This window comes from Pseudomonas sp. MF08817 (assembly GCF_059862705.1).
Genome location: NZ_JCBCUY010000010.1, coordinates 1 through 57,671, shown reverse-complemented (window position 1 = coordinate 57,671; position 57,671 = coordinate 1). Strand labels below are relative to the sequence as shown.

Sequence of the window (57,671 nt, the reverse complement as noted above, 5' to 3'; positions counted from 1 at the left end):
GCTACAGGGGGCGTTTGCCCAGCAGCGGGTTCTTGCGCACTTCGCTCAGGTACATCCAGGCCAGCGACACCCAGACCACGCCGTACATCAACATGAAGCAGGACGAGCGCACGCCGGTCAGGTCCACCAGGGCGCCAAACAAAATCGGCAGCACAAACCCGCCCAGGCCACCGGCCAGGCCGACGATGCCGGACACCGCGCCCATGTTTTTCGGGTAGTCATCGCTGATGTATTTGAAGACCGAGGCCTTGCCGAACGCGAAGGCGATGCCCATCACGAACAGCAGCACGGTGAACAGGGTGGCGTTAAGGCCGATATGGAAATCCAGGGGGCCGTTGACGGTCTGCACCTGTAATTGGGTGGGCGGGTACGACAGCAAAAACAGGCAGACCCAGCTCACCCACAGCACCCACCAGGTCACGCTGTGGGCGCCCCAGCGGTCCGACATCCAACCGCCCACCGCGCGCAGCACACCGCCGGGCAGGGAGAAACAGGCCGCCAGCAACGCCGCGCTTTGCAGGCTGAAGCCGTATTCCTGCACGTAGTACTTGGTCATCCACAACGCCAGGGCCACGTAGCCGCCGAAGACGATCGAGTAGTACTGGCAGTAGCGCCACACGGCCGGGTCTTTCAGGCAAGCCAGTTGCTCGCGCAGGGTGGCGCCGCTGGCGCTGCGGTGGCTTTTGTTCTCGGCGGTGAGGAACCAGAACAGCAATGCGGTGATAAACAGGATCGCGCTGAACACCTTGGGCACCAGGTGCCAGGTGCCGAACGCAATCAACGCCGGGGCCAGGAACTTGGTGACCGCCGCCCCCGCATTGCCGGCGCCGAACACGCCCATGGCAAAACCCTGGTTGTCCTTGTCGAACCACTTGGCGACGTAGGCGATGCCCACCGAAAACGAACCGCCGGCCAAACCGACGAACAGGCCCAGCACCAGGAACTGCCAATAGGCAGTGGCGTAGGTAATCAGGTACAGCGGCAACACGCAGGTGAGCATCAGCAGAAAGAACACGATGCGCCCGCCGAAGCGGTCAGTGAGCAGCCCCAGGGGCAGGCGCACCAGCGAGCCGGTGAGCACAGGCGTGGCTGCCAGCAGGCCGAACTGGGTCTCGTTGAGTTGCAGCAACTCTTTGATGGGCACGCCCAACACGGCGAACATCATCCACACCATAAAACACACGGTGAAGGCCAGTGTGCTCATGCCCAGCACCAAGCCTTGTTGCATACGCGCTTGAGTCACGATGCTCTCCAGTCAGTTGAACAATGACTGCAGACTAGGGACACAGCCCCGGCAAAACTTGACTCAGGTCAACGTGGGCCTTGGGGGTATTGGCCTATGCTTGTGCCCTCTACCTCTTAGGTGGTAGTTCGAAAAACAAGAGAAATGCTTTGTTTATCAATGGATTGACCTCTTGTGCCGGCGTTTTCGCAGCGCTGCGACGGCCGGCAACTCTTTAGAGGTAGAACGCCAGGATCGGCAGCCCTTCCCTTCGCCACCTGGTTTTTCGGAGCCTTCCATGCCTGCTTTGCCCCCCCTGCCCGCGAGTCGCAGCCGATGCTGACCTGGCTGCGCCGTTCCCTGCCCGCCCGCGCCGGGTTGGCGGTGATCCTGATCGCCATCCTGGCCCTGGCCAGTTCCCTGAGCGCCGGGCTGATCGCCTGGTTCAGCCAGGGCGACGGCGCCGCGATCAACACCGCAGGTTCGGTGCGCATGGAAACCTACCACCTGAGCTGGAAACTCGCCGCCGGCGCCGACGCGCAAGAGATCCGCCGCATCAGCGACAGCCTGCAACAACGCCTGGAGAGCCAGTCCCTTAAAGCCGTGCTCGAAGACGGCCCCGCCAGCGCCCTGCAAACCAACTACCGGCAACTGCAACAGCGCTGGAACGAGGTGCTGCGCCCGGCCCTGGAACGCGGCGACGGGGTGTTCTTCCAGGCCAACGCCCTGCCCTTCGTCGAACACCTGAACCAATTCGTCACCCTGTTGCAGCGCCAGAGCGAACACAAACAGGGCTGGCAGCAGGCGATCCAGGGCATGGCGTTGTTCGCCACCCTGTTCATCCTGCTCATTGGCCTCTATCAATTGCAGTACGGCGTCATCATGCCGCTGCAAGAGTTGGTGGAAGCCACGCGGCGCTTTCGCCAGGGTGATTTCAAGGTGCGGGTCAACCATCAGTCCGCCGATGAGCTGGGGCAACTGGCCCTGAGTTTCAACGCCATGGCCGAGACCATCGAAGAGTCCCACCGCACCCTGGAAAGCCAGGTGCGCAACAAAACCCAACACCTGCAACAGGCCAACGCCGCCCTCGAACTGCTCTACCAAAGCAGCAGCAGCCTGGCCACGCGCCTGGCCAACGCCGAGGGCCTGGACCAGTTGATCCAACGCTTCCAGCAACGCCTGCCGGGCTTGCGCCTGTCGCTGTGCCTGCAAGGCCATTACCTGGCGCCGGCCAAGCAGATGCTCGCCCTGCATGGCGAGAACAGCCGCAACGTCTGCGCCGTGGGTGACTGCGCCACCTGCCAAAAGCAAAAGGCCGGCCCGCCGCAGACCTTCAGCATCAGCAACCAGGGCAGCGAACTGGGCGAACTCAAGGCGCACTTCCTCGACGGCCACACCCCGCAACCCTGGGAAACCGAATTGATCCAGGCCTTGGCGCACCTGATCGGCACCTCGCTGTCCCTCAAGCGCCAGCGCGAGCAGGACCATCGCCTGCTGTTGCTGGAAGAACGCACCATCATCGCCCGCGAGCTGCACGACTCCCTGGCCCAGGCGCTGTCGTACATGAAGCTGCAAGTGAGCCGCATGCAAACCCTGATGCGCCGTGGCGAACCGGTGGAAACCCTGGAGAACGTCACCGCCGAACTGCGCGAGGGCCTGAACACCGCCTACCGCCAGTTGCGCGAGTTGCTCACCACCTTCCGCTTGCACATCCACGACGCCGGGCTGAGCCAGGAACTCAAGGACACCGCCCAGGAGTTTTCCCGCCGCGGCGACTTCCAGGTGCACTTGCACATCGACACCCTGGCCTTCGCGCTGTCGGCCAGCGAACAGATCCACCTGCTGCAAATTACCCGCGAAGCCCTGTCCAACTGCCTGCGCCACGCCCATGCGCAAAACGCCTGGCTGGCCTTGCGCCAGGAAGGCGAAACGGTGCGCCTGGTGATCGAGGACGACGGCCGTGGCTTTTGCGGCGCGGTGGACCAGCGCGAACACCACGGCCTGACCATCATGGACGAGCGCGCCCGCAGCCTGAACGGCCGCTTGCAGATCTTTTCCCGCTCCCCCCAGGGCACCCTGGTGCAACTGGAATTCCACCCCGAATTCCTCGGCCAGCCCACTGAAGGTACCGCCTCATGATCCCCTCCGCGCCCCACCGCCTCTTGCTGGTGGACGACCACCCGATGATGCGTCGTGGCATCCGCCAGATGCTCGAACTCGAAGACGACTTGCACGTGGTCGGCGAAGCCGGCAACGGCGAAGAAGCCCTGGCGTTGATCCACAGCCTCAAGCCCGACCTGGTGCTGCTGGACAACAACATGCCGCAGATGAATGGCCTGGAAACTCTGCGCCGCCTGCGCAGCCTGGACTGCACGGCCAAGGTGTTGCTGTTCACCGTGTCTGACGCCGAGGACGACATCCGCGACGCCCTGCGCCTGGACGCCGACGGCTACCAGCTCAAAGACATGGAACCCGAGTTGCTGGTGCAGTACATCCGCGATGCCTTGGCTGGCGAGCTGGTCATCAGCCCCGGGCTGACCCAGGCCATGGCCCAGGCCCTGCGCTCGGCTCCGCGCCAGGCCACGGTGGAACTGACCGAGCGCGAGCGCCAGGTACTCAAGAGCATCGCCAGCGGCTACAGCAACAAGGTGATCGGCCACAAACTGGGTATCACCGAAGGCACGGTCAAGGTCCACGTCAAGAACCTGCTGCACAAACTCGGCCTGCGCTCACGGGTGGAGGCGGCGGTGTGGGCCATGGAGCACCTGCGCCAGAGCGCCTGAGCCGACTGCCTCTTCGGAGGTAGGCCGGCAGAGGCATAGGCCGCCCGCGACGCGGGCGCTACCCTGTTCGTCAGCGGAGGTACGCCATGCTGACCCATCCATCCATTGTTCTGATCCTGCGTCGCCATCACTTATTCAGCCAGTTACCGGAAAAGGTCTTCCAGGACGTGTGCCAACTGGCCAACCTAAAACGCCTGGACGCCCAGGCCAGCCTGATGCACCAGGGCGACCCGGCGAAACGGTTTTTTCTGTTGGTCAGCGGCCAGATCAAGTTGCACCGGGTCACCGGCGAAGGCCAGGAAAACCTGGTGGAGATCATCCACGCCGGGCAGACCTTCGCCGAGGCCCTGCTGTTCAGCGAGGCCCGCTGCTACCCGGTCACCGCCACCGCCCTCAAAGACAGCGTGCTGGTCAGCATCGAAGGTACGCACTACCGCAAGGCCCTGGAGGAACAACCGAAAATCTGCCTGGCGATCCTGGGCAGCATGAGCATCCACCTGCACCAGCGCCTCAAGGACATCGACACCCTGACCCTGAGCAACGCCAGCCGCCGGGTCATCAACTTTCTGTTCCAGGAACGCGACCCGGTCAGCGGCGACGTGGTGCTGCAAGTGTCCAAACGCCTGGTGGCGTCGAAACTGGGCATCCAGCCAGAGACCTTCTCGCGCATCCTCCATCGCCTGGTCGAAGGCGGCCTGATCGAAATGCACCGGCGCAACATCCGCATCCTCGCCGAGGAAGAACTGGCGGTGTACCAACAATAAAGCCAGCCATAAGCCCCCTGTGGGAACAGGCTTTTGGTGACCCGAACAAGCCCCCCACCGGCGGGAGCGGGCTCGCCCCGCGATGGCGGCCAAGCATCCAAGATCGCCGGTGGCTTGTCACCGCCACTGCGTGCCGCCATCGCGAGCAGGCTCGCTCCCACAGAGAAAAATGAAAATCCCACCCACACCGCAGTTCAACTGTGGGAGCGAGCCCTGCTCGCGATGGCAATTTCAAGGCCGCCATCGCTGGCCAGCCAGCTCCCACAGGGCTTGGTCCGGGCGGCGATCCGACGATGGCGTTGTCGGTCTTGACGATGGTCAAGGCGCTGGGCAGGGGGCGCGGCACACTGACGCGGTTCATCCGTGGAGGTCTGTCATGTCCCGTGCCCACTTGCCGCTGGTCTATTCCTGTTCCGGCTGTTCCAACGTCGCTCAACTGGCCAATACCCTGGCCTTGCGCCTGGATCGTGCCGGGTTGGCGGAGATGTCGTGTATTGCCGGATTGGGCGGGCACGTGGCCTCGTTGGTGAACAAGGCCCGTTCGGGGCGGCCGATCGTCGCCCTGGACGGCTGCCCGCTGCAATGCGTGGAAGGCTGCCTGAACCAGCACGGGTTGGAGGCCGACGTACACGTCGTCCTTAGCCAGTACGGCCTGCGCAAACGCTACGGCCAGGATTGCAGCCAGGCTCAGAGCGACGATCTGTTCGAAGAAATCAAGCAATTGATGCAGCCGCAAGCGGCCAGCTTCAAGCCGCAGGCCTGAACCTCACCACTTGCCGCTTGCAGCTTACAAATCCGTACTTCCGACTATGGTTTCGATTTGCGCCCGCGTCAGGTCCACCAACAGTTGCGCCTGTTCCACCCGCAGTTGCAGCTCGAGGTCCTGGGACTGGCGTTGGTAGTCATCCTCCGACAGGGTGGTGCCTGCGTATTGTTCATCCAGGGTGGTTTGGCGCTTCAGGAAGGACTCGTTCAAGGCGTCGAATGCCGGGCGGTGACTGGTTTGGATGAACTCCACCCAAAAATCCCGACCGACAATGGACTGCAATTGCACCTCGGAGCCCTCCAGGGCACTGACCTGTGCCTGCGCGGCGTCGAGCATGGCGTTAGTGACGTTGGCCAAGGCGTGAAAGCGAAAGCTCTTGGGCTGCCCTGGCAATTGCAGGCGCTCACGCAGGCCCACCCGGTAGGCCAGGCGCACCTCCACTTCTTCGATCCGCGCCAGTTGGTGAAGCTGCTGCTCCTGGCTGAGGTCGGCCGTGGTAATGGCATCCCTGCGCTGCTGAATATCGCGCAAGGCGATGCTTTCCACTTCGTCCAGGCGGAACAAGCCCTTGGCCAAGTTGTAGAGCTGCTCGCCCTCTTCGCCCACCGCGCTGAGCAGGGTCGCGTTGTGCACCATCAAGGTGATTTCCAGGCTGCTGAAAGACAGCGCCGCGCGGTCTTCGCAGGCAGGCTCGCCGGCCTGTTCGAACAGCCGTGTGCGCAATTGGGTCGACTGCTCGGCCGCCTCCAGCATTTGCCAGATGCGCGCTTGCAGGTCGGGATAGCTTTCAGCGTCCACATAACTGTTACCCAAACGCTGCAGCAGTTCGAAAAACTCGTCAGCGCCCGGCTCGCGTCGCAGCGCATCCCACAGAGCAGTCTTGCTCCGGGCGTCTTCACCACTCAGGTTGTTCAGCCAACGCGCCACTGTGCCCCTCTGCCCGGTCGGCTCCACCTCGCCCAAGGTGAAGGTCGCGGGGAGGCGCCCTTGCACCCATTGTGGGTACTGCTGCTCAACGCGCGGCCAGTAGCCAAGCAGCTGTTGGCGGCTGGCTTCGTTGATGGGGTTGCGCTGCAAAAAGGTCACACGGTTGATTCTGATGATCGCCTCGGCTTCCTCGGCCGGGGGGGTGAACAGGTAGTCGGGGATTTCGGCGATTTGGTTGTCGCGCAGGTCCAGGGCCTCCAGCGCCTGGCCGCGCAGGCCCACAGGCCAAACGTCGATACCGGTTTGGTGCAGGTCCAGGCCCAGCAGGTCGCTCAATGGGGAAAAATCCGGCAGCACGCCCAAGGGGTTGCGTGCCAGGTTGAGGATTTTCAACTGTGTAAGGCCTGCCAGGGTTTGGGCGCTTGACGCCGTCAGCACCATCCGGTTGCCGGTCAGGTAAAGCCGGGTCATTTGGCGCATCGAGGCCAGGGGTGCAGGCAGTACGCGCAGGCCATTGTTCATCATGTCCAGCCAGCGCAGCTGGGGGAAGCCACTGAGAAACGCCTCGCAACTGAAGTGGGTCAGGCCCATGTTGCGCATTCTCAGGGAGGCGACATGGCTGAAGTTGGCCGACAGGTCCGGCAACTGGCCCACACGCAGGTCGTTGAGGTCCAGTTCAAAACCACCCAGTTGGCCATCGCCCAGGCGGATGCGCCGCCCCTGCTGGCGCCAGCACGCCTTGATCCGGCGCACCACTTCCTGCTTGGTCCCATCGGGCACAATCTGGATGTGATGCTCACCCGCCTCCACCATCAGGCGTTGTGCAGCCCATTGGTCCAGGGCCTTGGTCAACTGCTGAAACTCCACCGCGAGCCTTTGCAGCGCGACCTGGGCATTGCGCCCCAGGGATTGCAGCAGGGCATCGACTTGCGCCGGCGAGAAATCCGGATACAACTCCAGCACTTTGCCACGCAACACGGACGAGCCTGCGCGCCACCATTTCCAGCCGCCACTCAGAGGGTAGCCCACCCGGCCGGCGTCCAGGCGCAAGGGTGGCTTGAAGAACGCTTTGAGCGGCTGCATGCCCAGCACCTGGGCCGCTTGCCCCCGGGGAATGATTCTGGCCAAGACCCGTTGCCCGAGTTCAGCCCCCTGATGCACCGAGGGCACACCCAAGGCCAGGCGCTCGCTGTCGGGCAAGGCGTGTTGTACCGCCTGGTAGAAATCCGTCCAGGCGCAGAGTTCGTTTTCCTGGGCGTCATAGGCTTTATAGCGCCCGCCCTGCTCCACCAGCACCTTGGTGAACCGCGCCTCGCCGGGCCCGGCGCTGGCACGCAACGGGCCACTGAATTCGTCGGCGCGCAACTCGATGCGCACACTGGCGCTCCACCCGGGCAGGGTCTGCAGGGTAGCCAACTGCAACCTGCGGGTGTCCGCACTCGCCAGATAATCCAGGTACAGACCCTCATAGGCGCGGTTCAGGCGCACCTCGCGCTGGTACAGGCGCAGCGCTTCGGCCAAGCGCAACGGCACCGGTTTGGTTTGCTGCGGCTGGGTAAAGTCCCAGGCTGCCATTTGCAGCTCTTCTGCAGGGCTTACCAGGCTCAGCAACTGCTTGACCACCGCCGCGGGCACAAGGGGAAAACGCGCCATCAATAAGTCCACCCGCGGGCCGTCCTTGGCCTGGAGGCTGGCGTAATGGTCGTTGAATAAGCGCACCTTTTGCTGCCTGGCCAAGGTGGCGATTTTTTCGCGCAGATGCGCCACGCGCGCTTCCATCGGGGCACCGGCCACATCGCCCTCGAACCCCGGGCGCACGCCTGCCCGATCCATGGCGTCAAGCAAATGCCTGAGCAGGTCCGGGCTACGCACCTGGGCTTCCCAAAGCCGCACCTCACGGGTCGTATCGGGCAACGCCTGCGGCTCGGCATAACGCCACACCGGCTCACCGCTGGCATCGAGCAGTTGCAGGCGGGCCTGCCGTGGCCATTGCCCGTATTGGGTGAGGATGTGCAACTGAGTCATGGGGTCGGCGCTGGCATTGAGCGACGGCACATCGCTACCAATGGCGTCGATAAAGGCGTCGATCTGGCGGGCCGACTCAAACCGCGCGATCTGGTCAGCGAGCAAGGGCGGCAACGGCTCGCCTTCGGCATGCAAACGCCGCAACAGGCCTTCGTCGAAGCCTCCGATGCGCCGCAGTTGCTCCAGTTGCGCGTCACTGAACGCCGCCACCCGGTGCCCCAGGCGGCGCATCAGCAACGACCCCTGCCACGTGCGCGGTTGTTCCAGTTCATGGCTCCAGGCCCCGGTGCCGTTGTGCCGCAACAAAGGCTGATAGGCGTCGGGGCGGGTGGGGTGTTGGATGCGGTAGCGGCCCGTCAGTGGTTCCTGCGTGACGCCATATAACCTGCCTTCAAGCGCCAGGTAAGCCTGGCCGTTGACCCGGTGCAAGCCTTGTTCATCGGGCTGCGCGCCGTTGACCAGGGGTACCTCGCGCGCATAGGGCGCCAGGTCCGGGTGCCACAGCCGCGCTTGGCCGTTGGGCCGTTCCACGGGGCGCAGGTTATCGACCTTAGGCGAGGAATGGATCGCGGGCAGCACAGCGGACCCAGCCGCGATAAAGGCAACGTTCAAAGCGACGCTGGAGAGATGGGCCCACATTTCCCTCAGGTCACCGTCTTCAAAGGCTTCGATGCCCTCGAATGCTTCATCGAGCATCTGCGCGGCGCCGACCGCCAGCAACAGCGGCCCCAACACGGGAACGACAAAGGCCGCCAGCATGAAAGCGTTCTGCGCCGCGTTGAGAAACCCGGCAAGCCGTTCCAGGCGTGCCTGACGGTCTTCGTCGCCGGTAGGCACCGCCAGCACCCGGGCATCGGCAAACACCTTGTTGACCTGGCGCTGGGCCAGCAACTGCCAGAGGTCGCCGACCAAGGGCACTTCAGTCATGGGCAGCGCCGCAGGACGAGGGCCAAGCGGGTAATCCTGGGTCGCATCCGACTGCTCGGCAGGTTGGTACAAGCGGTTGAAACGCTCGAAGAAACGCCCCTGCTCACGCACTGGAATGAAACGGCTGAAAAAGCGTCGGTAGGCGCCGCTGTGCAGGCGCGTGCGCAAATCGGCCATGAACTCGGCGCTGGAGGCGTATTCCTTGAAGGGTTGCTGCGGGTCGCCGGGCAGATAGGCCAGCACCCGCTCGACCCGCTCGCTGCCTTCGCGGGCCGGCCCCAGCAGCAAGGGCCCGATCAGCTCCACATCCAGAACCTTGAAGGCGGTGGCCACCACCGCGCGACCGTCGAGCCGCGCCTCACCCGGCGCCCTCAACCACTGCTGAAGCATCTGGTAGGCCTGGCTGCCGATCCCCACGCCGGCACCTTGCAGGCCCCCGATCTCGGTACTCAGGGTCAGCAGCTGTCGATGGTGCTCGCGCAGTTGTTCGTTGAGTTCGGTGCGGGCCTGGGCGTCGGGCGGCAGCACAATACTTTGCAAATGTTCCTGATAGCGTCGGCCCAGGTCCAGGCGTCGGCACAGCCCTGCGAAAGCCTCGGGCGCCAGCGCCACGGCCTGGCTGGAGACAGCGGCGTAATCGGCCAGGATCGCGCCGTCATAGCTGCTCCAGCGGGTAATCACTCGGCAGTCATGGCAAGCACTGGCCTGCTCGTCTTCGGGGGCGAAGTTGGCCAGTGCCGCTTCCAGCAGGGAGATGCCTCGGTAGAGGTAGTGGCTGGCGGGGTCGTCCTGACGCTCGAAGACCAATGCGCCGAACAGGTCGTCGCGCCCCTTGAAGCCATACTTGCGAGCGAAAAACACCTGGCGCACATCCAGGGCCAGGCCGAATTCGTTCTGGATCGCTTGGGTTAACAGGGGCTCGGCGAAGGCCATGATGTCTTGCACCGCACCCAGTTGGCGGTCGATACGGTTCAACGTGGCGTGGTATTGACCATGCCGGGCCAGCAACGCAGTGCGCGCGCCGTGGCTGGCGCGCCGATACCACGTGGGCAGCGTAAGGCTGTGCTCGGCCAAAGCTTGCTGACGGTGGGTGGCGGCGGCGCTGTACCAGGCCGGCAAGCGGCTTTTGAGCAGGTCGTAATGCAGGCTGGCGGGCGCGGAGTCGGTGTTCCGGCTAATCGGTTGGGGCATTGAGCTCATCCTTGATGGAGGGTAAAGCCGCCAGCCTACTCACTGTCCCGCCCGCAAAAACCTAAGTATCCACCGCCCGCATCCGCCGCCACGCTGTTAGCCGGCGCTGGCCAGGCCCTTGCCCGCACGCTCCAGGTTGCGCCACAGCCAGGGCGGCAATACGTCCGGGTCGAGGCTGTCGATAAGGTTTTTCAGGGCCAGGCCCAGTTCGGTATCGCCCTCGATCACCAGGCGCCTGCGAAAGAACAGGGTGTCCGGGTCCTCCTGTCGGCTGGCCAGCAACAGGAACTCGCGCCAGTTGCCGCGGATGGTCACCTGGGCCTCGGCCTGGCGGGCGATGCGCAGGCCATCGCGGGCCAGGGTCATGTACCAGCGCAAGCCCAGGTCGGCCACGTGCAGGCACATCCAGCGCCCGCGCAGCAGCTCGAACTCGCCGTCACGCAACGGCTCGGCGAAGCAACGGTTGAGGGCCTGCTGCAACACCAGCCGCTGCACCCCGAACGGCACACGGCGCGCCAGTGGCAGCACGCGGTCGGCGCCCTTGAGCAGCCAGGCTTTGCGGATCAACACAGGCCCACCTCCTCAACCCGCAGCATGCCGGCCTGGCCGTGCCAGTAGCCGTTGCAGCCGTCGACGAACAGCGGCGGCGGCGCGCCTTCGCGCACCCGTTGATAGGCCGCAACCACCTCGGCCATGCCTTGGGCCCGCGGGCTCAAGCGCAGCAAGTCAGCGCCGCAGGCCACCAGCGCCGGGTAGTCGGCCAACAGGTTGGTGATCTGGGCAGACATGGTCTGGATCCCGTTGATCGTGAACAGGGCCTGGCCTTCCTGGCTGGTCAGAGCCAGGCCGTCGGGGTAGTTGATGCAACAGAAATCGCAGTCGTCCTTGGGCTTGTTTTCCGCCCGCGCCGTGAAGCAGCGCGCCGAATAGGCCAGGGGCAGGTGGCCGTAGGCGAAGATTTCCACTTCGGGCAGCGTGCGGCCCATTTCACCGAGCTGGTCCAACACATCGCGGATCAATCCTTGGGAGCATTCCACCGGCGGCACCCAGCGGATCATGCCGGCGTCCTGCAATTGCCCCAGGGCATGGCCGTTGTACATGTTCAGCGCCGGGCCGGCGACGAAGGGCAGCTTGCGTTCGGCAAGGAACTGCACCGCGCCCATATCGTTGGCCTCCACCAGGAGCTGGCCGTTGTCGCACAGGCGGCGCAGGCTCGACAGCTCGGAGGCGGCCTCGATCAGGGTCAGGCTCGACAGCACGATCTGCGCCGGGCTGCATTGCTGCAACTCACGCCCCAGGCCCAGCCATTGATCCAGGGAAAACGCGCGGCGCTTGGAGCACACGGTTTCCCCCAGGTAAATCACGTCCAGGGGCAAGGCCGACATCTCGGCGTAAAACTGCCCCAGTTGTACTTTGTCCCAGTAATACAGGACCGGTCCCAGGCTGAGCTTCATGTGCCCTCCCCTTATTGCCATGAGCGATGGTAAGCGCCGAGGGTGGTCTGGTTGCCCTCGGACAACCCGGCCAGCACCTGGCGCCATTGATCCTTGACCGCAAAGGTCGCGGGCGAAGCGCGATGGGCGTCCAGCGCGGTACGCCAGACCCGCGTGACCTGCTCGACATAGGCCGGGCTGCGTTGGCGGCCTTCGATCTTCACCGCCACCACGCCCATGGCCTTGAGTTGCGGCAGCAGGTCCAGGGTGTCGAGGCTGGTGGGTTCTTCCAGGGCATGGAAGCGCTTGCCGTTGACCAGGAAACGGCCCTTGCACAGGGTCGGGTAACCGGCGGGCTCATCGGCGCTGTAGCGGTCGATCAGCACCTCGCTCAGGCGCGCGCTCAAGCCCTCGGCATCCTCGCTCCAGCGCACGGCCTTGGCCGGCGAGCAGACGCCGCACAGGTTCGGTGATTCGCCGGTGATGTAGGAGGACAGGTGGCAGCGCCCCTCGGCCATGATGCACAGGCTACCGAAGGCGAACACTTCGATGGGCACCGTGGTGCTGGCCGCCACTTGCTTGACCTGGGCCAGGGACAGCACCCGGGGCAGCACGGCGCGGCGGATGCCATAGCGCTCGGCATAGAACTTGAGGGCCGAGGCGTTGGTGGCCGAGCCTTGCACCGACAGGTGCAGCCCCAGGTTGGGGTGGCGCTGGCTGGCGTAGTGCAGCACGCCGGGGTCAGCGGTAATCATGGCGTCCACGCCAAAGTCGGCGGCGCGGTCCACCGCCCGTTGCCAGCGCTCCCAGCCGCGCGGTTGCGGGTAGGTGTTGACCGCCACCAGCAGCTTGCGTTTGTGCTCGCGGATATGGGCGACGGCGGCGTCGAACTGCTTGTCGTCCATGTTCAGCCCGGCGAAATGCCGGGCATTGGTGTCATCTCGAAAACCCACATAAACGGCATCGGCGCCTTGGCGCACGGCCGCCTTGAGCGAAGGCAGGTTGCCTGCCGGGCAGACCAGTTGCATGGTTGATCCTCATCAGAACCCAGGTCGGCACCGGCCCGCCCCCGAAGGTGCCCGCGCCGGCGAAAAATCCGTGGCCAGCATAACCAGCGCCCACGCGCCGACCTTGACCACAATCAAGTGCGCCTACTGCAACAGCTCGGCAAACGCCAGGAACGGCACCGGTTCACCCAGGCTCAATACCTGGCCGCGCTCCACCAGCGCCAGGCCGTCGGCCCAGCACGCGGCGCTGAGCATGGCCGAGCTTTGCTGGGGATGCAGGGCCACGCTCAGTTGCCCCGAAGCATTGGCGGCGAGCCGGGCGCGCAGGTATTGACGGCGTTTGTTGGCGTTCAACCAGGAAAAATCCGCCGCCACCCACACGGCCTGCGGCATCAGGTCACACAGGCCTTGAGCCTTGCGCACGAACGGGCGCAGCACCACCAGCGCGGTAATCAGCGCCGCCGACGGATTGCCCGGCAGGCCGACCCACGGCGTGCCTGCCACCTCGCCAAAGGCCAGCGGCTTGCCCGGTTGGATCGCCAAACGCCACAGGTCGAGGCTGCCCACCTCGGCGATGGCGTGCTTGAGATGGTCCTCCTCGCCCACCGAAACGCCACCGGAGGTCAGCAGCAGGTCGCACTCCGCCGCGGCCCGGCGCAAGGCTTCGCAACTGGCGGCCAGGGCATCGGGCATCACCCCGTAATCCACCACCTCCACGCCCCAACCGCGCAGGATGGCGCCCAGGCAATGGCGGTTGCTGTTGTAGATCTGCCCCGGGGCCAGCGGCTCGCCGGGTTCGCGCAACTCATCGCCGCTGCTCAACAGGCCCACCCGCAACGGCTGGTAGACCTCCAGGCGAGTCACCCCGGCGCCAGCCAGCAGGCCGATTTCCTGGGCGCGCAAGCGCTTGCCCGCCGCCAACAGGCGTTCGCCCCGGTGCACCTCTTCGCCCTCCTTGCGCACGTGCTCGCCCAGGGTGACCGCCGGCAACCAGACGCGCTGGCCATCGACCTGGCAGCGCTCCTGCGGCACCACGGTATCGGCCCCCGGCGGCAACGGCGCGCCGGTAAAAATCCGCACCACCTGCCCCGCCGGCAGCGGCGCGGCGGCATCATCCCCGGCGGCGATGCGCCCGGCCACGGGCAAGTAACCGCCCCCGGCAGGCAGGTCGGCGGCGCGCAGGGCGTAGCCGTCCATGGCGCTGTTGTCCCAGGCCGGCAGGTTCATCGGGCTGCGTACCTCCGCCGCCAACACCCGGCCCAGGGCGTGGCTGAGGGCGACGTAGTGCACCGCTGGCGCGGCCGGCGCCTGGCTGAGCAAATGGGCGATGGCTTCGTCCACCGGCAGTAGATGGCCGCTGTCGCACACCGACAGGCTCACGGCCGTGACTCGCAAGCGCCGACCAGAGCCTCGCCCTGGGGCTTGAGGTGTGGGGCGAAATTGCACGGGCCGGTGCGGCTGTCCAATTGCTCGCCGAGGATCTTCGTCCACGCCGTGCGGCACGCCCCGGGCGAACCGGGCATGCAGCACACCAGCACGCCATTGCTGAGCCCGGCCAGGGCCCGCGATTGCAGGCTGGACATGCCGATTTCTGCCAGCGAGACCTGGCGGAATAACTCGCCGAAACCGTCCACCTGCTTATCCAACAACGGCTGCACCGCTTGGGGGGTGTTGTCCCGGGCGGTGAAGCCAGTGCCGCCGGTCATCAACACCACTTGCACCGCCGGGTCGGCAATCCATTGGGAAACCCGTGCGCGGATCTGGTAGATATCATCGATCACCAACCCTCGGTCCACCAGGCGATGCCCGGCCGCTTGCAGCAAATCCACCAGGGTTTGCCCGGAGGTATCGGTGGCCAGGGTGCGGGTGTCGCTGATGGTCAGCACGGCGATGTTCAGGGGTTGGAAGGTGCGTTGCGCCAGATGGGCCATGTGAGAGTCTTCCCATTGCAAAGAATATTGGCCAAAGCCTGCACCCGTGGGCCGGGCGCGGCTATTCCTCCAAGGAGGTATGCCCGCAGGCTGTGGTTGTAGCAAGCGGGCTTACGGCGCCAAGCGGTTACGTACCCATACGCCGTCGTGCAAGCGATAGTCGAGGCGGTCGTGTAAACGGTCGGGGCGGCCTTGCCAGAATTCCAGGCGCTGCGGGTGCAGGCAGTAGCCACCCCAATGCGGCGGCCGTGGCGGCTCTTGGCTGGCGAAGCGCTCGCGGGTATCGACCATGCGCAACTCCAGTTCTTCGCGGTTGGCCAGGGCCTGGCTCTGGGGCGAGGCCCAGGCACCGAGGCGGCTGGCCAAGGGGCGCGAAGCGAAGTAGTCGTCGCTGTCCTGGGGGTCGAGTTGGGTCACGCGACCCTCGATCCGTACCTGGCGCTCCAGCCCCGGCCAGAAGAAGGTCATGGCGGCATAGGGGTTGCCCGCCAGTTCCTCGCCCTTGTCGCTCAGATAGTGGGTGTAAAAAATGAAGCCCTCTTCGCTCAAGCCCTTGAGCAGCAGGATCCGGCAATGGGGCCGGCCCTGGCTGTCGACGGTGGCCAGGGCCATGCTGTTGGCCTCGAACGGCGCGTTCTCGGTTTCGCTGGCCTGGGCGATCCATTCGTGGAACAGGGCCTGGGGGTCATCACAGGTGAGGTCGTCAGGCAGGCCGGCGCGGGTGTAGTTGCGGCGCATTTGCGCCAGGGACAGGGTCATGGCGGAGCTCTCCAAAAAGTTCTGCGCAGTGTGCGAGGCCGCGCCACGCAGAACCTTGACCACCATCAACACTGTGCCGCGCGCGCCTTACTTGAGGCGCAGGCGCCGGGCCAGTTTGTGCAGGTTGCTGGGGTCGATGTGCAGCAGGCGCGCCGCGCTGGCCCAGTTGTCGCGGCACAGGCTCAGGGCCTGGAGGATTTTCTCGCGCTGGCAGGCGTCCACTGCCTCGGCCATGGGCTGGAACGGCTGCTGCGGGGTCACAGCCATCAGCGGCGCGGGGGCCGGCTCGCCACGGCCGTTATCCAGGTCGAGGGCGCCGGCCTCCAGGGTAATGATCTGGCTGCGGCTGTTGCCCCGGCTCAGTTGCTTGAGCGCCGCGCGGCTGATGACGTGCTCCAGTTCGCGCACGTTGCCCGGCCAGGCGTAATCCAACAATGCCCGCTCCGCCGCGGGCGCCAGGCGCAAACCGCGCAGCCCCAGGCGCGTGCGGTTGAGTTCAAGAAAATGCCCGGCCAGCAGCAGCACATCGTTGCCCCGTTCGCGCAGCGGCGGGATCGGCACCGGGTACACCGAGAGGCGGTGGTACAGGTCGGCGCGAAACAGGCCATCGCGGATGCTGTCAGGCAGGTGGCGGTTGGTGGCGGCGATGATGCGCACGTCCACATGCAGCGGTTTGTCCGCCCCCAGGCGCTGGATCTCGCCGTTTTGCAGGGTACGCAGTAGCTTGGCCTGCACGCTCAGGGGCAGCTCGCCGACTTCATCGAGAAACAGCGTGCCGCCATTGGCCGCGTCGAAACGCCCGGCGCGGTCGCTGCTGGCCCCGGAGAACGCGCCTTTGACGTGGCCGAACAACTCGCTCTCGGCCAGGGACTCGGGCAGCGCCGCGCAATTGACCTGCACCAACGGCTTGTGGCTGCGCCGCGACAGGCGATGCAGGCGCCGCGCAAACAGCTCCTTGCCCACGCCGGTTTCCCCCAGCAACAGCACCGGCAATTCGGAGTCGGCGAGCACGTCCAGTTCATTGAGCAATTGGTGCAGCACTTCACTCTGGCCGAGGATCTCGCCCTCCTCCCGCGGCGCACGCACGTCCACCAGGTCACTGCGCGACAGGCGTAGGCTGCGGTTTTCCTGCTCCAGGCGCGTGACCCGCACGGCGGCTTCGATCAGCAGGGTGCAGCGCTTGAGCTCGTCCCGCGCGCGGGCATCGAAGGTGCCGGCGTGCAACGCGTCCAGGGTGATGGCGCCCCACGCGCGGCCCTCCACGTACAGGCTCACGCCCATGCAGTCGTGTACCGGCAGGGATTCGCCGACATGGTTGTCCAGCAGGCCGTCGTAAGGGTCCGGCAAGCGGCTGTCGGGCTCGAACCAGGTGGGCGCGCGCGAGGCCATGATCGCGGCCAGGCGCGGGTGCTGGGCGATCACAAAACGCCGGCCGAGGGCTTCGTGCACCAGGCCCACGGTGGCCACCGGGCGCAGGCTGTCGTCGTCCAGGCGCAACAGGCCGACGGCGCCGCTGTGGAAGTATTCGCGCAGGGTCTGCACCAGACGCTGCAACCGCACGGCATTGGGCAGCTCGACGATCAGGTCGGCCACCAGGCTTTCACGCAGCATGGTCATCATTACCTTCAAAGGGTGGCAACTACCCTGTCACTCCAGGGTAGAAATCACCACTACAAAAAATTAATTGTTCGTTTTCAATCATTTAGATCTGGCACAACGCCTGCAACGGCCTTCAGGAATCCGTGAACCGCATAAGGAATCCCGATGAGCCTTTCCCTGCTGGACCAAAGCCTGGGCCAATTGGCCTGCGACATTCCCGGCGCCACACGCGCCTTCCATACCTTCCACTTGGACTTCTGCTGCGGTGGCCGCACAAGCCTGCGCGAAGCGGCCCTGGGCAAAGGCCTGGACCCACTACAAGTAGCCGAAACGCTGCTGGCCCTCAAGGCCCGCGGCGACGCTGGGCACGACTGGCGCAATGAACCGCAGACGCGGTTGATCGAGCACCTGCTCAGCCGCTACCACGCCCGCCACCGCGAACAACTACCGGAGCTGATCCGCCTGGCCAGCCGCGTCGAGCAGGTCCACGGCGCGCGCGACAACTGCCCCAACGGCCTGGCTGACCTGCTGCGCGATATCCAACAAGAGCTGGAAAGCCACATGCGCAAGGAAGAGCAGATCCTGTTCCCCCTGTTGCAACAGGGCCTGGGCCCGCAAGCGGCGCCACCGATCCAGGTGATGCGTTGGGAGCACGACCAGCATGGCGAGGCCCTGGAGCGGATGCTGGCCCTGACCGACCAGATCACCCCACCCGCCAACGCCTGCAACACCTGGCGCGCACTGTACCGTGGCTTGGAAGAGTTTCGTGATGACCTGATGCAACACATCCACTTGGAGAACAATGTGTTGTTTGTGCAGGCGCTCGATCCGCAAGCTTGAGGGCTGCGCTAACCCTTGTGGGGCTTGGCCCCGCAGGGGATCTCCCGCCCTGCCCACTCACCAATAAAACATGCCCTTGGCCAACACCACGATCAACAGCATGTGCCCCAGGATGCTGTGGCGCACGCCGTCGGCGCGGGCCTGGGTGATGCGCCCGCGCTTGAGCCAGTAGGCCAGCAGCAGGTAGTGGCCGATGATGCTTAGCGCCAGGAAGATCTTGACCGTCAGCAGCAGGCCAAAATGGCTGGACAGGGGTTGGCTCAGCGCGCCCCAGTGATGCCACGCCAGGCCCGCCCCGGCGCCGTACAGCACCAGCACCACGCCATGCAGCACCTTGCGCGAACGCTGGGCGATGGCTTGGTCGGCGCTCAAGCGGGCCGACCAGGGCAGCGGGCGACGGGCGCTGAACCAGATCGCCACCTCAAAGAACAGGGTGCCAATAAAGGCAATGGCCGCCAGCAAATGGGCAATCAACAGCAAGGGGTAGATCACAGCGTTTCTCCGTCAAGGGGGCCCATCAACCCGGGTGCCCGTCCACCCGTGCGCGCACCAGCATCGGCCCGTAGCGCCAGGCGTACAGGGCAAAGCCCAGGGTCCAGCACAGCGCCGCCAACCACAGGGCGCCCAAAGGCAACACCAACACCAGCAACACCCGGCACAGGCACGCCAGGTTGAGCAAGATGAACGCCAGGCTCATCCCCGCCGGCGGCTCCAGGGCGCGGCCGGTGTGGCCCAGGCTGACGCGGGCGAGCATCGCCAGAATCAACCCGCCCATGGCCCCGATGGTCAGCGCATGCACCGCCAGGCTGGGGTTGAGGGGCACACCCAAATGCCACAGCGCCATGCCCAGGCAGGCCAGCGCCAGCCAGCCGTAGGCCAGGTGCAGCGACCACAGCAGCGGTACGCGCCACAGGCCGCGATCATGCCAACGCCCCAAACGAATGCTGTGGCCCACCGCCAATGCGCCGAACAGCAGGCCGATTGCCGGGTTGGCCGTCAACGCCGGGCCGCTGGCGTACAACAGCGCCACCAGGGCCGAACCGCCCAACAGCAGCCAGTCGAGCCACGGCCAGGGCGCCACGGCCGTGGCTCGGCCCAGGCCGCGCTGGGTGAAAAAGGGAATCACCCGCCCGCCGATCAGGCCCATCATCGCCGCCACCAGCCAAATCCCGGTGAGCACCGACTGGCGCTGCCAACCTTCATGGCCCTGGATCAAGCCCAGCAACGACAAGCCATCGGCGCCGGCCAGCAGGGCCAGCACCAGCACAATCGGGTAGTTGCGCGTCTGCCGCACCTTCCACAGGGTCACGCCCATCGCCCCGGCCACGGCCAGGGGGAAGGCCAGCTCCAACACGGCGAGCAGCGGCCAGGGGGCATTGGCCAGCCAGGCCAGGCGCGCCGCCAACCACAGCAGCGCCAGGGCCGCCAGGGGCTTGCCACTGAGGCCCGGGCGGCCGGTCCAGGTCTGCACCGCCGTGAGCAGGAACCCAGCAATGATCGCCAGGCCAAACCCGAACAACAATTCATGGCGATGCCACGCCAGCCAGCCGCCGGCCGGTTGCCATTGCCCGAGCTGGCCGGTGAACGCCAGCAGCCACAGGGGAATCGCCAGCAGCGCCAACAGGCTACCGGCCAGGAAAAACGGCCGGAAAGCCAGCCGCAACAACGGCACGATGGCCATGGCGGTACGACGGTCAAGCACTTGCATCGTTGCACTCCTTAAACAGCCCGGGCCTCGCCGGGCAATACCCCGGCATCATCATCGGGTATTGCCCACGGCCCGCCCTTGTCATAGATCAAGGCGGGTCATGGCGGTTGCGCTAGATTGCGCGCCCGGTCGGGGCTTGGGTTGCAACGAACATGCCGCCGGCAGTTTTTGTAGCGTGCGGGCTCGCCCGCACGGGGTGGCGCAGCCGCCCTAAAGTGGCGCTCACCCCACCGTACTGGCGGCTGCGCACCCGAGCGCGGGCAAGCCCGCCTGCCACAGAAATGGTCATTAAAACCATTTAAGGGTCAATAAAACCCTAGTGCGCCAGGGTATTTATGACCACATCTTGGCCTGAGCCCGCACAGATCAAGGCCTGCGCCCCTGGCCCGGCTCTTGCTCTGCACAGGTCACCTATTCATTGATGGAGCGCGCCATGCAAAAAATCATTCCCCCGCTGACCTGGTTTGTGGTGCTCAGTTCAGTACTGGCCCTGGCCAGCAGCCTGTCCCTCGGGCTGCTCTGACCCGCCCTTCACTTTCAGGATCAATCCCCATGGTGCTACATCGTGTCCATCATCAGATTTTGCGCAGCCATCACCTGTTCGAGCCGTTGAACGAGGAGCAGCTCGACGAGTTGATGAGCACCAGCCAGTTGCTCAGTGTCGACAAGGGTGAACCGCTGTTCCGCCAGGGCGAGCCGGCCGAGGCGTTTTACTTTGTGATCGCCGGTGCGGTGAAGATCTACCGCCTCACCCCCGACGGCCAGGAAAAGGTCTTCGAGGTGGTGGGCGACCGCCAGACCTTCGCCGAGGCCATGATGCTGATGGACACACCCAACTACGTGGCCTCGGCCGAAGCCGTGTGCCCGACCCAGTTGTACCGGGTATCCAACGCCACCTACATGCGTCTGCTGCAAAGCAACAGCCGCCTGACGTTCGCCCTGCTGGGCAAGTTGTGTGTGCGCCTGCACCAGCGGGTCAACGAGATCGAAACCCTGTCGCTGAAAAACGCCACCCACCGCGTGGTGCGCTACCTGCTGACCCAACTGATGCGCCTGCCCACCCCGGGCAACCGCTTCGAGCTACCGATGGCCAAACAGTTGATCGCCGGGCACCTGTCGATCCAGCCCGAAACCTTCTCGCGGATCATCCGCCGGCTGATCGACGAAAACATCATCACCCAGGAAGGCCGGCAGATCAGCGTTCTCGATCGCCTGCGCCTGGAACAGTTCGAGTAACCCCCATGCGCCGTTGCCTGTATTGCCAACACACCAACCCCGCCGCCGCCAGCGATTGCGACGAATGCGGCATGCCCCTGCCCGCCCGCGCCGAACAGGCCAGCGAAGACCGCCAGCGGCGCTTCATGTGGTTCTGCCTGGGCCTGACCCTGTTCTGCGTGAGCATGTTCTTCTGGTTGCCGCGCAGCATTTATTGAGCCTGCGGCTGCGCCAACAGCCAGTGAACCCAGTGTGGAGTTTTGGCTTACCCGGATCTCGTAAACCCGGAAATATCCCGGTGGGAGCGGTGTGCTCCCAGCTGCACACCGTCATCCCTCACGGTTGGGTCAGTTGCCGGTACAGCTGCACCAACCGCAGGGGCAGTTGTTCGGGTTGGTGGATCAGGGTGTAGCCATTGGCACCGAACATGTACGGCAGGTAGTCGCCGGCCTTTTGGTCGATGGTGATGCAAAACGGCGTCAGGCCCAGGCGCCGCGCTTCAAGCACAGCCTGGCGGGTGTCTTCGACACCGTAGCGGCCTTCGTACAGATCCAGGTCGTTGGGCTTGCCATCAGTGAGCAACAACAGCAGTTTGCGCCGGCGCTTACGGCCCTTGAGCAGTTCGCTGGCCTGGCGAATCGCCGCGCCCATGCGTGTGTAGTAACCAGGCTTGAGGCCTTGGATACGGCCCCGGGTGTGGTCGTCGTAACGCTGGGTGAATGACTTGAGTTGCTGCATGCGCACTTGCTGGCGACGCAGGGACGAGAAGCCGTACAGAGCGAAATCATCCCCCAGCACCGCCAGGGTTTCGCCGAACAGCAACAGGCTGTCGCGCACCACATCGATGACCCGGTGCTGGTCATTGAGGTGGGCGTCGGTAGACATCGACAGGTCCGCCAACAGCAGGCAGGCCAGGTCGCGTTGGGTGTGGCGCTGCTCCAGGAACAAACCGCGCTCGGCGCACTGGCCGTGCTGGCGCTCCACGTGAAAATCCAGCCACGCCGGCAGGTCCAGCTCTGAACCCTGGGGTTGTTGGCGCAGCCATTGGCGGTCGTTGCGCAGGTGCTCGAATTGGCGCCGCAAACGCTGCGCCGGGGCGTGCAGGCGGGGCGGCAAGGGCCGCGCTTCGTCGTCGCGGGGCAGGAGCATTTGCAGGTTGACGAAGTCCGGTTGCAGGCATTGGCGGCGGTAGTCCCACTCCGGCAACTTAATGCCCTCGCCCAGGGGAATGTCGTCCACATCGGCCGGTGGCAGATCCAGGTGCAGCTTCAAGCCGCCGCCCTTGCGCACGCGCTGGCGGGACAGGGTCAGCTCATCGAGGTCATCGGCGACTTTGCTGGCATCCGGGTCGTCGCTGTCGTCGGACCAGCGATCGAGGTCGACGTGCTCGGTCCAACTGAACAGGTTCTCCAGGCGCACCACCAAAAAGCCGCCGTCACGACGGTTTTCGTCCACCCGGGTGGCGCGCTTGCGCCCGCTTTTCTGCTCGCCGGGGCGGGTGGCCAGGGTTTCTTCGGATTCATCGTCCAGGTCCGCCGCCTGAGGGCTGCCCAGTTGCTGCGGCGGGTACAGCCACAGCGGCAGCGGCCAAGCCGCCCGTTCGCTACGCGGGAACTGCTCGACACTGCCGGGCTCGCGCAGGGCCTGGCACAGGGCCCGTTCCAGGGCCGCTTCGCCGGGGCCCAGGGTGGCCGGGTCGGGGCGCAGCGCCAGATGGGCGTCCACCAGGCGCCGGTAGCGTGGCGCCATGGCCGGGTAGCGCTGCAACAGGTGACAGGTCCAGCGCTGGTTGTCGCGGCCCCAATGGCGCATCGGCCCGGCCTCGGCGGCCAACAGTGCGAGCCAACGGTACAGGTCCTGGTTGAGGGTGGCGTCGGGGAACACCGCCAGGCTCGCCGGCAGGCGCAGGCTGTTGTCGTCGCGCCAGGCCAGGGGCACGCTCTTGCAGGTGCCGGCGACCTGTTGCAGCAAGCTGCGGCGCAGCAGCAGGTCGCGCTCGCTGGCGGCCTCCACGCTCATGCCACTGGCCCCGCCCGTGGCCCGGAACAGCAACGCCAGCGCACGCTGGCGCTCAAGCAATTCGACCCGCGCCTCGGGGAAGTCCGGGCTGGCACGGCGGGTGATAAAGCGGTGCCAAACGCTACCGACCCACTCTTCCAGTTCAACGGTAAATGCCATGGCACTGTCCTCGGCCGGGGTGGAAAGTAAAACGGCCCGCAGTACCTGCCGGGCCGCCCTCCTTGGGGATTGGATGGATCACTGTCGGTGAACGGGCTTTTGTGAAAGCACAGGCGTAGGGGAGCAGGCTTGTGTGGGAGCGGGCTTGCCCGCTCCCACAGCCACATCCACACACAGCCCCTCACTTTCTCCTTATGCCCGGCTCACCGCCGCATGGGGCTGCCTCACTTCCGCGCCGCGGCGCTTGAAGCTGTACAGGTAGCACAGCAGGCCGAGCAGGAAGCCGATGCCGCTGACCAGCCGCGCCCAGAACAGCAGCGCCAGGTGATCCATGGTGGCCATGAATGGCAGGGCCACACCATCGGCCTGCCAGCGTTGCAGCCACACTTGCACTACACCAGCAGCGGTGAGGAACAAGGTAATCATCACCATCGACAGGGTCATCAGCCAGAAACCACGGATTTCCCAGGTCTGCGAGCGGGCATCCGGTGCTTCACCGAGGCCGCGCAAGCGAGGCATGGCGTAGCTGATAAGCGTCATCACAATCATCGCGTAGGCACCGTAGAACGCCAGGTGGCCGTGGGCCGCCGTCAGTTGGGTGCCGTGGGTGTAGTAGTTGACCGGTGCGAGGGTGTGCAGGAAACCCCATACGCCAGCGCCGAAGAACGCCGTGACCGTGGTGCCCTTGGCCCACAACGTGGCGGCGCGGTTGGGGTGCTCGCGGCGCCGGTTGCGAACCATGCTGAAGGCGAAAATCACCATGGCCAGGAACGGCAGTGGCTCCATCGCCGAGAAGATCGAACCGACCCACAGCCAGACCTCGGGCGCGCCAATCCAGAAGAAGTGGTGACCGGTGCCAATGATCCCGGTAATCAGGGCCATGGCGATAATCACGTACAGCCACTTCTCCACCACTTCGCGGTCTACGCCAGTGATCTTGATAAGCACGAAGGCCAGCATCGCGCCCATGATGAGTTCCCACACGCCTTCCACCCAAAGGTGCACCACCCACCACCAGTAGAACTTGTCGCGGGCCAGGTTTTCCGGGTTGTAGAAGGAGAACAGGAAGAACACCGCCAGGCCGATCAGGCCGGTGAGCATGACCATGCTCACGGTGGTCTTGCGGCCCTTGAGCAGGGTCATGCCGATGTTGTAGAGAAAGCCCAGGGCGACGACCACGATGCCCATCTTGGTGATGGTTGGCTGCTCTAGGAACTCACGCCCCATGGTCGGCAGCAGGTCGTTACCGGTGATCCGCGCCAACGTGGCATAGGGCACCGACAGGTAACCCAGGATCGTCAACACCCCCGCCACGGCGAACACCCAAAACAGCACGAGCGCCAGTTTCGGGCTGTGCAGTTCACGGTCAGCCTCCTCCGGTATCAGGTAGTAAGCCGCGCCCATGAAGCCGAACAGCAGCCAGACGATCAGCAGGTTGGTGTGCACCATCCGCGCCACGTTGAAGGGGATCAACGGGAACAGAAAGTCACCCACCACGTATTGCAGGCCCATGATTAAACCGAACAGCACCTGGCCCAGGAACAGGATCAGAGCAAACACGAAGTAAGGTTTGGCCACGGCTTGCGAGGCGAATTTCAGATGTGGATTGGCAATGCTCATCTCTCAGCCCTCCTTATTGGGCGGCCAGCCGTTGGTATTGATGTTCGAGCTCCACTTGAGGAACTCGGCAATGTCATCCACCTCCTGATCGCTGAGATTGAATTGCGGCATCGCCCGCCGCCCGGGTACGCCCAGCGGCTGCATTTTCATCCAGGCGTGCAGGAACGGCTTGAACGCCTCATCGCCGCCACGGCGGGTGAACACATTGCCCAGCTCCGGCGCAAAGTAGGCGCCCTCGCCCAGCAGCGTGTGACAACCGACGCAGTTATTGCGCTCCCAAACGCCCTTGCCCCGTATGACCGACTCGCTCAACTGCGCCTGGTTGCTGCGCACCGGGAAGGTCTGTTCCGTGTGATAGGTCAAGGCCAGAAAAATGAGGAAAAAGAACACGCTTCCCCCAAAGTAGATATTCCTGGCCATGCCTTTGGTGAAGGTCTCTGACATGGTCGCTTCCTCTATTGCTTGGCGTGACCATTCTAGAAACCGCAGGGTGGGAAACAGCTTGATGGCGATCAAGAAATGCCGATGGTTTTGCTCGGGTATTGGCCGGCAGGCGAGTCTTGGTCGGGTGGATATTTTTTACGTTGCAATGCGCGCGGGCCCATTAACGTGCACGTTTGCGTAGGGCGTTTCTCTAATTTATGTAGGCCTCATATTTAAACGCTCCACCCCCCCTCAATCCTCCCCCGCAACTAGGCACAATGCCGCCGCGCCCCGCTGCCTGGCGCGCTTCACATCCCAACGCTGTTAGCCTCTTTGGCGGGTTATGGCCGACTGGCTGAACTGCGAATTTCGCAACCTTATGCCTGGTTTGGATTTCACACCCATGAACCCCACTGCCCCGCTCATCAGCGATCAAACACGCCTGTATTCCCTGCAAACGCCCACGTCCATGGCCCCCCTGCACGTTGAGCGCTGGGCCGGCCGCGAGGCGCTTTCCGAGCTGTACCGCTGGGACGTGCTGGCCCTGAGCGCCGAGCATCGCCTGCCCCTCGAGGCGATGCTCGGTGCGCCCATTACCTTGCTCACGGCCCTGGCCGATGGCAGCCACAGCCGACGCAGCGGTTTGCTCAGCCGTGTCGCCCGCCTGGGCAGCGACGGTTCCCTGACCCGCTACCACCTGACCCTGGTGCCCTGGCTCTGGGTGTTGAGCCAGAGCTTTCGCTCCCGGGTGTTCCAAGACAGCACCGTGCAGCAGATCGTCAGCCAGGTCTTCGCCGGTTATGAGGCCTACGCCCGTTGGCGTTTCACCCGCGACGCCGACCAGTTACTGAGCCACGTGCGCCCGCGCAGTTACTGCGCGCAGTACCGCGAAACCGATTTCGACTTTGTGCAGCGGCTACTGGCCGAAGAGGGCCTGGGCTATTGCTTTGTCGAGGACCCACAAGCACCGGCCGGCCACTGCCTGGTCATCTTTGGCCAGAGCCCTGGGCTGCCTGAAGACCTCACCTCGGCCAGCGCCACCGGCCTGCGCTACCAGCGCACCGACGCGGTGGAGGAGCAAGACACCGTGCAGTTCATGGGCCAGCTCCATCGCCTGAGCCACCGGCGCATCACCCTGCTAAGCAGCGACTACAAAACCCGCCAGGCCATCAGCGCCTCGCGCCCCGTCGGCCCCGAGCGCGAGGGCCTGGAAAGCTACGACCCGGTGGGCGATTACGCCTTTGCCACCCTGAGCGAGGCCGAGCATTACGTGCGTTTGCACAGCGAGGCCCTGCAGGTCGATAAGTCCTTCTGGCACGGCCGCGCCAACGTGCGCAGTGCCCGCGCCGGAACACGCTTTGAGCTGTTGCACGCGCCTTGGGTCCACACGGCGCACCTGCGCGGGCAGGAGCACTTCCTCTTCACCCAGGTGCACAGTTACGGCATCAACAACCTGGAAAGCGGCGCAGCGCTGTTGGATGCCGACCTAGCAACCCGCCTGCAACTCGACCACCTCGACCCCCAGGTGCTGGCCGAAGCCCAGCGCAGCGGCTTTGCCCAGCAGTTCAACGCCGTGGGGCACAACCAACCGTGGCGCCCGACCCTGGCCGATGGCACCGGCCAGCGCCTCAACCCGGTGGCCACCGCCCACGGCCCACAAACGGCCATCGTCGTCGGCGCCGACGGGCAAACCACGGCGGGCAGCGGCAGCCCCTTGCACTGCGATGCCATGGGTCGGGTGCGGGTGCGCTTCCATTGGCAAGCCGAAGACGACCGTGGCGCCTGCTGGGTGCGGGTCGGCCAAGCCTTGGCGGGCCAGGGGTTCGGCGCGCAGTTCTTGCCCCGTATCGGCCAGGAAGTGCTGGTGCATTTCATCAACGGCGACATCGACCGGCCGATCATTTTCAAGGCCCTGTACAACGGCCGCGGCGAAGGCGGCGTGGCCCCCACACCGGGCGGCGCCCCCGGGCAAAGCAACCTGGCGGTGTATGCCAAAGCCAACGACCAACGCCCCAGCGCCGAAGCCAACCTCGCCGGGGGCAACAGCCCGGCGTGGCACGGCGGTGGCGGCGGTGAAACACAGCACCGCAACGCGGCGGCGCTGTCGGGCTTCAAGACCCAAGGCTTCGATGGCCAAGGCCATAACCAACTGGTCTTCGACGACAGCGACCAACAAGGCCGCATCCAGATGGCCACCACCCAAGCCCACAGCCAACTCAACCTCGGCCACCTGATCCACCAGGCCGGCAACTACCGGGGCAGTTTTCGCGGGCAGGGGTTTGAACTGCGCACCGACGCCTACGGGGCGGTGCGCGCCGCCAAAGGCTTGCTGCTCAGCACCTACGCCATCGAGCCGCACACCCCGGCAGGCGATGCCAGCGCCGCGCAAGCGCTGCTGCAACAACAACGCGACCTCGCCGCACGCTTCGACCTGGCCGCGCAGATCCACCACACCGTGCCCCTGGCCAGCCACCGCGGCGTACACCAGGCCCAACTCAGCGCGCTGATCGCCGACCAAGCACCGCTCCAGGCCCTGCACACCAGCCTCAGCGCCACCGTCACCGGCGAGCAACTCGCCCAGGCCAGCGCCGACGCCTTAAAGCGCGACAGCCACCACCCCATCCCCCACAGCGCCGACCCCTTGCTCACCCTCAGCGCCCGCGACAGCATCGCCAAAATCGCCGGCCAATCACTGCAATGGACCGCCGCGCAAACCCTCACCCTGGGCAGCGGCGCCGACACCCACCTGGCCACCGGCCAAACCCTGCGCCTGCACAGCGGCCAAGCCATCGGCGCCCTGGCCGGCGCGCAACAGGCCGACGGCATCGGCCTGGCCCTGATCGCCAGCGCCGGGGCGGTGGACATCCAGGCGCAACAGAGCGACATCCACCTCAGCGCCCAAAACGACCTGAAGATCATCTCGATCGAGGCAGCGGCACAAATGGCCGCCGGCACCACCCTGCACCTGGCCGTGGAGGGCGGCGCCAGCCTGACCCTGGAAGGCGGCAACATCACCTTCGCCTGCCCGGGCAGCATCAAGGTGTATGCCGGCAAACGCCGATTCAACGGCCCGATACAGCAGTACTTCCCCCTGCCCCCATTCCCGCGCAACCCACTGCCCGAGGTCGCGGCCACATTTGATTTGCGGCTGATGGATGTGCCGGGGCCTGATGCCACGGCCCTTGGCGCATTTGCGTGGCGGATTGTCAGGGCAAGCAGTCAATCGACTGCGCTTTTGAGTCAAGAGTCACTGCTAGAAGGCAATAGCGACGCCGACGGAAAGCTCAACCTATCTGCCGAACAGGAGCAGGCGCTAAAACTGGCTTACGACCAGGCCCCCAATGACTACTGGCTGGTCTTTGGCGATCAGGCGCGAGAAGTGGTCATGGAGGCAGACAAGGGCAAATGGTCCGAGCATCAAAAGCTGCTTAAAGGCCTGGATGCCAATGGCTATATGAGCGACAGCGTCCGTACCGGGGGGAATGGAACGGACGTTGACCACATCCAGGCCGCCCGCCGAGAAATGCAGGTCAACAGCGGCGAAGCCCTACTGAACAAACTCAAGGAGCAATGAAATGACCATCCCCGACAGTGGATTAGTCCCTCGCACCGTTTGCCAAATAGTCGACAGTGAAGGCAATGCCCTTAAAGCTTTCGCCACAGATGAGGTCTGGGTGCGATCAGCGTTTTCAGAGGCCACCAGAGGCAATGCCGTCAAACCCTACTTCACCGGTAAAGACTACTTTGCCGAGCTGATCGACGAATTTGCCAATGCCAAGCAAAGCATCTGTATTGCTGGGTGGCAGGTGAACTGGGACGCCCAGTTGGCCCCCGATGTACGCCTGTATGACTGCCTTCTGGCCGCAGCTCAGCGCGGCGTGATGATTTATGTCATGCCCTGGGACGACAGCGCACCGGTACAAACCTACGACGAGCAAACCCGCAACGTGTTGCAGCACATCAACCGCGAAGTCAAAGCGATGCGGGTGTTTGTCACCCTGGCAAAATCAATGGCAGACAAGGCTCGCGCGTTCTACAGCCACCATCAGAAACAGGTGGTGATCGACCAGCGCGTGGCCTTCGTTGGCGGCCTGGATCTGGCCTATGGCCGTTACGACGATGACTGTTTTGACCTGCGCGCCGACAGCGATGGCCGCCAGGGTATGAACCGCTACAACGGCTGCGTTCCGCAATTGGGTGAATTGGCGGCCGACATCTTGGTCAATCCGGATGAGTTACCTGACTACTGGAAGCCGATCACAAACTCCAGCCCCGGCGATGGGGTGCAGGCGAAGATCAAGGCAGGGGCTTACCAAACGCCCTACGCAGAAGACACGCCCGTCGCGGAAAAGCTTGGAAGCAAATTGACCGCAAGCGTGGCCTCCCTGGACCCCAAGTGCCAGCCGCGTATGCCTTGGCAGGATATTCATCTGCGCATCGAAGGCCCGGCGGTGTCCGACTTGGCGCGAAACTTCGTCTTGCGCTGGAACAGCAAACGCACGGAAGAAAACCAAACCAGGCATCGCCGAACCCAGGGGCCCGAAGCGGCAACTCTCACGCGGGGGCCGCTGCCCGTTTTGCCTGTACCGCCTGCTCCTGCGCATTTCCCACACGTTGGAACCTGCTGCGTACAAGTGTTACGCAGTGCGCCAAAAGCGATGTTGAAAAACGAAACCAATGAACAGGTATTGAAACCGCAGGACGACATTCTTCGCGCCATGGAGTTGCTGATCGAAAAGGCCAAGCATTACATCTATATCGAGCAGCAGTTTTTTGTCAGTGCCTTTGGTGAGGAAGGGGAAACTACCCGAACCGAGCCTGCGATCAGCATCGCCAACGCCGCCGGTAATGGGCCGGCGGCAACCCGGTGGATGCCGGGCGATGCGGCGGCCTTACCACAGAACAAGATATGCACGCGCCTGATCCAACGCATTGGCTGTGCAGTATTCACGGGTAATCCGTTCCACGTGTACATCGTGCTCCCCGTGCACCCTGAGGGCGGAGGGCTGGATAACCCGGCCATCGTCACTCAGGTGCATTGGACCCAGCAAAGCATCGCGTTCGGCACGCAAAGCCTGCTCAACGGGATTCGTTGGTACATCAAAGTGCGGGATTTGCGCGCCAGTGGGCAAATCACCCTGGAGCAGCAAGCGGCCGCGTGGGATAGGGGGCTAGTAGGGGTGGTGGAATTGGCACAGTCATTTCGTAATGTCACCAATCCCAGCGACGAGGCGTGCTTCGAGTTTGTAACCCTGCTTAACCTGCGCAATTGGGCACAGTTAGGTGATCGCTATGTCACCGAACAGATTTATGTGCACAGCAAAATGATGATCGTCGATGACCGTTATGCGTTGGTCGGCAGTGCCAATATCAACGACCGCAGCCTAGTGGGCGAGCGTGATTCGGAACTGGCCGTGTTAGTCATGGACACGGACGTGGAGCATAAAGACTTTTTAGGTAATGGGCGCCCGCAACCGACCCGCAAGTTGGCCCATGAACTGCGCAAAGGTGTATGGAGCAAGCTATTTGGGTTAAGCAGTGGTGTACGCCCGGCTGAAGCGTTGCGGGGCATGATCGATAGACCAGGGCATCCGGACTGTTGGAAGGCGATTCAGGATATAGCCAAGCGCAATGCTGAGCACTATGAAGCCGTATTTAAATATATTCCTCGAAATCATCAGCCTAATGAGCCGAAGGAGAACCCAGGCGAAACAGAGGACGCGCCTATTGCCCGTCCAGCCTCTATCTGGCCGGTGATTGATACCACATCAAAATATAACTCTCCAGGAACGACTGCTCTAGAGCATATAAAAAAACATCAGATGCCATTTGAGGCTTCGTTCTGGAAATCACCACAACATAACATCGCCTCTGTCTCTCGCCTCAGTGAGATACGCGCATTTATTGCAACTTACCCTGTGACCTGGACAAAGGGCGAAGATAATAATATGCGTTTCCATAATGCATTGATGACCCATGCTGAAAAAGTCGAGCCCCCGTTAGAGGGGTCTATTGACCATTCTACGCAAGAAAAGAAATTGGCTTCGGCATCTATCAAAAAACAGGAATATCGTGGATGAATTTTATTACTCGGTCATCATTATTCATTCTGCTGAACGTATGCACCTCACTCGCTTACGCACAGAAAATCAATGTGCCAGAGCAATGGAAGACCGAATGCATCGGAAACTTTCAGATTAGCGTTCCTGGCGATGTAGAACTTGCGCTGCTGCATTATCATGATAGGGATAAAAAATATAACTTCCGTACAAAAATGCTCCAGCGTGTTTTTTACGCAACAACAACTTACGGGGGGGGTATTGGCGTCTATTATGAAGATGAAAAAGAATTTTATTTAAAAACCCGACAAGCCGAAGTTGACAGGCTGGAGAAGTATCGATCAGACAATAAAGGCAACCCCAAAGCTGGAAAGTTTTCATATAGCTTTCCTGATGAAACCTCATTTTTAGCCAAGCACGGAAACTCGGACAGAATGAAAATTGAGGCTTCAAGTTATTATTCTGGCCGCCGCTACACCTATGAAACCCTTGATAGGCGAGATGAGGTTTCGGTAACTAAAGACTATGACAATTTTGCTAAAAACTTTCGCCCCCGCGCCCTTTACGAAATCCCCAATGAAAAAGGCGTGTGCATACCCTATGGCTTTATTAAAAGCGACACCCCTCAAGATCGAGTGATTTCCAGCGCCATGCGCTTGAAAGATCATCCTGACGTGACCGTGCTATTAATGGATAAAAGTGCTTCTCGGGGAGGTTTTGTCCGAAAGGAGAACCCCACCGCCATCGAGGAAATTCGTTACATCTGGGAGTGGGGTTTTAATTGGCGTACAGAAAAGCTACAAGCCACAGGCTTTCCTCGTTTTCCTTTAGTCCGTATTGCCGGCTATAAAGGTCGATCAAGTTTCGTCGAAATAACACGACCCAATCCCGCTACATACGATCCAGATGATGTCTGCACTAAGAATAGTTATTACGCCGAAGAACAGATTCTAGCTAAATGCCCGCCGCTCCCAGTGGACTACGGCTACGTCGCCTATGTTCAAGGCGACCCCAATGCCAAGGAAGACACACCTAGCCTGCTGCTCTACGTGCTGCAAGAGTCCAAATATGGTCCCGATGGCAAACCGTCTATTGGCAGGGACGAACTCCACACAATGGCCGACACCATCGCCGCGTCAATCAAGCGCCGTTAAGTGAGAATCGACGGCGTGCGGCTTGATATCAGGGGTATCCAACAAATGGCCTTGGTCGGCGGATTGGATTGGGCCTATGGCCGTAAGGAGTTGCTGACCTTAAGCAAAAATTTGCCAGCCTATCAACGCAAGAAAAGAAATGGACTTCAGTACCTATCAAAAAACAGGAGTACCGCGGATGAATCTGTTTATTAGATTTTCATTATTCTCCCTACTGGCTGCATGCACCTCGGTAGTCCATGCACAAAAAATTATCGTGCCAGAGCAATGGAAAACTGAATGTGTAGGCAATTTTGAAATCCGCCTGCCAGGGAATGTCGAAATTGCTGTACTTCGAAAAGTACTTTATGACTATCAAGATAGGTACAGGTTTTTTCCAAACCCTGGCCAAAAAGTATTTTTTGCACAAACAAGTTATGGAGGAGAAATAGGCGTCCACCCCCTTGGTGATAAAGAACTTTATTTTACGGCTCGTCAGGCTGAAGTTGATAGACTGGAAAAATACCGGGCAGACAATAAGGATAACCCCAAAGCCGGAACGTTTTCATATAGCTTTCCAGATGAAACCTCATTTTTAGCCAAGCACGGAAACTCGGACAGAATGAAAATTAAGGCTTCAAGTTATTATTCTGGCCGCCGCTACACCTATGAAACCCTTGATAGGCGAGATGAGGTTTCGGTAACGAAGGACTATGACAATTTTGCTAAAAACTTTCGCCCCCGCGCCCTTTACGAAATCCCCAATGAAAAAGGCGTGTGCATACCCTATGGCTTTATTAAAAGCGACACCCCTCAAGATCGAGTGATTTCCAGCGCCATGCGCTTGAAAGATCATCCTGACGTGACCGTGCTATTAATGGATAAAAGTGCTTCTCGGGGAGGTTTTGTCCGAAAGGAGAACCCCACCGCAATCGAGGAAATTCGTTACATCTGGGAGTGGGGTTTTAATTGGCGTACAGAAAAACTACAAGCCACAGGCTTTCCTCGTTTTCCTTTAGTCCGTATTGCCGGCTATAAAGGTCGATCAAGCTTCGTCGAAATAACACGACCTAATCCCGCTATATACGATCCCGCTGCATACGATCCAGATGATGTCTGCACTAAGAATAGTTATTACGCCGAAGAACAGATTCTAGCTAAATGCCCGCCGCTCCCAGTGGACTACGGCTACGTCGCCTATGTTCAAGGCGACCCCAATGCCAAGGAAGACACACCTAGCCTGCTGCTCTACGTACTGCAAGAGTCCGAGTATGGCCCCAATGGCAAACCGTCTATTGGCAGGGACGAACTCCACACAATGGCCGACACCATCGCCGCGTCAATCAAGCGCCGTTAAGTGAGAACCGGCGACGTGTGGCTTGATATCAGCCGTATTCAGCAAATGGCTTTAGTCGGTGGTGTGGGCTTGGCCTATGGCCTTTACCGCAGACACTGGACTACGGCTATATCGCCTACGTCAAAGGCGACCCTGACGCCAAGGAAGACACACCCAACTTGCTGCTCTACGTAATGCAAAACTCCGAGGATGCACCCGACGGCAAACCGACTATTGGCAAAGATGAACTAAAGAAAATGGCCGACACCATCGCCGCGTCAATCAAGCGCCGTTAGGGATTGGGGGGTTCGATTCGGCGGGCTTACAACATCAACCCCACCACCCCCACCAACACCACCGGCCACCCCAGTAATAGCCCCCGCCATAACCGTGGCCCGTGGCGCAGTTCCATGAAGCCGTCGGTAATCATCCAGGCCTTGGCCACGGCCAGCAGCAGGATCAGCGCCGGCCATCCGGCCTGTTGGCCCAGTGCCACGGTGGTGATGCTGAGCAGTACCAGCCCTAGCCAGCAGCCCATTAATACGGCCATGGAGCCTCCTTCAACCAATGACGTAGACCAGCGGAAACAGCACGACCCACACCAGGTCGACCATGTGCCAATACAGCACGCCCGACTCCATGCCGCCGTAGGCGTGGCGCCAGCAGCGCCGGGACAGCCAGGCAAGGATGGCCATGCCCAGTAGCACGTGGAGGAAGTGGAACCCGGTGAGGATCCAGTACAGGGTGAAGAACCTGTTGTGCTCCAGCCCCAGGCCGGCCGCCGCCAAGTGCTGGTATTCGCCCAGTTTCAAGCCGACGTAGACGCTGGCCAGCAACAGCGCCAGCAGCAACGCCGCGCTCGCCCGACGTGCCCTGCCCTGGCGCACCCAGTGCTGGGCCATGGCCGCCAGCAGCCCGGCGGTGAGCAGGCTCAAGGTCAGGGCCAGGCCGGTGGAGCGGTCGAGCAAGGCGCGGCTGGCGCTGAACAAGGGCCGGTCCAGGGCCTGGGCGCCGGCGAAGGTGAGGATCAGCAAGGCGAACACCGACAGTTCGGCGAGGATGAAAAACCACATCGCCAGGTCCCCCGGCAGGGTACCGGGGGTGCGGGCGTCAGCCGAAGTGGACATCGACCACGTCCATCAGCGCCGCGACGGTTTGTACGTCGTCGCTCAGGGGTTCGGCCAGGCACGCCAGGCACGCCTCCCGGGGTGGCATGCCGGCGCCGATCATGCGCGCGGTAAAAATCAGCAGCCGCGTGGAGGCCACTTCATCCAAGTCATGCTGGTCGAGGCGGCGCAGGGCGTGGCCGAGGGTCACCACCTCGGTGGCCAGGGCCAGGTCCACCGCCGCTTCGCGGGCGACGATGCGTGCCTCGTCGGCGGCGGCCGGGTAGTCGAAGCGCAGCGCGGCGAAGCGCTGGCGGGTGCTGGGTTTCATACCCTTGAGCAGGTTCTGGTAACCGGGGTTATAGGACACCACCAGCATGAACCCGGGCGGTGCCTGCAAGACCTCGCCGGTACGTTCCAGGTACAGCTCGCGGCGGTCGTCTGCCAAGGGGTGCAGCACCACGGCGGTGTCCTGGCGGGCCTCTACCACTTCGTCGAGGTAGCAGATGCCGCCCTCGCGCACGGCTCGGGTCAGCGGGCCGTCCTGCCACCAGGTGCCTTGGGCGCCGATCAGGTGGCGGCCGATCAGGTCGGCGGCGCTGAGGTCGTCATGGCAAGCCACGGTGTACAGCGGCAGGTTGAGGCGGTGGGCCATGTGCTGCACGAAGCGGGTTTTGCCACACCCGGTGGGGCCTTTTATCAGCACCGGCATGCGGTGGTGCCAGGCTTGCTCGAACAGCGTCTGCTCGTTGCCTTGCACCTGGTAGAAGGGTTCGGCGCTGGGGTGGCCGGGGGTTGAGAGGTCCATGTAAGTACCTGTTGGCGCAGCGGATTTGCACGCCAAGCTACGGCGCCCTGCGACAACCTGGCAAGCCGCGTGCGCCGCAAACTTGATCGCCGTCAAGCGAGCATCGGGGCTGCGCGACATAGCCTTGCAGTGCACTAAGAACCTGCGCTCTGCACTGCCTTTTCAGCGCATCGCAAAGGTCTGCCCTGAGGAGTAAAAACCAATGCTGATCCGCAACCGTAAAACCTTCGCTTTGACCTTCGCCACGCTTTGCTCGGCGCTGGCCCTGGCGGTGACCCACGCCGCCCGCGCCGAGGAACCTGCCAGTAAACCCGCCGCGCCTATGGTGAAAACCGCCGGCGCCCCCGACATGACCCAAGCCGACTTCGACGCCGCCAAGGAGATCTACTTCCAGCGCTGCGCCGGTTGCCACGGCGTACTGCGCAAAGGCGCCACCGGCAAGCCGTTGACCCCGGACATCACCCAGGGCCGCGGCCAGGCCTACCTCGAAGCGCTGATTACCTACGGCTCGCCGGGCGGGATGCCGAACTGGGGCACCTCCAATGCCCTGACCAAAGACCAGATCACGGTCATGGCCAACTTCATCCAGCACACCGCCCCGACGCCGCCCGAGTGGGGCATGGCCGAAACCCTGAAGACCTGGAAGGTGCTGGTTAAACCCGAAGACCGGCCGAAGAAGCAGATCAGCAAACTCAACCTGGAAAACCTGTTCTCGGTCACCCTGCGCGACGACGGCAAGATTGCCCTGATCGATGGTGACAGCAAGAAAATCGTCAAGCTCATCGAGACCGGTTACGCGGTGCACATTTCGCGCATTTCCGCGTCCGGGCGCTACCTGTTGGTGATCGGCCGCGACGCCAAGATCGACATGATCGACCTGTGGCCCGCCGAGCCGACCAAGGTCGCGGAGATCAAGGTGGGCATCGAGGCGCGCTCGGTGGAAACCTCCAAGTTCAAGGGCTTTGAAGACAAGTACGCGATTGCCGGCTCCTACTGGCCGCCGCAGTTCACCATCATGGACGGCGAAACCCTGGAGCCCAAGCAGATCGTCTCCACCCGCGGCATGACCGTGGACAAGCAGGAATACCACCCTGAGCCACGGGTGGCGGCGATCATCGCCTCCCACGAATGGCCGGAGTTCATCGTCAACGTCAAGGAAACCGGCAAGGTGCTGCTGGTCAACTACCAGGACATCAAGAACCTCACCATCACCAGCATCGACGCCTCGCCGTTCCTCCATGACGGCGGCTGGGACAGCACCCACCGCTACTTCATGACGGCGGCGAACAACTCCAACAAGGTCGCGGTGATCGATTCCAAGGAGCGCAAGCTCACCGCCCTGGTGGACGTGGGCAAGATCCCCCACCCCGGCCGTGGCGCCAACTTCAACCACCCCAAATACGGGCCGGTGTGGGCCACCAGCCACCTGGGCGACGGCGGGATTTCGGTGATCGGCACCGACCCGATCAAGCACCCGCAATACGCCTGGAAGCAGGTCGAGTCCCTCAAGGGCCAGGGCGGCGGTTCGCTGTTCATCAAGACCCACCCCAACTCACGCCACCTGTACGTGGACACCACCCTCAACCCGGACGCCAAGCTGAGCCAATCGGTGGCGGTGTTCAACCTCGACAAGCTCGACGCCGGCTACACCGCGTTACCCATCGCCGAGTACTCCGGCATCAAGGACGGCGCCCTGCGCGTTGTGCAACCGGAATACAACAAGGCCGGCGATGAGGTGTGGTTCTCGGTTTGGAACGGCCAGACCGAGGAATCGGCGCTGGTAGTGATCGACGACAAAACCCTCAAACTCAAGTCAGTTATCAAGGACAAGCGTCTCATCACCCCGACCGGCAAGTTCAACGTCTACAACACCCAGTACGACATTTATTGAACTGCCATGACATTTATTGAGCTTCATCAACACGAGAAAACCCTATGAAAAATATGCTCATCCCCTTGTTCGCCCTGGCCGCTGCACTCAGCGTGCAAACGGCCCTGGCCGATGACGGCGCAGCGCTGTTCAAGAGCAAGCCGTGCGCCGCGTGCCATACCGTGGACATGAAAATGGTGGGCCCGGCGCTCAAGGATGTCGCGGCCAAGAACGCCGGCAAGGCCGATGCCCAGGCCACCCTGGCCAAGCACATCAAGGAAGGCACCCAGGGCAACTGGGGCCCGATTCCAATGCCGGCCAACCCGGTCACGGATGAAGAAGCCAACACCCTGGCCAAGTGGGTACTGAGCCTTAAATAACGACCCGGAGGGCGTCATGAAACCATCGATCATCGGTTTGGCCATGGCGCCGCTCCTACTGTTTTTTTGCGCCAGCGCAGCTGCGCTGACGCCCCCCGACGCACCGCGCCGGGCCCAACTCGAACACCTGCTGGCCCAGGACTGCGGTGCCTGCCACGGCCTGCACCTGACCGGAGGCCTGGGCCCGGCCCTGACCGCCCAGGCCCTGGCCGGCAAACCCCGCGCCAGCCTGATCGCCACCGTCACCCAGGGCCGGCCCGGCACCGCCATGCCGGCCTGGGAGGCGCTGCTCAGCGAAAGCGATATCGCCTGGCTGGTGGACATTCTCGTGCAAGGAAACCACGCCCCATGATCCGATCCTTCCTGTTGTCGGCCGCCGCCGCCCTGCTGCTCGGCGGCTGCGCCCAAGCCCCGTTGCGCGGCACCGGTGACCTGGGTGTGGTCATCGAGCGCGCCAGCGGCAGCGTGCAGATTATCCAGAGCAGCGGCGCCACGCCCCTGGCGCGCCTGGAGGGGCTGGGCGACCTGTCCCATGCCTCGGTGGTGTTCTCGCGCGATGAGCGCTATGCGTATGTGTTCGGCCGCGACGGTGGGCTGACCAAGATCGACCTGCTCACGCTGCGCATCGAGCGCCGGGTAATCCAGGGCGGCAACGCCATCGGCGGCGCCATCAGCCAGGACGGCACACTCATTGCCGTGTCCAACTATGTGCCGGGCGGGGTCAAGGTGTTCGACGCCGTGACCCTGGAGCAGGTGGCCGACATCCCCGCCACGCCCCTGGCCGACGGCAAGCAGCGCTCGCGGGTGGTGGGCCTGGTGGATATCCCGGGGCAAGGCTTTGTGTTCAGCCTGTTCGACACCGGCGAGATCTGGACCGCCGATTTCAGCCACGGCCGCGTACCGACTATCACCCGCTACACCGGCATCGGCCAGCAACCCTACGACGCCCTGATTACCCCCGATGGGCGCTACTACATGGCCGGCCTGTTCGGCGAAGACGGCATGGCCCAACTCGACCTGTGGCACCCCGAACGCGGGGTCAAGCGCGTGCTCGGCGACTACGGCCGCGGCCAGGCGAAATTGCCGGTGTACAAGATGCCCCACCTCGAAGGCTGGGCCGTGGCCGACAACCAGGCGTTCGTGCCCGCCGTCGGGCGCCACCAGGTGTTGGTGATGGACGCCCGGACCTGGACCCAGACCGCCGCCATCCCCGTGGCCGGGCAACCGGTGTTCGTCACCGCGCGGCCCGACGGGCGCCAGTTGTGGGTCAACTTCGCCTACCCGGACAACGACCGAGTGCAGGTGATCGACAGTGAAACCCACGCCATCGTCGCCGACCTGCGGCCGGGCCCCGCCGTGCTGCACATGGAATTCACCGGCCGTGGCGACCAGCTCTGGCTGTCGGTGCGCGATGGCGACCAGGTGCAGGTCTGGGACCCGTATCGCCTGACCCTGAAAACCAGCCTGCCCGCCGAGAAACCCAGCGGCATCTTCTTCACCAACCGCGCCCACAAACTGGGGTACTGAAATGGACTTTGATCGACTCACCCGCCGCCTCATCGACCGCTACCAACACGGCATGCCGCTGTGCGAGGAACCCTACCGGGAAATGGCCCAGGTGCTGGGCTGCAGCGAACCCGAGGTGATGGCCTGCCTGCAACGCCTGGAGCTGGCCGGCGCCCTCTCGCGCATCGGCCCGGTGTTCGAGCACCGCCACGCCGGTGCCAGCACCCTGGCCGCGTTCGCCGTGCCGCCGGAGCGTTTGCAGCAGGTGGCGGCGCGGGTCAACCAATACCCGGAGGTCAACCACAACTACGCCCGCGAGCACCACTACAACCTGTGGTTCGTGGTCACCGGCCCTGATCGCCAACACCTGGAACAGATCCTCGTCGAACTGGAACAGGACACCGGCCTCACCGCCCTGGACCTGCCGATGCTCACCTCCTACCGCATCGACCTGGGCTTCGCCCTGGGAGACTCGGCATGAGCGAGCCGCTCACCGTGCAGCAAGCGCTGGCCCTGCGCCGCCAGTTGGAAACCGGCCTGCCGCGGGTCAGCCGCCCTTACCAGGCCCTCGCCCAGCACCTGCACGCCCAGGAGAGTCAGGTGCTGGAACAGATGCGCCAGTGGCAGGAAGAAGGCCTGTTCCGCCGTGTCGGCCTGGTGCTCAACCACCGCGCCCTGGGCTTTACCGCCAACGCCATGCTGGTGCTGGACGTGCCCGATGCGCTGATCGACGAAGTCGGCCAACGCCTGGGCAAAGCCCCGGGGATCACCCTGTGCTACCAGCGCCCACGGCGCTTGCCGCACTGGCGCTACAACCTGTTCTGCATGGTCCACGGGCGCCAGCGTGACCAGGTGGAGGCCCATATCCAGGGCTTGCTCGACGCCCATTTGCTGGCCGACCTGCCCCACCAATGGCTGTTCAGCACCCAGGCCTTCAAACAGTGCGGCGGGCGTTTCGCCCCGCCCAAGAACGAGGCCTGGGCCCATGGATGATCTGGATCGGCGCCTGATAAACCGCCTACAACTGGGCCTGCCCCTGGTACGCCACCCTTGGCAGGTACTGGCCGAGGAACTGGGCAGCACCAGCGCACAATTGCTCGACCGCCTCCACGAGTTGCTCGAAGACGGCTTGCTCACCCGCTTCGGCCCGATGTTCGACGTCGAGCGTTTGGGCGGTGCCTTCACCCTCGCCGCGCTGGCCGTGCCCGAGGAGCGCTTCGACGCCGTGGCCGAACTGCTCGAAACCCTGCCCGAGGTGGCCCACAACTACCGCCGCGAGCACGCCTGGAACATGTGGTTCGTGCTCGGCTGCGCCAACGAGCAGGCCGTGCACGACACCTTGCAACGGATCGAGGCCACCACCGGCCTGGCGGTGCTCAACCTGCCCAAAGAGGAGACTTACCATGTCGGTTTGTATTTCCCGGTCTGACGATGCCTTGGCCCTGCGCCTGGTCAAATTGACCCAGGCTGGCCTGCCCCTGGTGGACGACCCCTGGGCCTGGCTGGCCGAGCAGTTGGGCATCAGCGTCGACGCCACCCTGCAACTGCTCCAGCGCCTACAAGCCGAGGGCGCGATCCGGCGCATCGCGGCAGTGCCCAACCACTATCGCCTGGGCTACCGCTTCAACGGCATGACCGTGTGGGACATCGACGACGAACACATGCCACGCCTCGGTGCCCTGGTCGGCGCCCAACCCTATGTCAGCCACTGTTACCGGCGCCCGCGCCGCGAAGCGTGGCGCTACAACCTGTTCGCCATGGTCCACGGCCGTAGCAGCGAAGAAATCGACAGTTACCGCGAGCAGTTGCGCTTCCTGCTGGGCCAGGCCTGCGCGGCTGACGAGATGCTGGTCAGCAGCCGCATCCTGAAAAAAACCGGCCTGCGCCTGCCCACCCACCCGGCCGGCCACCCCGTGCTCTAGGAGAATCCCATGTTAAGGATCAGCCATTACCTACGTGCCCTCGCCGGCCAGAGCCCGCCCCCGCGCACCAGCCTACCCGGCAGTACGCAGGCGCCGGTGGTGATCTGGAACCTGCTGCGCCGCTGCAACCTGACCTGCAAGCACTGCTACGCCACCTCGGCCGACAGCGTGTTCCGCGATGAACTGGACACCGCTGCGGCCCTGGCGGTGATCGATGACCTGCACGAGGCCGGGGTCAAGGTGTTGATCCTCTCTGGCGGTGAGCCGCTGCTGCGCGACGATCTCTTCGAGCTCAGTGCCTACGCCCGCGCGCGGGGGTTTTTCGTCGCCTTGTCCACCAACGGCACGTTGATTAGCGAAAGCAATATCGAGCAGATCGCCGCCGCCAATTTCGACTATGTGGGGGTCAGCATCGATGGCCTGGAAGAAACCCACGATGCCTTCCGCCAACTGGTGGGCAGCTACGCCAGCTCCATGCACGGCATCGCCCTGTGCCGCCAACGCGGCATCCGCGTGGGCCTGCGCACCACCCTGACCCAGGAAAACCACGCCCAGCTCCCGCAACTGCTGGACCTGATGCGCGAATACGACGTACAGAAGTTCTACCTCTCGCACCTCAACTACAGCGGCCGCGGCAAGCGCAGCCGCCAACTCGACGCCCACCAGCAGATGAGCCGCGATGCCATGACGCTGATCTTCGAGCGCGCCTGGGCCGATATCCAGGCCGGCAGCCTAAGCGATTTTGTCAGCGGCAATAACGACGCCGACGCCATCCTGCTACTGCAATGGGTGCATCGCCACCTGCCCGAGCACTACCCGCAACTGGAGCACATGCTCCACGCCTGGGGCGGCAATGCCTCCGGTTCCGGCATCGCCAACATCGACAACACTGGCGAAGTCCACCCCGACACCTACTGGTGGCAGCACTCGGTGGGCAACGTGCGCAAGACGCCGTTCCGCACCCTGTGGCTGGACGAACCCGACCCGCTGTTGCAGCAACTGCGCCAGCACCCACGGGCCATCGGCGGGCGCTGCTCGCAGTGCCGCTGGCTGGATATCTGCAACGGCAACACCCGCACCCGCGCCTGGGCCGAAGGCGACCTGTGGGGCCAAGACCCCGGCTGCTACCTGAGCGACGAAGAGATCGGCGTGCGCCCCCAGAGCAACCTGATCTGCGTCCAAAGCTGAATGGGCTGCACCCGGCCCACGCGGCGGCACAGCCGCGGGGCCGCCACCTGATGAAGTACCAAGGAAGTCGCCATGAATTCATCCCTCGTGATACCTGCCGCACTGCAATCGCTCCTGCGCCCCGGTGAGGTGGCCCTGGTCGGGGCCGGCCCGGGCGACCCACGCCTGCTGACCTTGCGGGCCTGGAGCCTGTTGATGCAGGCGGATGCGGTGGTCTTCGATCGCCTGGTCAGCCCCGAGTTGCTGAGCCTGATCCCCCTGGCCTGCGCCCGCCATTACGTGGGCAAGGCCAGCGGCTGCCACAGCATGCCCCAGGAGCAGATCAACCAATTGCTCGCCGACCTCGCCGACCAGGGCCAGCGCGTGGTGCGCCTCAAGGGCGGCGACCCATTCATTTTCGGCCGTGGCGCCGAAGAGCTGGAGTACCTACTGCAACGCGGCGTTGACTGCCAGATCGTACCCGGCATTACCGCCGCGGCCGGGTGCAGCGCCTATGCCGGCATCCCCCTGACCCACCGCGACTTGGTCAACTCCTGCCGCTTCATCACCGGGCACCTGCAACGCGACGGCGAGTTGAGCCTGCCGTGGGCCAGCCTGGCCGACGACAGCCAGACCCTGGTGTTCTACATGGGCCTGTCCAACCTGGCGGTGATCGCCCAGCGCCTGATGGAAGCCGGTATGCCCCCGGGCACCCCGGCCGCGCTGATCTGCAATGGCGCACGGCCCGACCAGCACGTGGCCCGGGGCACCTTGGAACACCTGAGCAGCATGGCCATCGAATGCGAGCAAGGGGTGCCGACACTGACCGTGATCGGCAAGGTGGTCGCATTGTTCGCCGACCAGCATGTGGAATACCCGGCGCGCGTCTACCCCCATCGCGTCGCGGCCAAAATGACCGAGGTGGCATCGTGAAAGGCCTGCTATTGCTGCCGCTGCTGTGGGCCAGCGCCGCCCATGGCGCGGCGCCGCAGCCTGCCGCCGCGCTGTACCAGCAGCACTGCGAAAGCTGCCACGGCGCCACACGCCTGGGCGCTGCCGGGCCGGCGCTGCTGCCCGAGAGCCTGGGGCGGATCAAGCCCGATGAGGTGCGCAAGGTCATCGCCAACGGCCGCCCCGCCAGCCAGATGGCCGGGTTCGCCGGCACCCTCAGCACACCACAGATCGACGCCCTCGCCGACTACCTGCAACAGCCCCCCGCCACGCCGCCGACTTGGAACGACCACGACATCCGCGCCAGCCACAGGCTGCTGGCCGACCTGAGCACACTGCCCAGCACCCCACAGCACCACGCCGACCCGCTGAACCTGTTCGTGGTGGTGGAGGCTGGCGACCACCACATCAACATCCTCGACGGCGACCGCTTCACCGTGCTCGACCGCTTCGCCTCGCATTTTGCCGTGCACGGCGGGCCGAAATTCTCGCCGGACGGGCGCTTCGTCTACTTCGCCTCCCGCGATGGCTGGATCAGCCTCTACGACCTGCACAACCTCAAACTCATCGCCGAAGTGCGCGCCGGCCTCAACACCCGCAACCTGGCCGTGAGCAAAGACGGGCGCTGGGTGCTGGTGGGCAACTACCTGCCCGGCAGCCTGGTGCTGCTCGATGCCCGCGACCTGAGCCTGGTCAAGACCCTGCCCGCCACGGGCCTGGACGGCAAAACATCGCGGGTCAGCGCGGTGTACACCGCCCCGCCCCGAAACAGCTTCATCGTTGCCCTCAAGGATGTGAAGGAAGTTTGGGAACTGAGTTATGCCGGCACGCCGAACTTCGAGCCACGGCGCATAGCCGCCCAGGATTTTCTCGACGACTTCTCGTTCTCCCCGGACTACCGCCAGTTGCTCGCCACCTCACGCAAGGCCCAGGGCGGCCAGGTCATCGACTTGGACAGTGGCAACGTCGTCACCGACATCCCCCTGCCCGGCATGCCGCACCTGGGCTCGGGCACCTACTGGAAGCGCAACGGTGACTGGGTGTTCGCCACGCCCAACATCAGCAAGGGCCTGATCTCGGTGATCGACTTCAAGACCTGGAAGCTCATCAAGGAAATCCCCACCCTGGGGCCGGGGTTCTTCATGCGCAGCCACGTCAATTCGCCCTATGCCTGGACCGACGTGTTCTTCGGCCCGGACAACGACGCCATTCACCTGATCGACAAACAGACCCTGGAGATCGCCCACACCCTGCGGCCCATGCCCGGCAAAACCGCCGCCCACGTGGAATTTACCCGCGACGGGCGCTACCTGCTGTTGAGCATCTGGGACACCGACGGCGCGCTGATCGTCTACGACAGCAAGACCCTCAGGGAGATCAAGCGCCTGCCCATGAACAAACCCTCGGGCAAGTACAACGTGGGCAACAAGATCGAATTCGCCGAAGGCACCTCCCACTGACCCGCCCCTCGTAGCAAGCGGGCTCGCCCGCGCCGGGCTGCGCAGCAGCCCCATCACTCAGGTTCCACGGATATCAGGGATGGGAGGGCTTTGCCCTCCAGCGCGGGGGAGCCCGCTTGCGACGAGAGGTGGGTTAACCGGCGTATTACCCCAGGGTGTAGCCACCGTCGACTTTCCAGTCCTGGCCATACACCCCGCGGGCGCCTTGAGAGAGTTGGAAAACCATGACATTGGCCACTGCCGCCGCATCGAGAAAACGCCCCGGCACCAGGCGTTGGGTCAGGCGGCTGGTGAGCGCCTCCAACTGCTCTTCGTCCAGGCCCAGGTTGTCCCACAGCGCTGTGGCGGTGGGCCCCGGTGACACCAGGTTGATGCGAATGCCCAGCGGCCCGAGTTCGGTGGCCAGGGTGCGCACCTGGGCCACCAAAGCGGCCTTGCTGGCGATGCTGGCGGCCAGGCCGGGGAAGCTGGAATCACAGAGGAAACTGCCAACGAACACCACCGACGCCGGGTTGGCCAACTCGCCGCGCAGCGCCGCCAGGGTATTGAGCGCCCCGGCACCGTTGACCGCCCATTGGCGCTCGAACGCGCCCATGTCCAGGCTGTCGGCCAGTTCTGCACTGCCGGCATTGGGCACCAGGTAATCCACCGCTCCCAGGCGCGCAGCCTGGCGCGCCAGTTCGTGCAAATCGTCGGTTCGGGTGACATCCCCAGCGAACCAGCGCAAGCGCTCGCCGTAGATCTGCTGCAACACCGCCAGTTCCCCGAGGGTGCGCGACATGGCCAACACCCGCACCCCGCGCGGCAACAACGCCGCACACAGGGCCAGGCCGATCCCTGAACTGGCCCCGGTGATTACCGCCAAACGGTCCTGAAACTCGGTCTTCATCATCTACACCTCACGCCTAGGGATTACCGCGGGGCCTATCTTTGAACAGCGCAGGAAATAGCGACTTGACGGTAATCAGATTTGTTGGATGAGGGGGAGTGTGCGCGGGAGATGGCGGGTGCCGCTGACCTGTAGGAGCACGGCTTGCCGGCGATGGCGATCTCAACGCCACCCTCGCTGGCAAGCCAGGCTCCTACGGTGAGGATGTCAGTGCATGTCGTGATGCATTGCCGGTTGTTGTTGCAGCACGGCTTGGTCGATGTCGGCAAAGCGCAGCACGCGCCCGCCATTGATGGTGGCCAGTTTTTCGGCGGCCTGCTGGTCGGAGAACGAGGCCAGGACCACGCCCATGGCACCCTTGAGGTTTGTGCCGATCACATAGAACGCGGTTTTTGCGTCGATCAGGTAAGCGTCGTTGGGCGCGTCCCAGGGGCTGCGGCCCATGTCGTGGACGTAGAGCTTGGCATCGTCGTGGTGGTTTTCCGGTTGCAGCCACCAGCCGAGCATTTCGGCGGTGGAGCAGAATTTCTTCACGCCGTTGCGCTCCACGACCTGGCCTTTGGGGCCGGGGAACTCGGAGATAATCATGCCGCACACGTGGCATTCATCGCTGGGGTGGAACGCCGTGGGGGCATCGCTGTAGCTGGCCGTTTCGGCCTTGTCGCAGGCCCCCAGCAGCAGCCCCAGCAGCAATACGGCACAGACGCGGGCGGTGTTTTGGTAAAAGCGGTTCATCGTTGGGTACTCCATCAAGCCTCAAAATTCGTCAAACCGCGCGGCGGCGGAACAGCCGGTAGGCCAGGCACAGCGGCGCCACCACCCACAGGCCCAGGCACAGCCAAAGCATCGAGCCCGGCAGCGGCAGGTCTTTGCCCAGGGTCAGGACCCCGGCCATGTTGGCCCCGGCCTCGAAGCCGGAGAGGTTTATCAAGCGATACACGTCCGCCGGGTTGAGCAGCAGCAGCCAGGGCAGCAGTTTGGGGCTGAACTGGCCTTCGCTGAGCACCAGCAGGGCCAGTAGCACCAGGTCGAACACCAGGACGAAGAAGAACCACACCCCCAGCGCCAGGCCGGCGGCGGTGGATTTTTCCGCCGAGACGCTGCTCAGCACATAGGCCAGGCCCAGGAAACCCCAGCCCAGCAGGGTCGAGGACACCATAAAGCGGCCAAAGGCCCACAGCAGCAGAGGCAACTCCACGTCTTCGACCAACAGCGCGATGGCGAGCATGGCGCAGCCAAAGCCGATCAACGTGGCCAGGGCCAGGGTCAGGCCATGGCCGAGGAATTTGCCCAGCAGGATCTGCCCGCGCCCCAGGGGGTAGGTGAGCAACAGCAGCAAGGTGCCGCTTTCGTCTTCGCCAACGATCGCGTCATAGGCCAGCAACAGGGCGATCAGCGGCATCAGGAACGTCGCCAGGCTGGCGAGGCTGGCCACGGTGGCCGGGATCGAGGTGAAGCCCAGTTGCCCGGACGCCGCCGCGCCGAGCCAGGCAATGCCCAGGGCCAGCACGGCGAACAACAGGCTGATCGCCAACAGCCAGCGGTTACGCAAGCCATCGCTGAGTTCTTTGCGGGCCATGTTCCAGATCGGCGTCATACTGCCCCCTCGCCCGGCGCCAACTCGGCGCGGGTCATGTAGTAGCGATACAGGTCTTCCAGGGACGGCGGATGGATCTCCACGTCCCGGGGGTCGTCTTCTTCCAGCAACTGGCGCAACAGCCCCAGTTTGCTGCCGTTATGGGCCGCCACTTCCAGCCCCGCCGCGCCCCAGGCCTGGGTCTCGTGGCCGGCCAGGTTCCAGCGCTGCTGCAAGGGCCAGGCGTGCTTGAGGCCGCTGGCGCGGATCAGGGTGGGCAGGCCGGCGTCTTCACGCAGCTTGGCCAGGCTGCCCAAGGCCAACAGGCGCCCCTGGGTGAGGATCGCCGCGCGGTTGATATAGGCCTCGACACCCGGCAGCACGTGGGAGCAAAGGATGATGCTGGTGCCCTGGTTGCGCAGGCGTTCGAGCAGGCGGTAGAGGTCTTGGGTGGCGATGGGGTCCAGGCCCACGGTGGGTTCGTCCAGCAGCAACAGGCGTGGCGCGCCGAGCAGGGCCTGGGCCAGGCCCAAGCGCTGGCGCATGCCCTTGGAGTAGGTTTTGACCCGGCGCCGCGAGGCCGCGCCTAGGCCGACGTCGTCCAGCAGGCTGTCCACCTGGGCCAACCCCGCGCCTTTGAGGCGGGCGAAGTGGCGCAGGGTTTCCAGGCCACTGAGTTGCGGGTAGAAGGTGACGTTTTCCGGCAGGTAGCCCAACAACTGGCGCACATGGGGGTCGCTGGGCGCGCGGTCGAACACCCGCACCTGGCCGCTGCTGGCCTGCAACAGGCCCAGCACCAGTTTCATGCTGGTGGTCTTGCCCGCGCCGTTATGACCGAACAGGCCAAGCACTTCGCCCTCCCCCAGGCTCAGGGTGAGGTCGTGCAACACGGTGGTGTGCCCGTAACGCTGGCTGACGCCTTCGATCTCGACCACGTTCATCAGCTCGGCTCCTTGGCTTGTATGGGGGATTTCATCAGCGGATAGCTGTCTTGCACGCCTGGGGATTTCATCACCGGAAAGGCCCGTTGCACCCAGCGCAGCAGCTCGATGCCGGGGCTGTTCATCAACAGGCGCACCTGCGGGTAGAGCCAGAGCAAGCGGTCGACGCTGTCGTTGGGCTCGTAGGCGATGTCGCCCAGGCCATCGCCGTCGCGGTCCCAGCCCAGGTAGTCGCTCCAGTAGTTGCCATGCCCCTCCACCGACCATTCCTGCAAGCGCGTGGCGACGTATTTGACCTGGCGCTGGTTGTCGATGAACGCGTTGTTCTGAATGCGGTTGTCTTCGGAGCCGGCAGTGAGGTGAATGCCCACCGGGCTGCGCTCGAAGTGGTTGCCCTCGATCACGTTGAACAGCGAGTTGTAGATGAACAGGGCCTTGCCTTCGGCACCGGGGATCATGGTGTCGCCGGTGGTGCCGTCGCGCACGTCGCTGACGAAGTTGTCGCGCAGGGTCGAGTAGGTGATGTAGTTCATCAGGATGCCGTAGTTCTGGTCCTGCTCGGAGCGGTTGCCGATCACCGTCAACTTGCGGCTTTGCATCAGGGCAAACCCGGTGCGGGTGCGCCGCGTGGTGTTGCCCAGCACCTGGTTGTCGTTGGCGAACATGTAGTGCACGCCGTAGCGCAGGTCCTCCAGGGTGTTGCCCTGGATCAGGTTGCCGTTGGAGGTGTCGATGTAGATGCCGTCGCGCGCCTCGCGCACTTCGTTGCCAATGACCCGCGCGCCGTGGACCGCGTAGAGGTGGATGCCGTTGCCACGGTCCTGGGAACGCAGGTTCGGGTCGCCCTGGATGCGGTTGTCGAGCAGGCTGGCGTCCTGGGCGCCGTCAACCCAGATGCCGAAGCCCTGGCCGCGCATATGGTTGCCCTGTACCACCGCGCCCCGGGCCTGGGGTTGGATGAAGACGGCGGCGTTCATGGCCGTGAGGTCATGGCCCCAATCGGTGAAGGTGCAGCCGCGCAAGGTCACGTCGGCGGCGCTGATAATCATGCTGTTGCCCACGCCTTGGGCCTGGAACACCGCACCGGGTTCGCAGTCCAGTTGCATGGGGCGGTCAATGCTGAAATTGCCTTGGTACTGGCCGGCAGGCAGACGCCACTGGCCTTCACCCGCCGCCTGGAGCGGCAGGTTGTCGATAGGTTGCACCGCGCCAACGGCGGCGGTGGAAAAAGCCGTGAGCACAAGGGCTATGAGGTGTATCCGGTTTACGCGCACAACACCGTTCCTTGTTCCGATGGGCCCTGCGAGGTGGCGGCAGGTGAGGGAGCGGGCTTGCCCGCGATAGCGGCTGAACATTCAACAGTGATGTCGACTGATAAATCGCAATCGCGGGCAAGCCCGCTCCCACAAAGGGCTAACTGCAGCCACCTATGGCCTCAGTAGGCGTTACGCCCGTTCGACCTTCATGCGGCCGACCATTTCCATGTGCAGCGCATGGCAGAACCAGCTGCAGTAGTACCAGTGCAGGCCGGGTTTATCGGCGATGAAGGTGATGGAGGAGGTTTGCTGCGGGCTGATCTCCATGCTCACGCCGTGGTTGGTCATGACGAAGCCGTGGGACACGTCTTCGATCTGGTCGATGTTGGTGATGGTCACGGTGACTTCATCGCCCTGCTTGACGGTGAATTCGTTCAGGCCATAGGACGGCGCCATGGAGGTCATGTAGACCCGCACTTTCTTGCCGTCGCGAATGACCTTGTTGTCGGTCTCCAGGTTGATCCCGTCTTTCTTGGCGATGGCCACGGTGGCGGCAAAGAACGGGTCGTCGCGCTTCCAGATTTTCTGCGTCTTGATCTGGTCGCGGCGCGCCAGGATGCAGTCGTGGGGTTCGGCGAAGGCTGGGCCGTCGTGGACCAGTTTCATTTCCTCGCCAGAGATGTCGATCAACTGGTCGTTTTCCGGGTGCAGCGGGCCGGTGGGCAGGAAGCGGTCCTTGGAGAACTTGCACAGCACCACCAGCCACTTGCCGTCGGCTTCGCTGGTTTCGGTCAGGGAGGCGTGGTTGTGGCCAGGTTGGTAGTGCACATCGAGTTTCTGCTTGATGTAGTTGACCTTCTCGCCTTTGTAGGCGCGCACGGCCTCGTCCATGTTCCACTTCACCACTTGGCTGTCGATGAACAGCGTGGTGTAGGCGTTACCGCGACCGTCGAAGGTGGTGTGCAGCGGCCCCAGGCCCAATTCCGGCTCGGCGACGATAACCTCGCGCGGGTCTTTGAACTTGCCGGCGAACAGGTCGTCGAGGCGGTCGATGGCGATCATCGAAACCGTCGGCGAGAGCTTGCCGTTGGCGATGAAGTACTTGCCATCGGACGAGGTATTGAGGCCGTGTGGGTTCTTGGGCACAGGAATGTAGCGGGTGAACGGCGAGTCCTTGCCATCGACTTTGCGCCCGTCCACTACCGGGGTTTTGTCGCCGTCAACGTGGATGAACTTGCCAGCCTTGATCGCTGCTTCGATGGCCGGGATGTTGAACACCACTACCCAGTCGCGCTCGTTGCGCATCATGCCGCCCAGGTCGTAGGCCTTCTCCGAGTTGTAGCAGGTGGCAGCGGCATAGCGGCCGCTGTAGTCCATGTCGGCGTTGTCGAGGTTACCGTCGACGATGACCTGGAAGGCCATTTCCATTTTTTCGGCGTCGATGGCGTTGAACATGGTGAAGCTGTTTTTGTCCTGCAGGTCGAAGCTGTGACCATCGTTAGGGTGCGGGATGACGAACTCGCCGTTGGCGAACACGTACTTGGTATAGGGCACTTTTTGCAGGCGCAGACCGTGGATCGCCTGCACGTTCGGCACGGTGAGCATCTTGTCGCACTTCATGATGTCGAGGCGGATGCGCGCGACGCGGGAGTTGGCCTTGTCGTTGATGAACAGGTATTTACCGTCGTACTTGCCGTCGGTCATGGAGATGTGGGGGTGGTGGCAGTCGCCGTTCAGGTATTTGCCGCTGTCCCCGAGCACGCGCTTGCTTTCGTTGGTCAGGCCCCAGCCGGTGGCGGAATCGACGTTGAACACCGGGATACGCATCAGCTCACGCATCGAGGGCACGCCCAGCACCCGCACTTCGCCCTGGTGACCACCGCTCCAGAAGCCGTAGTACTCGTCCAGCTCACCGGGTGCGACGTGGATCTTGGACCGTGCTTCCTTGGCCGCAGCCGCCCAGGACTCGCGGGTAAACACCGTACCGCCCAGCGCCGTGGCGCCGGCCAGGGCCGCGCTGGCCACCGCGCTGGTGCCGAGGAAGCCGCGCCGGCTCAGGCCCTTCGGCGCTTCGTCCTGCGGGCCTTGGTTGTTGTCTTTATCGCTCATGCTGTGTGCTCCTTGAAGGGAAAAACCATCTGGAAAGCCGTTGCGCGCAGGGTCATTCGCCGGGGGCCACCTGCACCACCGGGATCAGTTGCGCCGGGGCAGGTGCCGCTTTGTTGCGCTTCTTGCGCTTATTGATGAGCGGCGGGCATTTGTTCTCGTTGTGCCAGGTCATCTGGCAGTCGAGGCAGTAGTGACATTCGTTGGCGTTGATATGGCCGTCGGGGTGGATCGCCTGGATCTCGCATTCCTTGGCGCACAACTGGCAGGGGTTGCCGCACTCCTGGCGACGTTTGAGCCAGTCGAACAGGCGGAACTTGCTGGGGATCGCCAGCGCCGCGCCCAGGGGGCAGATGTAGCGGCAATAGACTTTGCGGGTGAACAGGTTGACCACCAACAGGCCGGCGGCGTAGAGCACGAACCACCATTGGCGGTCGAAGCGCAGGGTGATGGCGGTTTTGAACGGCTCCACCTCGGCGAAGCGCTCAGCGGTGGCCATGGACTCCAGGGACAGGCCGAACAGCACCAGCAAAATAATGTATTTGAGGGCCCACAAGCGTTCGTGCACCGCGAAAGGCAATTCGTATTGCGGCACCTTGAGCTTGCGCGCCAGCTCGTTAATCAGCTCCTGCAAGGCGCCGAACGGGCATAGCCAGCCGCAGAACACACCACGGCCCCACAGCAGAATGCTGCCGGCAGTGAACACCCAGAGCATGAAGATCACCGGGTCGGTGAGGAACAGCTCCCAACGGAAGTTCTCGAACAGGGCATGGACGAAGGTCAGCACGTTGACCACCGACAGTTGCCCCAGGGCATAGCCGCCGATGAACAGCACGGTGAAGCTCAGGTAGCCGCGGCGCACCCAATGCAGCAGGCGCGGGCGCTGGGCCAGGGTGTCTTGCAGGAACAGGATGGCCGTGAGCAGCAACAGCGCGGCGGCGAGCACACCCACCTGCACGCTCTTCTGGTACCAGATGTTCAGCCACAGTGGGCGATTGGCTTCCTCGATGGCCGCCAGTTGTTCGGCGCTGGGCGCCGGGCGGTCCAGGTAGGCTTCGGGTAACTGGTAGGCCAACTCGAAGCTGCTGAACACGCCGCTGACCGGCCCGGTCTGGCGCCGCACCAGCAGCTCCAGGCTCCAGGCCGCGCCCGGGTCAAAACGGTGGGAGGCGCGCACGATGAAGATCGCCATCTCGTCGAAGGCTGGCATGCCCTGGGCATACACGTCGTCGAGGCGCTGGAAGTCCATGTCACGGAAGCTGATGCTGTCGCCGAACTGGCGCAGTTGCACCCGGTCGAAAATCCCACCGCGCACATAGCCCGACCCCTTGAACGAGTAGCTACCGCTGCCAAGCACGGCGATGGCTTGCTCGCCGGGCTTGAGTTCGCTCATCAGCGTGCGGTACTGGCTCTCGCCCAGCAGGTTGCGGCCGATGGTGGGCGGGTTGAGGTGGGTGACGTAGAGGTCGATAAAGCTGTCGTCGGCCTGCTCTGGCGTGGCCACTTCAACCTCGGCGGCAGCGGTGTTCTTGAATGCACTATCGACCTGGCCGCGGGTCAGGTTCAGGCGGCGGATGGAGCCGTCACCCAGCAGCGTCGCCCAATCCGCGCTGTGGTAGACATCCTCGCGGACCTTGGCCGGCGTGGCGGCCACACCGGCGTTGTCTTTGACCAGGCCCAGGGACACGGCCACCGTATGGGCGGCGCGCATGATGACTTCGTTGACCACCATGGCGGTGACGGTAGCACCGGCAATGGCATCGACCGTCACGGCATTCGGGTCGCTGGAATGGCCCACCACTACCCGCTGGTTGACCTGAATGCCCAGGTACTTGGCGCTGAATTCGTGAAGTTTTTCTTCCGCTATGCCCACCAGCAGAATCGGCTCGTGGTGCTCCAGGACAAAGGCGTCCTTTATCACCCCGGCCGGGTCGAGAATCACTTGGGTGTTGATCGGCTTGCCGGAGTAGGCCGGAATGTCCACCACGTCCAGGCTCTGGAACACGTAACCCAGCACCTGCTCACCCGCAGACAAGGTCTGCACCTTGTACGGGCCCTGGGGCTCGGAAACTTTGTCGACGTTGGGGAAGGTTTTTTCGATGCGCTGCTGTTCGATGCCGCCATAGGACTTGGCGTACACCGCCTCGAAGGGAGCGGCCATCAGGGCCAACACAAGGACAAGACCCAGGGTCAGAAAATGCAGGGAGTTACGGCACAACAGCGGGCGGATCTTCATGAAATCTCAGACTTCAACGGCGGGATCTGCCGCCCATGTTAGGGAGCCCATGGCCCCCTGCCCTTGATTGAAATCAACTTTGAAAAGTTATCGTGAACCCACCCTGCCCGGCCTAGACGGTGCGGGAAAACCGGCCCTTTTGTTCGCCACCCAGGTAAGCGTCGAATGCCATCGCTGCGCTGCGCATCATCAGGTGGCCCTGGGGGAGCAACACCAGCGCATCGTCGTGGAGTTGCACCAAGCCGTCTTGCACCAGAGTCTGGAGCTGGGCTAATGCTTCAGCGAAATACTCGCCGAAACGGATGCCGTGGCGCGCCTCGAACTTGGCGAACTCGATGCGCCCGTGGCACATCAGGTCGTTGATAACCTCGCGGCGCAGCAAGTCATCGGCACTCAGGCGATAACCGCGGTGCACCGGCAGCAAGCCTTGATCCAGGCGAGCGTAGTACTGGGACAGTTCCTTGACGCTCTGGCTGTAGCTGTCGCCGACCTTGCCGATGGACGACACGCCCAGGCCAATCAGGTCGCAGTCGGCGTGGGTCGAGTAGCCCTGGAAGTTGCGTTGCAGGGTGCCGTTGGCGCGGGCACGGGCCAGTTCGTCTTCGGGCAAGGCGAAGTGGTCCATGCCGATGTACACGTAACCGGCCTCGGTCAGGCGTCGGATGGTCAGTTCCAGCAACTCCAGCTTGCGCTCCGGCGGCGGCATGTCTTCTGGGCGGATCAGGCGCTGGGCACGCACCAGTTCCGGTAAGTGCGCATAGCTGTAGGCAGCGATGCGGTCCGGGCGCAGGGCGATGATCTTGCTCAGGGTCACGTCGAAACTGGCAACGGTTTGCAGTGGCAAACCGTAGATCAAATCGACACTGACGGATTTGAAATGCGCTTGCCGGGCGGCGGCCACCAGTTCGTAGACCTGCTCTTCGCTCTGCACCCGGTTGACCGCCGCTTGTACCTGCGGGTCGAAATCCTGCACGCCGAAGCTCAGGCGATTGAAACCCAAGCCACGCAATGCACGGATCTGCTCGGCGCTGATGGTGCGCGGGTCGACCTCGATGGAGAACTCGTGGTTGTCGCTGTCATCCATGTCGAAAGCCTGATGCAGGTGCTGCATCAGGTCCGCCAACTGCTCGTGGGTCAGGTAGGTGGGCGTGCCGCCGCCCAGGTGCAATTGGGTGAGCTTGCGGGTGCTGTCGAACAATGCCGCCTGCATATTGATTTCGCGCTTGAGGTAATTCAGGTACTCAGTGGCGCGATGGGTTTTCTGGGTGATGATTTTGTTGCAGGCGCAGTAGTAGCAAAGACTTTTGCAGAACGGGATGTGGATGTAGACCGACAGCGGCTTGGGCACGGCGGCCTGGTTGCTGTCGTGGGCGGCGCGTTGGTAGTCGTCCACGGCAAACGCCTGGTGGAACTGCGGCGCGGTCGGGTATGAGGTGTAGCGCGGCCCCGGGCGATCGTACTTTTCGACCAGGGCGCGATTGAATTCAAGAGCGGGGTTCATCATCGATCAACTCGTGGGGGGGCGTTAATGCCGTGCAGCGTCCAAATCCCTTTCAAACAGATTGCAGATGGCGTCCACCTCCAGCCTCGCGGCAGGAAGGATGCTTATCATGCGGCTCGACAGCTCGATCAGGCCGTCACGGCTCAACTGCTCCAGCAGTGGCCAGACGGATGAAAAGTATTCGCGAAATATCAGACCATGGCGACGCTCGATAGCCTCGATGTCCAGTTCCAGGTCGCACACCAGGCGCTCCATGACGTCGTGGCGCACCTGATCCTGGGCCTCGCAGCGCCAACCGCGGATCGTGGGCAACTGCTCGCGGTCCAGTTGCAGCTGGTAGTGCTGTAGGTCTTCGGTGTTTTGCGCATACAGATCATCGATCTGGCTGATGGCACCCAGGCCGAGCCCTACCAGGTCACAGTAACCGTGGCTGGTAAAGCCCTGGTAGTTGCGGTGCAGGCGGCCTTGCTCCTGGGCAATGGCCAGGTCGTCGTCCGGGCGCACAAACTGGCCGAGACCAATGTAGTAATAACCAGCGGCGCACAGTTGCTCGAAACAATCCTGGCGCATGGCGCGCTTATCCTCGTCGCTGGACAACCCGGTGAAGGGGCTGGCGCACAGCGCGCGGTGCCGTGGCCCGGGCTGGGCGTAATCGAATGCCAGCACGCGGTCAGGCTCCAGCTCGATGAGAGTGGCTAACTTGCGAGACAAACTTTGCGGCGTTTGCCAGGCATGACCGTAGCCCAGATCAACGTTGATAGTGCGAAAGCCAAAGGTGCGCGCCGCGTCGATCAGTGAATGAATAGGCGCCGGGTTCTGGTAGCAGGCCACTGACAGCTCGGCGTCTGCGCCCATGTCGGGCACGCCGATGCTGACATGGTTAAAACCCTGGTCGCGCAGCAGGCGCATGGTTGCCCAATCCGTGTGGTGCAGATCGACTTCGACGCTGTAGTCGCCACCTTCGTGGCCCAAAAAATTAAAGCGGCTGCGCAGGCGCTTCATCAACCGTTGCAGGTGAGCAGCACAAGGGGTGCCACCGCTAAGGTGAAACTGCTCGATACGTTGCTCGCTGCTTAAATGGCAACCGATCAGGTCGATTTCGCGCTCCAGGCGCAACAGGTACTGCTCCACATGGCCCCGCTCGCAGCCCGGGGTTTGGGGAGCGTTCGCCAATGCCTTGAGCGTGGAAGGCAATTGCACTGTCAGGGATAGGGGCCGCTGCTTCTGTCGACTACTGCGTAACGCACGCAGCAAGTCCAGGGAGCCGATACCACCGTGGAATTTTTGGCTGTCACTGGCGTAGCCGAGGGCGGCCCTCTCTTTATTGCAGTGGAGGGGCCGCGGGTTGGGATTGTGATAAACGTCGAACATCGCGGTCTCCGAGACTGGCTACGGGAGGTCAGTGTCGGCCTTTCACCTGGGAGGCTCCTTGATTTGCATCAAGCTGAGGCCAGACCTGGCACAGAATCTGCCCGCAACTACCAGCTCAGATAGAACATACCTTTGGCCAAGAGGACGATGGCGACCATATGCACAAACAAGCTGCGATGGATGAAATGCACATAGGTGGCTTTCATCCGTTTCGTACGAAACAGGAACATTGCCGCTAAGAAATGCAGTAAAACGCTGCTGGCAATCAGGATCTTGAGGGCCAGCAACGTGCCGAAGGAGGAACTGAAGGGGGAGCCCAATGCGGGCAGATAGCGTAACCAAACCATGCCCAGGCCGGCGCCAAACAGGATTATCAGCACCCAAGGCATCAGTGACCGTGCACGGCGCCCAATGCCCTGCTCCACCAGGTCCATGACTCTTGAAGGAATCTGCTTTCGGATGCTCTCCAGGAACAACACTTCAAAAAATACTGTGCCAATAAAGATCAGCGCGGCGAACAAATGCAACGTCAATAGCAGCGGATAGATCATGGCGGCCTCACCTTGGATGAACCATTGTCGGTGTCGGCATTGGCGCCTGCCTTGATGGGGATCAAACTGTTCACGGCTGGCCTGGCCCTTTTCCATCGCGCAAAACAAAACCCCATCTGCTTTCGCAAATGGGGTTTCGGAATTTAATCTTGACGATGACCTACTCTCACATGGGGAAACCCCACACTACCATCGGCGATGCATCGTTTCACTGCTGAGTTCGGGATG

General features: G+C 63.3%; 49 protein-coding genes and 1 rRNA gene. 22 read left to right on the top strand and 28 right to left on the bottom strand.

Annotation, left to right across the window (positions count from 1 at the left end):
• Position 1 precedes the first annotated feature (1 nt).
• Entirely contained in the window at positions 2-1,228 is a 1,227-nt protein-coding gene (locus AC19YR_RS08240) for an MFS transporter (RefSeq protein WP_371856250.1), read from the bottom strand.
• Positions 1,229-1,558: 330 nt separating this feature from the next.
• Here AC19YR_RS08240 and AC19YR_RS08235 point away from each other — a divergent pair, with 330 nt between their 5' ends.
• From AC19YR_RS08235 to AC19YR_RS08220, 4 genes are all read left to right on the top strand, one after another.
• On the top strand, positions 1,559-3,361 hold the full coding sequence (locus AC19YR_RS08235) for a HAMP domain-containing protein (protein ID WP_500597928.1): 1,803 nt from the start codon (positions 1,559-1,561) through the stop codon (positions 3,359-3,361).
• Positions 3,358-4,005 (top strand): two-component system response regulator NarL, encoded by a 648-nt coding sequence (gene narL, locus AC19YR_RS08230; RefSeq protein ID WP_500597927.1) that lies wholly within the window; start codon positions 3,358-3,360, stop codon positions 4,003-4,005. Before AC19YR_RS08235 ends, narL begins: the two co-directional genes overlap by 4 nt.
• A gap of 86 nt (positions 4,006-4,091) precedes the next feature.
• Complete coding sequence (locus AC19YR_RS08225; RefSeq protein WP_095110781.1) at positions 4,092-4,769, top strand: Crp/Fnr family transcriptional regulator; 678 nt, start codon at positions 4,092-4,094, stop codon at positions 4,767-4,769.
• Positions 4,770-5,145: 376 nt separating this feature from the next.
• A complete protein-coding gene (locus AC19YR_RS08220; RefSeq protein ID WP_095110782.1) occupies positions 5,146-5,532 on the top strand; it encodes a putative zinc-binding protein in 387 nt (128 codons plus the stop codon).
• 24 nt (positions 5,533-5,556) lie between these two features.
• Here the strand turns inward: AC19YR_RS08220 and AC19YR_RS08215 are convergent, their stop codons facing one another.
• The 8 genes from AC19YR_RS08215 to norR form a co-directional block, all read right to left on the bottom strand.
• Positions 5,557-10,605 carry an NEL-type E3 ubiquitin ligase domain-containing protein gene (locus AC19YR_RS08215; RefSeq protein ID WP_500597925.1) on the bottom strand — a complete coding sequence of 1,683 codons (5,049 nt, stop codon included), beginning with the start codon at positions 10,603-10,605 and terminating at the stop codon, positions 5,557-5,559.
• Positions 10,606-10,701: 96 nt separating this feature from the next.
• A complete protein-coding gene (ubiT, locus tag AC19YR_RS08210; protein ID WP_500597924.1) occupies positions 10,702-11,175 on the bottom strand; it encodes a ubiquinone anaerobic biosynthesis accessory factor UbiT in 474 nt (157 codons plus the stop codon).
• A complete protein-coding gene (locus AC19YR_RS08205; RefSeq protein ID WP_095110785.1) occupies positions 11,169-12,059 on the bottom strand; it encodes a U32 family peptidase in 891 nt (296 codons plus the stop codon). Before AC19YR_RS08205 ends, ubiT begins: the two co-directional genes overlap by 7 nt.
• Positions 12,060-12,070: 11 nt before the next feature.
• Positions 12,071-13,066 (bottom strand): ubiquinone anaerobic biosynthesis protein UbiU, encoded by a 996-nt coding sequence (gene ubiU / locus AC19YR_RS08200; RefSeq protein WP_095110786.1) that lies wholly within the window; start codon positions 13,064-13,066, stop codon positions 12,071-12,073.
• A 123-nt stretch (positions 13,067-13,189) separates the two neighbouring features.
• Entirely contained in the window at positions 13,190-14,425 is a 1,236-nt protein-coding gene (locus AC19YR_RS08195; protein WP_500597991.1) for a molybdopterin molybdotransferase MoeA, read from the bottom strand.
• On the bottom strand, positions 14,422-14,976 hold the full coding sequence (moaB, locus tag AC19YR_RS08190; protein ID WP_095110788.1) for a molybdenum cofactor biosynthesis protein B: 555 nt from the start codon (positions 14,974-14,976) through the stop codon (positions 14,422-14,424). The genes AC19YR_RS08195 and moaB overlap by 4 nt, the downstream gene beginning before the upstream one ends.
• Positions 14,977-15,087: 111 nt before the next feature.
• Positions 15,088-15,735, bottom strand: coding sequence for a pyridoxamine 5'-phosphate oxidase (gene pdxH / locus AC19YR_RS08185; RefSeq protein WP_500597921.1), 648 nt, complete (start codon positions 15,733-15,735; stop codon positions 15,088-15,090).
• Positions 15,736-15,822: 87 nt separating this feature from the next.
• Positions 15,823-17,346: a nitric oxide reductase transcriptional regulator NorR gene (gene norR, locus AC19YR_RS08180; RefSeq protein WP_095110799.1), complete on the bottom strand. Its 1,524-nt coding sequence runs from the start codon at positions 17,344-17,346 to the stop codon at positions 15,823-15,825.
• Between the two features lie 153 nt (positions 17,347-17,499).
• Here norR and ytfE point away from each other — a divergent pair, with 153 nt between their 5' ends.
• The gene (ytfE, locus tag AC19YR_RS08175) at positions 17,500-18,174 is read left to right on the top strand and encodes an iron-sulfur cluster repair protein YtfE (protein WP_095110789.1); all 675 of its coding nucleotides are present in this window, start codon (positions 17,500-17,502) and stop codon (positions 18,172-18,174) included.
• Between the two features lie 57 nt (positions 18,175-18,231).
• Here the strand turns inward: ytfE and AC19YR_RS08170 are convergent, their stop codons facing one another.
• Both AC19YR_RS08170 and AC19YR_RS08165 read right to left on the bottom strand, forming a co-directional pair.
• Positions 18,232-18,666: a hypothetical protein gene (locus tag AC19YR_RS08170; protein ID WP_500597919.1), complete on the bottom strand. Its 435-nt coding sequence runs from the start codon at positions 18,664-18,666 to the stop codon at positions 18,232-18,234.
• 25 nt (positions 18,667-18,691) lie between these two features.
• Positions 18,692-19,882 (bottom strand): NnrS family protein, encoded by a 1,191-nt coding sequence (locus AC19YR_RS08165; RefSeq protein ID WP_095110791.1) that lies wholly within the window; start codon positions 19,880-19,882, stop codon positions 18,692-18,694.
• Positions 19,883-20,434: 552 nt separating this feature from the next.
• Between AC19YR_RS08165 and AC19YR_RS08160 the strand changes: the two genes are divergently transcribed.
• Together AC19YR_RS08160 and AC19YR_RS08155 are read left to right on the top strand one after the other, a co-directional pair.
• Entirely contained in the window at positions 20,435-21,118 is a 684-nt protein-coding gene (locus AC19YR_RS08160; RefSeq protein ID WP_095110792.1) for a Crp/Fnr family transcriptional regulator, read from the top strand.
• A gap of 5 nt (positions 21,119-21,123) precedes the next feature.
• Positions 21,124-21,315, top strand: coding sequence for a protein DnrP (locus AC19YR_RS08155; protein WP_095110793.1), 192 nt, complete (start codon positions 21,124-21,126; stop codon positions 21,313-21,315).
• 118 nt (positions 21,316-21,433) lie between these two features.
• On the opposite strand, the gene AC19YR_RS08150 is transcribed toward AC19YR_RS08155, so the two are convergent.
• The 3 genes from AC19YR_RS08150 to AC19YR_RS08140 form a co-directional block, all read right to left on the bottom strand.
• Entirely contained in the window at positions 21,434-23,275 is a 1,842-nt protein-coding gene (locus tag AC19YR_RS08150) for a nitric oxide reductase activation protein NorD (protein ID WP_500597916.1), read from the bottom strand.
• 192 nt (positions 23,276-23,467) lie between these two features.
• Positions 23,468-24,895 carry a cbb3-type cytochrome c oxidase subunit I gene (locus tag AC19YR_RS08145; protein WP_095110795.1) on the bottom strand — a complete coding sequence of 476 codons (1,428 nt, stop codon included), beginning with the start codon at positions 24,893-24,895 and terminating at the stop codon, positions 23,468-23,470.
• Between the two features lie 3 nt (positions 24,896-24,898).
• Positions 24,899-25,339, bottom strand: coding sequence for a c-type cytochrome (locus AC19YR_RS08140; RefSeq protein ID WP_095110796.1), 441 nt, complete (start codon positions 25,337-25,339; stop codon positions 24,899-24,901).
• Positions 25,340-25,721: 382 nt separating this feature from the next.
• Between AC19YR_RS08140 and AC19YR_RS08135 the strand changes: the two genes are divergently transcribed.
• The 4 genes from AC19YR_RS08135 to AC19YR_RS08120 all read left to right on the top strand — a co-directional run bounded on the left by AC19YR_RS08135 (position 25,722) and on the right by AC19YR_RS08120 (position 33,867).
• Positions 25,722-28,892, top strand: coding sequence for a type VI secretion system Vgr family protein (locus AC19YR_RS08135; protein ID WP_500597914.1), 3,171 nt, complete (start codon positions 25,722-25,724; stop codon positions 28,890-28,892).
• Between the two features lies 1 nt (position 28,893).
• Positions 28,894-31,398: a phospholipase D-like domain-containing protein gene (locus tag AC19YR_RS08130; RefSeq protein WP_095111246.1), complete on the top strand. Its 2,505-nt coding sequence runs from the start codon at positions 28,894-28,896 to the stop codon at positions 31,396-31,398.
• The gene (locus AC19YR_RS08125) at positions 31,395-32,531 is read left to right on the top strand and encodes a T6SS immunity protein Tli4 family protein (RefSeq protein WP_095111245.1); all 1,137 of its coding nucleotides are present in this window, start codon (positions 31,395-31,397) and stop codon (positions 32,529-32,531) included. The genes AC19YR_RS08130 and AC19YR_RS08125 overlap by 4 nt, the downstream gene beginning before the upstream one ends.
• A gap of 178 nt (positions 32,532-32,709) precedes the next feature.
• Positions 32,710-33,867 (top strand): T6SS immunity protein Tli4 family protein, encoded by a 1,158-nt coding sequence (locus tag AC19YR_RS08120; protein ID WP_500597912.1) that lies wholly within the window; start codon positions 32,710-32,712, stop codon positions 33,865-33,867.
• Between the two features lie 301 nt (positions 33,868-34,168).
• Here the strand turns inward: AC19YR_RS08120 and AC19YR_RS08115 are convergent, their stop codons facing one another.
• Genes AC19YR_RS08115 through AC19YR_RS08105 form a run of 3 tightly spaced genes read right to left on the bottom strand, consistent with a single transcriptional unit; the run spans position 34,169 to position 35,760 of the window.
• On the bottom strand, positions 34,169-34,396 hold the full coding sequence (locus AC19YR_RS08115; protein WP_095111221.1) for a cytochrome C oxidase subunit IV family protein: 228 nt from the start codon (positions 34,394-34,396) through the stop codon (positions 34,169-34,171).
• A gap of 10 nt (positions 34,397-34,406) precedes the next feature.
• Positions 34,407-34,973: a cytochrome c oxidase subunit 3 gene (locus AC19YR_RS08110; protein WP_095111222.1), complete on the bottom strand. Its 567-nt coding sequence runs from the start codon at positions 34,971-34,973 to the stop codon at positions 34,407-34,409.
• The gene (locus AC19YR_RS08105; protein WP_500597910.1) at positions 34,957-35,760 is read right to left on the bottom strand and encodes a CbbQ/NirQ/NorQ/GpvN family protein; all 804 of its coding nucleotides are present in this window, start codon (positions 35,758-35,760) and stop codon (positions 34,957-34,959) included. The genes AC19YR_RS08110 and AC19YR_RS08105 overlap by 17 nt, the downstream gene beginning before the upstream one ends.
• 202 nt (positions 35,761-35,962) lie before the next feature.
• Here AC19YR_RS08105 and AC19YR_RS08100 point away from each other — a divergent pair, with 202 nt between their 5' ends.
• The 11 genes from AC19YR_RS08100 (at position 35,963) to AC19YR_RS08050 (ending at position 45,016) form a co-directional block, all read left to right on the top strand.
• Positions 35,963-37,651, top strand: coding sequence for a nitrite reductase (locus AC19YR_RS08100; RefSeq protein WP_095111224.1), 1,689 nt, complete (start codon positions 35,963-35,965; stop codon positions 37,649-37,651).
• Between the two features lie 44 nt (positions 37,652-37,695).
• Positions 37,696-38,010, top strand: coding sequence for a c-type cytochrome (locus AC19YR_RS08095; RefSeq protein WP_095111225.1), 315 nt, complete (start codon positions 37,696-37,698; stop codon positions 38,008-38,010).
• A gap of 16 nt (positions 38,011-38,026) precedes the next feature.
• Positions 38,027-38,362, top strand: coding sequence for a c-type cytochrome (locus tag AC19YR_RS08090; RefSeq protein ID WP_500597908.1), 336 nt, complete (start codon positions 38,027-38,029; stop codon positions 38,360-38,362).
• Positions 38,359-39,537, top strand: a complete 1,179-nt coding sequence (locus AC19YR_RS08085) for a cytochrome D1 domain-containing protein (RefSeq protein ID WP_095111226.1) — start codon at positions 38,359-38,361, stop codon at positions 39,535-39,537. Before AC19YR_RS08090 ends, AC19YR_RS08085 begins: the two co-directional genes overlap by 4 nt.
• 1 nt (position 39,538) lies before the next feature.
• Positions 39,539-39,997: an Lrp/AsnC family transcriptional regulator gene (locus tag AC19YR_RS08080; RefSeq protein WP_095111227.1), complete on the top strand. Its 459-nt coding sequence runs from the start codon at positions 39,539-39,541 to the stop codon at positions 39,995-39,997.
• Positions 39,994-40,509: a siroheme decarboxylase subunit beta gene (ahbB, locus tag AC19YR_RS08075; RefSeq protein ID WP_095111228.1), complete on the top strand. Its 516-nt coding sequence runs from the start codon at positions 39,994-39,996 to the stop codon at positions 40,507-40,509. The genes AC19YR_RS08080 and ahbB (AC19YR_RS08075) overlap by 4 nt, the downstream gene beginning before the upstream one ends.
• On the top strand, positions 40,502-40,945 hold the full coding sequence (locus AC19YR_RS08070) for an Lrp/AsnC family transcriptional regulator (protein WP_095111229.1): 444 nt from the start codon (positions 40,502-40,504) through the stop codon (positions 40,943-40,945). The genes ahbB (AC19YR_RS08075) and AC19YR_RS08070 overlap by 8 nt, the downstream gene beginning before the upstream one ends.
• Positions 40,920-41,438, top strand: a complete 519-nt coding sequence (gene ahbB / locus AC19YR_RS08065) for a siroheme decarboxylase subunit beta (protein WP_095111230.1) — start codon at positions 40,920-40,922, stop codon at positions 41,436-41,438. Before AC19YR_RS08070 ends, ahbB (AC19YR_RS08065) begins: the two co-directional genes overlap by 26 nt.
• Positions 41,439-41,447: 9 nt before the next feature.
• Positions 41,448-42,626 (top strand): heme d1 biosynthesis radical SAM protein NirJ, encoded by a 1,179-nt coding sequence (gene nirJ, locus AC19YR_RS08060; RefSeq protein ID WP_500597904.1) that lies wholly within the window; start codon positions 41,448-41,450, stop codon positions 42,624-42,626.
• A gap of 72 nt (positions 42,627-42,698) precedes the next feature.
• The gene (cobA, locus tag AC19YR_RS08055) at positions 42,699-43,538 is read left to right on the top strand and encodes a uroporphyrinogen-III C-methyltransferase (RefSeq protein ID WP_500597902.1); all 840 of its coding nucleotides are present in this window, start codon (positions 42,699-42,701) and stop codon (positions 43,536-43,538) included.
• Positions 43,535-45,016: a nitrite reductase gene (locus AC19YR_RS08050; RefSeq protein WP_176465182.1), complete on the top strand. Its 1,482-nt coding sequence runs from the start codon at positions 43,535-43,537 to the stop codon at positions 45,014-45,016. The genes cobA and AC19YR_RS08050 overlap by 4 nt, the downstream gene beginning before the upstream one ends.
• Positions 45,017-45,161: 145 nt before the next feature.
• On the opposite strand, the gene AC19YR_RS08045 is transcribed toward AC19YR_RS08050, so the two are convergent.
• From AC19YR_RS08045 to rrf, 11 genes are all read right to left on the bottom strand, one after another.
• Positions 45,162-45,905, bottom strand: a complete 744-nt coding sequence (locus tag AC19YR_RS08045) for an SDR family NAD(P)-dependent oxidoreductase (RefSeq protein ID WP_095111242.1) — start codon at positions 45,903-45,905, stop codon at positions 45,162-45,164.
• Between the two features lie 207 nt (positions 45,906-46,112).
• Positions 46,113-46,640, bottom strand: coding sequence for a nitrous oxide reductase accessory protein NosL (locus AC19YR_RS08040; RefSeq protein ID WP_095111233.1), 528 nt, complete (start codon positions 46,638-46,640; stop codon positions 46,113-46,115).
• Positions 46,641-46,671: 31 nt separating this feature from the next.
• Positions 46,672-47,502, bottom strand: a complete 831-nt coding sequence (locus tag AC19YR_RS08035; RefSeq protein ID WP_095111234.1) for an ABC transporter permease — start codon at positions 47,500-47,502, stop codon at positions 46,672-46,674.
• Positions 47,499-48,422, bottom strand: coding sequence for an ABC transporter ATP-binding protein (locus AC19YR_RS08030; protein WP_500597899.1), 924 nt, complete (start codon positions 48,420-48,422; stop codon positions 47,499-47,501). The genes AC19YR_RS08035 and AC19YR_RS08030 overlap by 4 nt, the downstream gene beginning before the upstream one ends.
• The gene (locus AC19YR_RS08025) at positions 48,422-49,663 is read right to left on the bottom strand and encodes a nitrous oxide reductase family maturation protein NosD (protein ID WP_500597897.1); all 1,242 of its coding nucleotides are present in this window, start codon (positions 49,661-49,663) and stop codon (positions 48,422-48,424) included. The genes AC19YR_RS08030 and AC19YR_RS08025 overlap by 1 nt, the downstream gene beginning before the upstream one ends.
• A gap of 204 nt (positions 49,664-49,867) precedes the next feature.
• The gene (gene nosZ, locus AC19YR_RS08020; protein WP_095111237.1) at positions 49,868-51,787 is read right to left on the bottom strand and encodes a TAT-dependent nitrous-oxide reductase; all 1,920 of its coding nucleotides are present in this window, start codon (positions 51,785-51,787) and stop codon (positions 49,868-49,870) included.
• Positions 51,788-51,839: 52 nt separating this feature from the next.
• Positions 51,840-53,945 carry a transcriptional regulator NosR gene (gene nosR / locus AC19YR_RS08015; RefSeq protein WP_371856256.1) on the bottom strand — a complete coding sequence of 702 codons (2,106 nt, stop codon included), beginning with the start codon at positions 53,943-53,945 and terminating at the stop codon, positions 51,840-51,842.
• 187 nt (positions 53,946-54,132) lie between these two features.
• On the bottom strand, positions 54,133-55,521 hold the full coding sequence (hemN, locus tag AC19YR_RS08010; protein WP_095111243.1) for an oxygen-independent coproporphyrinogen III oxidase: 1,389 nt from the start codon (positions 55,519-55,521) through the stop codon (positions 54,133-54,135).
• Between the two features lie 24 nt (positions 55,522-55,545).
• Complete coding sequence (locus AC19YR_RS08005; protein WP_256576664.1) at positions 55,546-56,892, bottom strand: oxygen-independent coproporphyrinogen III oxidase; 1,347 nt, start codon at positions 56,890-56,892, stop codon at positions 55,546-55,548.
• A gap of 107 nt (positions 56,893-56,999) precedes the next feature.
• On the bottom strand, positions 57,000-57,443 hold the full coding sequence (locus AC19YR_RS08000) for a CopD family copper resistance protein (RefSeq protein ID WP_095111239.1): 444 nt from the start codon (positions 57,441-57,443) through the stop codon (positions 57,000-57,002).
• Between the two features lie 147 nt (positions 57,444-57,590).
• Positions 57,591-57,671 (bottom strand): 5S ribosomal RNA (rrf, locus tag AC19YR_RS07995); the annotation flags it as partial.

Bases quoted from the DNA above. Each gene is read 5' to 3' on its own strand.
- AC19YR_RS08220 (WP_095110782.1), top strand. From the start codon at position 5,146: ATGTCCCGTGCCCACTTGCCGCTGGTCTATTCCTGTTCCGGCTGTTCC.
- AC19YR_RS08095 (WP_095111225.1), top strand. From the start codon at position 37,696: ATGAAAAATATGCTCATCCCCTTGTTCGCCCTGGCCGCTGCACTCAGC.
- nosZ (WP_095111237.1), bottom strand. From the start codon at position 51,787: ATGAGCGATAAAGACAACAACCAAGGCCCGCAGGACGAAGCGCCGAAG.
- pdxH (WP_500597921.1), bottom strand. From the start codon at position 15,735: ATGACCCTGTCCCTGGCGCAAATGCGCCGCAACTACACCCGCGCCGGC.
- AC19YR_RS08240 (WP_371856250.1), bottom strand. From the start codon at position 1,228: ATGCAACAAGGCTTGGTGCTGGGCATGAGCACACTGGCCTTCACCGTG.
- AC19YR_RS08040 (WP_095111233.1), bottom strand. From the start codon at position 46,640: ATGAACCGCTTTTACCAAAACACCGCCCGCGTCTGTGCCGTATTGCTG.
- AC19YR_RS08035 (WP_095111234.1), bottom strand. From the start codon at position 47,502: ATGACGCCGATCTGGAACATGGCCCGCAAAGAACTCAGCGATGGCTTG.
- AC19YR_RS08080 (WP_095111227.1), top strand. From the start codon at position 39,539: ATGGACTTTGATCGACTCACCCGCCGCCTCATCGACCGCTACCAACAC.
- AC19YR_RS08225 (WP_095110781.1), top strand. From the start codon at position 4,092: ATGCTGACCCATCCATCCATTGTTCTGATCCTGCGTCGCCATCACTTA.
- cobA (WP_500597902.1), top strand. From the start codon at position 42,699: ATGAATTCATCCCTCGTGATACCTGCCGCACTGCAATCGCTCCTGCGC.
- narL (WP_500597927.1), top strand. From the start codon at position 3,358: ATGATCCCCTCCGCGCCCCACCGCCTCTTGCTGGTGGACGACCACCCG.
- norR (WP_095110799.1), bottom strand. From the start codon at position 17,346: ATGCTGCGTGAAAGCCTGGTGGCCGACCTGATCGTCGAGCTGCCCAAT.
- AC19YR_RS08045 (WP_095111242.1), bottom strand. From the start codon at position 45,905: ATGAAGACCGAGTTTCAGGACCGTTTGGCGGTAATCACCGGGGCCAGT.
- AC19YR_RS08105 (WP_500597910.1), bottom strand. From the start codon at position 35,760: ATGGACCTCTCAACCCCCGGCCACCCCAGCGCCGAACCCTTCTACCAG.
- AC19YR_RS08125 (WP_095111245.1), top strand. From the start codon at position 31,395: ATGAATTTTATTACTCGGTCATCATTATTCATTCTGCTGAACGTATGC.
- AC19YR_RS08100 (WP_095111224.1), top strand. From the start codon at position 35,963: ATGCTGATCCGCAACCGTAAAACCTTCGCTTTGACCTTCGCCACGCTT.
- ytfE (WP_095110789.1), top strand. From the start codon at position 17,500: ATGAGCCTTTCCCTGCTGGACCAAAGCCTGGGCCAATTGGCCTGCGAC.
- AC19YR_RS08150 (WP_500597916.1), bottom strand. From the start codon at position 23,275: ATGGCATTTACCGTTGAACTGGAAGAGTGGGTCGGTAGCGTTTGGCAC.
- AC19YR_RS08155 (WP_095110793.1), top strand. From the start codon at position 21,124: ATGCGCCGTTGCCTGTATTGCCAACACACCAACCCCGCCGCCGCCAGC.
- nirJ (WP_500597904.1), top strand. From the start codon at position 41,448: ATGTTAAGGATCAGCCATTACCTACGTGCCCTCGCCGGCCAGAGCCCG.
- AC19YR_RS08085 (WP_095111226.1), top strand. From the start codon at position 38,359: ATGATCCGATCCTTCCTGTTGTCGGCCGCCGCCGCCCTGCTGCTCGGC.
- AC19YR_RS08205 (WP_095110785.1), bottom strand. From the start codon at position 12,059: ATGAAGCTCAGCCTGGGACCGGTCCTGTATTACTGGGACAAAGTACAA.
- ubiU (WP_095110786.1), bottom strand. From the start codon at position 13,066: ATGCAACTGGTCTGCCCGGCAGGCAACCTGCCTTCGCTCAAGGCGGCC.
- AC19YR_RS08140 (WP_095110796.1), bottom strand. From the start codon at position 25,339: ATGTCAGAGACCTTCACCAAAGGCATGGCCAGGAATATCTACTTTGGG.
- AC19YR_RS08215 (WP_500597925.1), bottom strand. From the start codon at position 10,605: ATGCCCCAACCGATTAGCCGGAACACCGACTCCGCGCCCGCCAGCCTG.
- AC19YR_RS08070 (WP_095111229.1), top strand. From the start codon at position 40,502: ATGGATGATCTGGATCGGCGCCTGATAAACCGCCTACAACTGGGCCTG.
- nosR (WP_371856256.1), bottom strand. From the start codon at position 53,945: ATGGCCGCTCCCTTCGAGGCGGTGTACGCCAAGTCCTATGGCGGCATC.
- AC19YR_RS08030 (WP_500597899.1), bottom strand. From the start codon at position 48,422: ATGAACGTGGTCGAGATCGAAGGCGTCAGCCAGCGTTACGGGCACACC.
- AC19YR_RS08115 (WP_095111221.1), bottom strand. From the start codon at position 34,396: ATGGCCGTATTAATGGGCTGCTGGCTAGGGCTGGTACTGCTCAGCATC.
- AC19YR_RS08120 (WP_500597912.1), top strand. From the start codon at position 32,710: ATGAATCTGTTTATTAGATTTTCATTATTCTCCCTACTGGCTGCATGC.
- ahbB (WP_095111230.1), top strand. From the start codon at position 40,920: ATGTCGGTTTGTATTTCCCGGTCTGACGATGCCTTGGCCCTGCGCCTG.
- hemN (WP_095111243.1), bottom strand. From the start codon at position 55,521: ATGAACCCCGCTCTTGAATTCAATCGCGCCCTGGTCGAAAAGTACGAT.
- AC19YR_RS08160 (WP_095110792.1), top strand. From the start codon at position 20,435: ATGGTGCTACATCGTGTCCATCATCAGATTTTGCGCAGCCATCACCTG.
- AC19YR_RS08235 (WP_500597928.1), top strand. From the start codon at position 1,559: ATGCTGACCTGGCTGCGCCGTTCCCTGCCCGCCCGCGCCGGGTTGGCG.
- AC19YR_RS08110 (WP_095111222.1), bottom strand. From the start codon at position 34,973: ATGTCCACTTCGGCTGACGCCCGCACCCCCGGTACCCTGCCGGGGGAC.
- AC19YR_RS08000 (WP_095111239.1), bottom strand. From the start codon at position 57,443: ATGATCTATCCGCTGCTATTGACGTTGCATTTGTTCGCCGCGCTGATC.
- ahbB (WP_095111228.1), top strand. From the start codon at position 39,994: ATGAGCGAGCCGCTCACCGTGCAGCAAGCGCTGGCCCTGCGCCGCCAG.
- AC19YR_RS08005 (WP_256576664.1), bottom strand. From the start codon at position 56,892: ATGTTCGACGTTTATCACAATCCCAACCCGCGGCCCCTCCACTGCAAT.
- AC19YR_RS08165 (WP_095110791.1), bottom strand. From the start codon at position 19,882: ATGCAAGTGCTTGACCGTCGTACCGCCATGGCCATCGTGCCGTTGTTG.
- AC19YR_RS08145 (WP_095110795.1), bottom strand. From the start codon at position 24,895: ATGAGCATTGCCAATCCACATCTGAAATTCGCCTCGCAAGCCGTGGCC.
- AC19YR_RS08130 (WP_095111246.1), top strand. From the start codon at position 28,894: ATGACCATCCCCGACAGTGGATTAGTCCCTCGCACCGTTTGCCAAATA.
- AC19YR_RS08135 (WP_500597914.1), top strand. From the start codon at position 25,722: ATGAACCCCACTGCCCCGCTCATCAGCGATCAAACACGCCTGTATTCC.
- moaB (WP_095110788.1), bottom strand. From the start codon at position 14,976: ATGGCCCATCTGGCGCAACGCACCTTCCAACCCCTGAACATCGCCGTG.
- AC19YR_RS08090 (WP_500597908.1), top strand. From the start codon at position 38,027: ATGAAACCATCGATCATCGGTTTGGCCATGGCGCCGCTCCTACTGTTT.